Origin of the sequence: Alteromonas sp. W364 (assembly GCF_031846205.1) — a bacterium.
GTDB classification, from domain to species: Bacteria; Pseudomonadota; Gammaproteobacteria; order Enterobacterales; family Alteromonadaceae; genus Glaciecola; species Glaciecola blandensis.
Genome location: NZ_JAVRID010000007.1, coordinates 115,343 through 173,013, shown reverse-complemented (window position 1 = coordinate 173,013; position 57,671 = coordinate 115,343). Strand labels below are relative to the sequence as shown.

At 42.8% G+C, this 57,671-nt stretch carries 57 protein-coding genes (2 of these 57 running past the window's edge); 31 read left to right on the top strand and 26 right to left on the bottom strand.

What is annotated here, in order from left to right; translation table 11 throughout:
• From gspD to RM556_RS12765, 12 genes are all read left to right on the top strand, one after another.
• Positions 1-879, top strand: the 3' end of a protein-coding gene (gene gspD / locus RM556_RS12820; protein ID WP_311374767.1) for a type II secretion system secretin GspD. 1,212 nt of this gene lie to the left of the window's left edge; the window shows 879 of its 2,091 coding nt (coding positions 1,213-2,091); its start codon lies beyond the left edge, outside the window; its stop codon occupies positions 877-879.
• Positions 879-2,471: a type II secretion system ATPase GspE gene (gspE, locus tag RM556_RS12815; RefSeq protein ID WP_311374766.1), complete on the top strand. Its 1,593-nt coding sequence runs from the start codon at positions 879-881 to the stop codon at positions 2,469-2,471. The genes gspD and gspE overlap by 1 nt, the downstream gene beginning before the upstream one ends.
• 1 nt (position 2,472) lies before the next feature.
• Positions 2,473-3,693, top strand: a complete 1,221-nt coding sequence (gspF, locus tag RM556_RS12810; RefSeq protein WP_311374765.1) for a type II secretion system inner membrane protein GspF — start codon at positions 2,473-2,475, stop codon at positions 3,691-3,693.
• A gap of 4 nt (positions 3,694-3,697) precedes the next feature.
• Positions 3,698-4,168 (top strand): type II secretion system major pseudopilin GspG, encoded by a 471-nt coding sequence (gene gspG, locus RM556_RS12805; RefSeq protein ID WP_311374764.1) that lies wholly within the window; start codon positions 3,698-3,700, stop codon positions 4,166-4,168.
• Positions 4,169-4,203: 35 nt separating this feature from the next.
• Positions 4,204-4,812: a type II secretion system minor pseudopilin GspH gene (gene gspH / locus RM556_RS12800; RefSeq protein WP_311362419.1), complete on the top strand. Its 609-nt coding sequence runs from the start codon at positions 4,204-4,206 to the stop codon at positions 4,810-4,812.
• Entirely contained in the window at positions 4,809-5,207 is a 399-nt protein-coding gene (gene gspI, locus RM556_RS12795) for a type II secretion system minor pseudopilin GspI (RefSeq protein WP_311362420.1), read from the top strand. Before gspH ends, gspI begins: the two co-directional genes overlap by 4 nt.
• A gap of 37 nt (positions 5,208-5,244) precedes the next feature.
• Complete coding sequence (gene gspJ, locus RM556_RS12790; protein WP_311362646.1) at positions 5,245-5,862, top strand: type II secretion system minor pseudopilin GspJ; 618 nt, start codon at positions 5,245-5,247, stop codon at positions 5,860-5,862.
• Entirely contained in the window at positions 5,859-6,929 is a 1,071-nt protein-coding gene (gene gspK, locus RM556_RS12785) for a type II secretion system minor pseudopilin GspK (protein WP_311362421.1), read from the top strand. Before gspJ ends, gspK begins: the two co-directional genes overlap by 4 nt.
• On the top strand, positions 6,929-8,179 hold the full coding sequence (gene gspL, locus RM556_RS12780; protein ID WP_311374763.1) for a type II secretion system protein GspL: 1,251 nt from the start codon (positions 6,929-6,931) through the stop codon (positions 8,177-8,179). The genes gspK and gspL overlap by 1 nt, the downstream gene beginning before the upstream one ends.
• 27 nt (positions 8,180-8,206) lie before the next feature.
• The gene (locus RM556_RS12775) at positions 8,207-8,683 is read left to right on the top strand and encodes a type II secretion system protein M (protein WP_311362423.1); all 477 of its coding nucleotides are present in this window, start codon (positions 8,207-8,209) and stop codon (positions 8,681-8,683) included.
• Complete coding sequence (locus RM556_RS12770) at positions 8,684-9,448, top strand: type II secretion system protein N (RefSeq protein WP_311374762.1); 765 nt, start codon at positions 8,684-8,686, stop codon at positions 9,446-9,448.
• A 113-nt stretch (positions 9,449-9,561) separates the two neighbouring features.
• On the top strand, positions 9,562-10,560 hold the full coding sequence (locus RM556_RS12765; RefSeq protein ID WP_311374761.1) for a diguanylate cyclase domain-containing protein: 999 nt from the start codon (positions 9,562-9,564) through the stop codon (positions 10,558-10,560).
• 268 nt (positions 10,561-10,828) lie between these two features.
• Here RM556_RS12765 and RM556_RS12760 read toward each other — a convergent pair whose 3' ends face one another.
• From RM556_RS12760 to yrfG, 6 genes are all read right to left on the bottom strand, one after another.
• Positions 10,829-11,947, bottom strand: coding sequence for a zinc-binding dehydrogenase (locus RM556_RS12760; protein WP_311362426.1), 1,119 nt, complete (start codon positions 11,945-11,947; stop codon positions 10,829-10,831).
• Between the two features lie 162 nt (positions 11,948-12,109).
• Positions 12,110-12,343, bottom strand: coding sequence for a PGPGW domain-containing protein (locus RM556_RS12755; RefSeq protein WP_311362427.1), 234 nt, complete (start codon positions 12,341-12,343; stop codon positions 12,110-12,112).
• 229 nt (positions 12,344-12,572) lie between these two features.
• Positions 12,573-13,166 carry a rod shape-determining protein MreB gene (locus RM556_RS12750; RefSeq protein WP_311374760.1) on the bottom strand — a complete coding sequence of 198 codons (594 nt, stop codon included), beginning with the start codon at positions 13,164-13,166 and terminating at the stop codon, positions 12,573-12,575.
• A gap of 78 nt (positions 13,167-13,244) precedes the next feature.
• Positions 13,245-13,643: a hypothetical protein gene (locus RM556_RS12745; protein WP_311362429.1), complete on the bottom strand. Its 399-nt coding sequence runs from the start codon at positions 13,641-13,643 to the stop codon at positions 13,245-13,247.
• 55 nt (positions 13,644-13,698) lie between these two features.
• On the bottom strand, positions 13,699-14,277 hold the full coding sequence (gene yjjX / locus RM556_RS12740; RefSeq protein ID WP_311374759.1) for an inosine/xanthosine triphosphatase: 579 nt from the start codon (positions 14,275-14,277) through the stop codon (positions 13,699-13,701).
• Between the two features lie 27 nt (positions 14,278-14,304).
• Entirely contained in the window at positions 14,305-14,970 is a 666-nt protein-coding gene (gene yrfG / locus RM556_RS12735; RefSeq protein WP_311374758.1) for a GMP/IMP nucleotidase, read from the bottom strand.
• 63 nt (positions 14,971-15,033) lie between these two features.
• Here yrfG and nudE point away from each other — a divergent pair, with 63 nt between their 5' ends.
• The 4 genes from nudE to RM556_RS12715 all read left to right on the top strand — a co-directional run bounded on the left by nudE (position 15,034) and on the right by RM556_RS12715 (position 17,664).
• Entirely contained in the window at positions 15,034-15,600 is a 567-nt protein-coding gene (gene nudE / locus RM556_RS12730) for an ADP compounds hydrolase NudE (RefSeq protein WP_311374757.1), read from the top strand.
• A complete protein-coding gene (gene cysQ / locus RM556_RS12725; RefSeq protein ID WP_311362433.1) occupies positions 15,601-16,419 on the top strand; it encodes a 3'(2'),5'-bisphosphate nucleotidase CysQ in 819 nt (272 codons plus the stop codon). It begins immediately after the preceding gene.
• Positions 16,420-16,453: 34 nt separating this feature from the next.
• Positions 16,454-17,062, top strand: a complete 609-nt coding sequence (locus RM556_RS12720) for a YceI family protein (RefSeq protein ID WP_311362434.1) — start codon at positions 16,454-16,456, stop codon at positions 17,060-17,062.
• Between the two features lie 128 nt (positions 17,063-17,190).
• A complete protein-coding gene (locus RM556_RS12715; protein ID WP_311374756.1) occupies positions 17,191-17,664 on the top strand; it encodes a hypothetical protein in 474 nt (157 codons plus the stop codon).
• A 13-nt stretch (positions 17,665-17,677) separates the two neighbouring features.
• On the opposite strand, the gene RM556_RS12710 is transcribed toward RM556_RS12715, so the two are convergent.
• From RM556_RS12710 to abc-f, 4 genes are read right to left on the bottom strand one after another with little or no spacing between them, the layout of a single operon-like run.
• On the bottom strand, positions 17,678-17,893 hold the full coding sequence (locus tag RM556_RS12710; RefSeq protein ID WP_311362436.1) for a YheU family protein: 216 nt from the start codon (positions 17,891-17,893) through the stop codon (positions 17,678-17,680).
• The gene (locus RM556_RS12705) at positions 17,887-18,912 is read right to left on the bottom strand and encodes a hydrolase (RefSeq protein WP_311362437.1); all 1,026 of its coding nucleotides are present in this window, start codon (positions 18,910-18,912) and stop codon (positions 17,887-17,889) included. Before RM556_RS12705 ends, RM556_RS12710 begins: the two co-directional genes overlap by 7 nt.
• Positions 18,905-19,474 carry a TIGR02444 family protein gene (locus tag RM556_RS12700; protein WP_311374755.1) on the bottom strand — a complete coding sequence of 190 codons (570 nt, stop codon included), beginning with the start codon at positions 19,472-19,474 and terminating at the stop codon, positions 18,905-18,907. The genes RM556_RS12705 and RM556_RS12700 overlap by 8 nt, the downstream gene beginning before the upstream one ends.
• Positions 19,475-19,477: 3 nt before the next feature.
• Positions 19,478-21,430: a ribosomal protection-like ABC-F family protein gene (abc-f, locus tag RM556_RS12695; protein WP_311374754.1), complete on the bottom strand. Its 1,953-nt coding sequence runs from the start codon at positions 21,428-21,430 to the stop codon at positions 19,478-19,480.
• A 170-nt stretch (positions 21,431-21,600) separates the two neighbouring features.
• Between abc-f and RM556_RS12690 the strand changes: the two genes are divergently transcribed.
• On the top strand, positions 21,601-21,804 hold the full coding sequence (locus RM556_RS12690) for a YheV family putative zinc ribbon protein (protein WP_311362440.1): 204 nt from the start codon (positions 21,601-21,603) through the stop codon (positions 21,802-21,804).
• Positions 21,805-21,926: 122 nt separating this feature from the next.
• Positions 21,927-22,787 (top strand): ABC transporter substrate-binding protein, encoded by an 861-nt coding sequence (locus RM556_RS12685; RefSeq protein ID WP_311362441.1) that lies wholly within the window; start codon positions 21,927-21,929, stop codon positions 22,785-22,787.
• On the opposite strand, the gene RM556_RS12680 is transcribed toward RM556_RS12685, so the two are convergent.
• From RM556_RS12680 to RM556_RS12670, 3 genes are all read right to left on the bottom strand, one after another.
• The gene (locus RM556_RS12680; RefSeq protein WP_311374753.1) at positions 22,784-24,451 is read right to left on the bottom strand and encodes a methyl-accepting chemotaxis protein; all 1,668 of its coding nucleotides are present in this window, start codon (positions 24,449-24,451) and stop codon (positions 22,784-22,786) included. The genes RM556_RS12685 and RM556_RS12680 overlap by 4 nt on opposite strands.
• Before the next feature lie 93 nt (positions 24,452-24,544).
• On the bottom strand, positions 24,545-24,784 hold the full coding sequence (locus RM556_RS12675; protein WP_311362443.1) for a SlyX family protein: 240 nt from the start codon (positions 24,782-24,784) through the stop codon (positions 24,545-24,547).
• Positions 24,771-25,757, bottom strand: a complete 987-nt coding sequence (locus RM556_RS12670; protein ID WP_311362444.1) for a hypothetical protein — start codon at positions 25,755-25,757, stop codon at positions 24,771-24,773. Before RM556_RS12670 ends, RM556_RS12675 begins: the two co-directional genes overlap by 14 nt.
• 159 nt (positions 25,758-25,916) lie before the next feature.
• On the opposite strand from RM556_RS12670, the gene RM556_RS12665 reads away from it, so the two are divergent.
• Positions 25,917-26,720, top strand: a complete 804-nt coding sequence (locus RM556_RS12665; RefSeq protein WP_311362445.1) for an FKBP-type peptidyl-prolyl cis-trans isomerase — start codon at positions 25,917-25,919, stop codon at positions 26,718-26,720.
• A gap of 111 nt (positions 26,721-26,831) precedes the next feature.
• On the opposite strand, the gene RM556_RS12660 is transcribed toward RM556_RS12665, so the two are convergent.
• Positions 26,832-27,080, bottom strand: a complete 249-nt coding sequence (locus tag RM556_RS12660) for a hypothetical protein (protein WP_311362446.1) — start codon at positions 27,078-27,080, stop codon at positions 26,832-26,834.
• Between the two features lie 587 nt (positions 27,081-27,667).
• Between RM556_RS12660 and RM556_RS12655 the strand changes: the two genes are divergently transcribed.
• The 3 genes from RM556_RS12655 to RM556_RS12645 all read left to right on the top strand — a co-directional run bounded on the left by RM556_RS12655 (position 27,668) and on the right by RM556_RS12645 (position 31,104).
• Positions 27,668-29,377, top strand: coding sequence for a S8 family serine peptidase (locus RM556_RS12655; RefSeq protein ID WP_311374752.1), 1,710 nt, complete (start codon positions 27,668-27,670; stop codon positions 29,375-29,377).
• A gap of 174 nt (positions 29,378-29,551) precedes the next feature.
• Positions 29,552-29,767 (top strand): hypothetical protein, encoded by a 216-nt coding sequence (locus tag RM556_RS12650; RefSeq protein ID WP_311362448.1) that lies wholly within the window; start codon positions 29,552-29,554, stop codon positions 29,765-29,767.
• 119 nt (positions 29,768-29,886) lie between these two features.
• Complete coding sequence (locus RM556_RS12645; protein ID WP_311374751.1) at positions 29,887-31,104, top strand: efflux RND transporter periplasmic adaptor subunit; 1,218 nt, start codon at positions 29,887-29,889, stop codon at positions 31,102-31,104.
• A 67-nt stretch (positions 31,105-31,171) separates the two neighbouring features.
• Here RM556_RS12645 and RM556_RS12640 read toward each other — a convergent pair whose 3' ends face one another.
• Entirely contained in the window at positions 31,172-32,173 is a 1,002-nt protein-coding gene (locus RM556_RS12640) for a malate synthase (protein ID WP_311374750.1), read from the bottom strand.
• 170 nt (positions 32,174-32,343) lie between these two features.
• Between RM556_RS12640 and RM556_RS12635 the strand changes: the two genes are divergently transcribed.
• The 3 genes from RM556_RS12635 (at position 32,344) to RM556_RS12625 (ending at position 34,741) form a co-directional block, all read left to right on the top strand.
• Positions 32,344-33,900, top strand: coding sequence for a DUF3612 domain-containing protein (locus RM556_RS12635; RefSeq protein ID WP_311374749.1), 1,557 nt, complete (start codon positions 32,344-32,346; stop codon positions 33,898-33,900).
• A gap of 240 nt (positions 33,901-34,140) precedes the next feature.
• The gene (locus tag RM556_RS12630; RefSeq protein WP_311362452.1) at positions 34,141-34,548 is read left to right on the top strand and encodes a hypothetical protein; all 408 of its coding nucleotides are present in this window, start codon (positions 34,141-34,143) and stop codon (positions 34,546-34,548) included.
• The gene (locus RM556_RS12625) at positions 34,538-34,741 is read left to right on the top strand and encodes a helix-turn-helix transcriptional regulator (RefSeq protein ID WP_311362453.1); all 204 of its coding nucleotides are present in this window, start codon (positions 34,538-34,540) and stop codon (positions 34,739-34,741) included. Before RM556_RS12630 ends, RM556_RS12625 begins: the two co-directional genes overlap by 11 nt.
• A 390-nt stretch (positions 34,742-35,131) precedes the next feature.
• Here RM556_RS12625 and RM556_RS12620 read toward each other — a convergent pair whose 3' ends face one another.
• Positions 35,132-37,369: an EAL domain-containing protein gene (locus RM556_RS12620; RefSeq protein ID WP_311374748.1), complete on the bottom strand. Its 2,238-nt coding sequence runs from the start codon at positions 37,367-37,369 to the stop codon at positions 35,132-35,134.
• Positions 37,370-37,592: 223 nt separating this feature from the next.
• On the opposite strand from RM556_RS12620, the gene RM556_RS12615 reads away from it, so the two are divergent.
• Positions 37,593-38,555, top strand: a complete 963-nt coding sequence (locus RM556_RS12615) for a LysR family transcriptional regulator (protein ID WP_311362455.1) — start codon at positions 37,593-37,595, stop codon at positions 38,553-38,555.
• A 74-nt stretch (positions 38,556-38,629) separates the two neighbouring features.
• On the opposite strand, the gene RM556_RS12610 is transcribed toward RM556_RS12615, so the two are convergent.
• Positions 38,630-41,761, bottom strand: coding sequence for an efflux RND transporter permease subunit (locus RM556_RS12610; RefSeq protein ID WP_311374747.1), 3,132 nt, complete (start codon positions 41,759-41,761; stop codon positions 38,630-38,632).
• Between the two features lie 372 nt (positions 41,762-42,133).
• Here RM556_RS12610 and RM556_RS12605 point away from each other — a divergent pair, with 372 nt between their 5' ends.
• The 3 genes from RM556_RS12605 to RM556_RS12595 all read left to right on the top strand — a co-directional run bounded on the left by RM556_RS12605 (position 42,134) and on the right by RM556_RS12595 (position 47,384).
• Complete coding sequence (locus tag RM556_RS12605; RefSeq protein WP_311362457.1) at positions 42,134-42,961, top strand: mechanosensitive ion channel family protein; 828 nt, start codon at positions 42,134-42,136, stop codon at positions 42,959-42,961.
• A gap of 39 nt (positions 42,962-43,000) precedes the next feature.
• A complete protein-coding gene (locus tag RM556_RS12600) occupies positions 43,001-43,897 on the top strand; it encodes a homocysteine S-methyltransferase family protein (RefSeq protein ID WP_311374746.1) in 897 nt (298 codons plus the stop codon).
• 205 nt (positions 43,898-44,102) lie between these two features.
• On the top strand, positions 44,103-47,384 hold the full coding sequence (locus tag RM556_RS12595) for a S41 family peptidase (protein ID WP_311362459.1): 3,282 nt from the start codon (positions 44,103-44,105) through the stop codon (positions 47,382-47,384).
• A gap of 90 nt (positions 47,385-47,474) precedes the next feature.
• Here RM556_RS12595 and greB read toward each other — a convergent pair whose 3' ends face one another.
• On the bottom strand, positions 47,475-47,954 hold the full coding sequence (gene greB / locus RM556_RS12590) for a transcription elongation factor GreB (RefSeq protein WP_311362460.1): 480 nt from the start codon (positions 47,952-47,954) through the stop codon (positions 47,475-47,477).
• Between the two features lie 183 nt (positions 47,955-48,137).
• Here greB and RM556_RS12585 point away from each other — a divergent pair, with 183 nt between their 5' ends.
• Both RM556_RS12585 and RM556_RS12580 read left to right on the top strand, forming a co-directional pair.
• Entirely contained in the window at positions 48,138-50,480 is a 2,343-nt protein-coding gene (locus RM556_RS12585; RefSeq protein WP_311374745.1) for a Tex family protein, read from the top strand.
• A 2-nt stretch (positions 50,481-50,482) separates the two neighbouring features.
• Entirely contained in the window at positions 50,483-51,265 is a 783-nt protein-coding gene (locus RM556_RS12580; protein ID WP_311362462.1) for a YiiX/YebB-like N1pC/P60 family cysteine hydrolase, read from the top strand.
• Here the strand turns inward: RM556_RS12580 and RM556_RS12575 are convergent.
• The 8 genes from RM556_RS12575 to bioH form a co-directional block, all read right to left on the bottom strand.
• Complete coding sequence (locus RM556_RS12575) at positions 51,244-52,836, bottom strand: sensor domain-containing diguanylate cyclase (RefSeq protein WP_311362463.1); 1,593 nt, start codon at positions 52,834-52,836, stop codon at positions 51,244-51,246. The genes RM556_RS12580 and RM556_RS12575 overlap by 22 nt on opposite strands.
• A 17-nt stretch (positions 52,837-52,853) precedes the next feature.
• Positions 52,854-54,146, bottom strand: a complete 1,293-nt coding sequence (locus RM556_RS12570; RefSeq protein ID WP_311374744.1) for a hypothetical protein — start codon at positions 54,144-54,146, stop codon at positions 52,854-52,856.
• Positions 54,127-54,558 carry a hypothetical protein gene (locus RM556_RS12565; protein WP_311362465.1) on the bottom strand — a complete coding sequence of 144 codons (432 nt, stop codon included), beginning with the start codon at positions 54,556-54,558 and terminating at the stop codon, positions 54,127-54,129. Before RM556_RS12565 ends, RM556_RS12570 begins: the two co-directional genes overlap by 20 nt.
• A 142-nt stretch (positions 54,559-54,700) precedes the next feature.
• The gene (locus tag RM556_RS12560) at positions 54,701-55,600 is read right to left on the bottom strand and encodes a putative metalloprotease CJM1_0395 family protein (protein WP_311362466.1); all 900 of its coding nucleotides are present in this window, start codon (positions 55,598-55,600) and stop codon (positions 54,701-54,703) included.
• 39 nt (positions 55,601-55,639) lie between these two features.
• Positions 55,640-55,897 carry a flagellar basal body rod C-terminal domain-containing protein gene (locus RM556_RS12555; RefSeq protein ID WP_311362467.1) on the bottom strand — a complete coding sequence of 86 codons (258 nt, stop codon included), beginning with the start codon at positions 55,895-55,897 and terminating at the stop codon, positions 55,640-55,642.
• A gap of 200 nt (positions 55,898-56,097) precedes the next feature.
• Positions 56,098-56,790, bottom strand: coding sequence for a hypothetical protein (locus RM556_RS12550; RefSeq protein ID WP_311374743.1), 693 nt, complete (start codon positions 56,788-56,790; stop codon positions 56,098-56,100).
• Positions 56,787-57,533: a hypothetical protein gene (locus tag RM556_RS12545; protein ID WP_311362469.1), complete on the bottom strand. Its 747-nt coding sequence runs from the start codon at positions 57,531-57,533 to the stop codon at positions 56,787-56,789. The genes RM556_RS12550 and RM556_RS12545 overlap by 4 nt, the downstream gene beginning before the upstream one ends.
• Before the next feature lie 105 nt (positions 57,534-57,638).
• Positions 57,639-57,671, bottom strand: the 3' end of a protein-coding gene (gene bioH / locus RM556_RS12540; RefSeq protein ID WP_311374742.1) for a pimeloyl-ACP methyl ester esterase BioH. It continues 783 nt past the right edge of the window; 33 of the gene's 816 nt are visible here — the last part of the coding sequence; its start codon lies beyond the right edge, outside the window — the gene reads right to left on this strand; the stop codon is at positions 57,639-57,641.

Below are 57,671 nucleotides of genomic sequence, written 5' to 3'. Positions count from 1 at the left end.
TCTTTAGGTGTTGCCTTGCGCGAAGCTGAAGATACTGACTTACTTGGTTCAACAACGACCGCCAATGGTGAAGTGGTTGATACTGTGACTACGAGTGAAGGTAATTTAACGCCTCTGGCCACACTGTTAAGTGGCGCCAACGGCTTAATTGCGGGTGTGATTAAAAATGGTTGGGGTGCGGTTGTTCAAGCGGTCAGTACAGATACCAATACGAATGTGCTAGCGACACCACATCTTACGACGATGGATAACGAAGAAGCTTTCTTTATTGTCGGTCAGGAAGTGCCTATTATTACTGGCTCAACGACGGGCGCAAATAATGCCAACCCATTCCAGCAAGTGAATAGACAAGATGTGGGTATCAAACTCAAAGTTACGCCACAAATTAACGAAGGCGATGCGGTTCAACTTCAAATTGAGCAGGAAGTGTCTAGCGTATCGGGCGCAACATCAGTCGATATATCAATCAACAAACGGGAAATCAAAACGACGGTAATCGTGAATGACGGTGGAACAATCGTATTAGGTGGTTTGATTGATGAAGAAATTCAAGAAAGTGTGTCAAAGGTACCTTTGCTGGGTGACATTCCGTTTATTGGTAATCTATTCAAATCTACGTCTACCACCAAACGTAAGCGTAATTTGATGGTCTTTATCCGTCCTACGATAATTCGTGATGGCATCACTTCAAACAAAATCAGTTTGCGAAAGTATAATTATATTCGAGCGCAACAGTTGAAGCGTCAGTCTGAGGGTGTGCCGTTAATGCCATTCACCACAAGTCCTGAGCTACCTGCGTGGGATGACGCAATGACATTACCACCGTCATTTGATGAATTCTTACTTGAGAAAGAAAAGAAAGCGAAAGAGAGTAACTAATGGCAGAGTCGACCCAGGATCTTCTTCACGATGATGCCGAGCTCTCCTTAGACGAAGCCGAACAGGTGAGTGCGGAAATTGGCGAAGAACTAGAAGAGCAGGCATCGGAAGAAATTGCGCCGCTTGTCGCTTTGCAGCTTCCTTTCAGCTTTGCAAAACGCTTCAGGGTGCTAGTTGAACCAGCAAATGAGCCCGTAAAGGTGTATCACACCAACAAAACGGAATTGCATGTATATGCTGAAGTACGTCGTTTTCTAAACCAAAACTTTGTGCTTGAGGAAATTACTGAAGATAAATTTGAAGAAATTCTTACCAACAGTTTTCAACGCGACTCGAGTGCTGCAAAGCAATTGATGGAGGATTTAGGTAATGAAAGTGACTTACTTTCACTCGCCGAAGACCTACCAGATACCGAAGATTTATTAGAAAGCGAAGACGACGCACCTATTATTCGACTCATCAATGCGATGCTAGGCGAAGCGATTAAAGAAGGCGCCTCAGATATTCATATTGAGACCTTTGAAAATCAATTAATTGTGCGATTTAGAGTCGATGGCGTATTGCGTGAAATTCTTCGACCGAACCGGAAAATGTCTTCGATGTTGGTATCGCGCATTAAAGTGATGTCAAAAATGGATATCGCTGAAAAGCGTGTTCCACAAGACGGTCGTATTAGTTTACGCATTGCTGGTCGTGCCGTTGATGTGCGGGTATCGACGATGCCATCTAGTCATGGCGAACGCGTGGTGTTGCGTCTACTCGATAAAAACAATGCGCGCCTTGATTTAAAAGACTTGGGCATGACCCTGCCGAATCGCGAACACTTTTCGAGTCTTATTCGCAAACCCCATGGCATCATGCTTGTTACGGGTCCTACAGGTTCCGGTAAAAGTACTACCTTGTACGCTGGCTTAAGCGAAATTAACTCAAAAGACCGCAATATTTTGACCGTAGAAGATCCCATCGAGTTCGATTTAGAAGGGATAGGCCAAACGCAGGTCAATCCGCGAGTCGATATGACCTTTGCGAGAGGTTTGCGTGCAATACTTCGCCAGGATCCTGATGTCGTGATGGTCGGTGAGATACGTGACTTAGAAACTGCACAAATCGCAGTACAGGCCAGTTTAACCGGTCATTTAGTACTTTCTACCCTGCACACCAATACAGCGGCTGGCGCGATCACACGTTTAGAAGACATGGGCATCGAGCCCTTCCTTCTCTCAAGTAGTTTGCTATCGGTATTGTCTCAGCGCTTGGTCAGAACCTTATGCCCTGATTGTAAAAAGCCGCATGAACCCACCGCAGTTGAAAGAGAAACGCTAGGCATTAAAGGTGACGAAAAAGTCGTGATTTACAGCCCAGTTGGCTGCACGTCTTGCAATCATACTGGCTACCGAGGCCGGACCGGTATTCACGAGCAACTCATTGTTGACGAGCGTATTCGTGAGATGATGCACGATGGTCGCGGCGAACAGGCTATCGAAAAATACGTACGCACCAATACGCCTTCCATCCGTCAAGACGGCTGCGATAAGGTGGTTCAAGGCGTCACTTCGCTCGAAGAAGTATTACGAGTAACCAGAGAAGAATAATATGGCGGCTTTTGCATACAAGGCAATGGACGCCAATGGAAAGTCCAAAAGTGGTGTTTTAGAAGGCGATAATGCTAGACAAATTCGCCAACAGATTCGTGACTTATCTCTCATTCCTTTGGAAGTAGAGCAAGTTGCTGAGCAAGAAAAGAAAACGCAAGCTGCCAAATTCACACTGTTCAAACGTAAGATGTCATCGGGTGAGCTCGCCCTGCTTACGCGTCAGTTGGCAACGCTCATTGAATCTGCGCTGCCGATAGAAGAAGCCTTACTCGCCGTTGCCGAACAATGCGAAAAGCCCCGTCATAAAAATATGATGATGGCGGTACGCAGCAAGGTAGTTGAAGGCCATGGCTTCGCAGAAGCACTCGCTGAATTTCCCTATGTATTTAGTACTTTGTACCGCGCTATGGTGGCAGCGGGAGAAAAGTCCGGTCACCTTGACACTGTTCTGAGTCGCTTGGCAGATTACACTGAAAAAAGTCAACAAACCCAGAGCCAAATTGTGCAAGCTCTGGTCTATCCAACCATTATGTTGGTCGTTGCGATCAGTATTGTCGTTCTATTGTTGGTCATTGTCGTCCCGAAAATTGTTGGACAATTTGATCAAATGGGACAAGAACTTCCCTTTTTAACACAGGCCATGATCAGTATAAGCGAATGGCTGCAAGCGTATGGCTTGTATGCCGGTATTCTCTTGGTAGTAGGTATTATTGGCTTGAAGAAATTTTTAAACAGTCCAAAAATGAAAACTACCTATCATGGCGCTGTTTTAAAAATGCCCTTTATTGGGCGCTTAGCGAAGAGTACCAATACCGCTCGCTTTGCAAGGACCTTGAGTATTTTGACCGCAAGCTCAGTCCCCTTACTTGAAGCAATGCGCATTGCAGGTAATGTTTTAGAGAACCTTTTCATCAAAGATGCGGTCAAAGAAGCAGCTTCTAAAGTAAAAGAAGGCGCAAGCTTACGTAACTCACTTGAGAAAACGAAAATATTCCCACCAATGATGATGCATATGATTGCATCGGGTGAGCGCTCAGGCGAACTACAAAGCATGTTAGCGCGTGCCGCTGACAACCAAGATAGAGAATTTGAAGCGACAATTAGCATTTCCCTCAAGATCTTTGAGCCACTGTTGATCGTCTTCATGGCCGTTTTGGTGCTACTTATCGTTATGGCAATTTTGCTACCAATATTAGCACTCAATAATTTAGTAGGTTAATCACATGAGAAATACATATATGCAAACACATACACAAAAAGCTTGGGGCAAATTCCAAAAAGGCTTCAGCTTAATTGAAGTGATGGTTGTACTCTTCATTATTGGCATCATGGCTGCCGTTGTTGCACCAGCAGTGCTCGAAAACCAAGGTGTTGCGCAATTGAAGAAAGCGGCTATTGATGTGCAAACTTTAAAAAGCTCGATGCAGATGTATAAGTTGCGTACAAATCGTTTTCCAACGACGGAGCAAGGCCTCGAAGCATTGGTATCAATTCCTACAATTGACCCCATTCCGCGCAACTACCCGAACGAAGGCTTTATTGATAACTTGCCATTAGATCCATGGGGTCAACCTTATAAGTTGTTAAGCCCAGGTGAAATAGACACGATTGATATATATTCGACCGGCCCCGATGAAACTGACGGCACAGACGATGATATCGGCACGTGGAATATCAACGAATACCTACAGTAAGGTCATTTTTCTTACCAAGTAAAAGGCATTATTGCGTGCGCAAGCAGACTGGATTTACCCTTATTGAAATTCTCTTAGTGATGGCGCTAATCGGTATTACCGTTAGCGTCATTACTTTCACTGCCTTGGGTACGAATAATTATGACAAAGTCGAAGAGCAGGCCAAACGCTTTCAAGTGGTATTCGATATGGCCAGCGATTTTGCCCTTCTTAATCAAGTACAATTAGGTATTCGTATTGACGAAGAAGAAAGTACCTATACCTATGTCGCCTTAGATGAGGAAGACCAATGGGTAGAAATACCCAATCAAAATCTATTCGCAAGTTACCAACTCCCCGAATATCTGCGCTTTGAATTGGAGTTAGAGAACTTACCTTGGGAACAAGAAGATCAACTCTTTGATAGAGGTATTTTCGATGAGGGTTTAAGTGTAAGCGAAGACGGCGTAAACATCGGTAATGAAGAAGAAGAGCCACCGCCGCCTCCGCAGATATTCTTGTTATCGAGTGGCGAAATCACACCGTTTGAATTGCGTTTTATTTACGAAGACGATTTCAGCGACGAACTACCCATTACCTTTCTTATTCAGGGAAAAGATACGACCCCAATAGAGCGCATTGCGCCTGAGGACCAAACCCTGTGAGCAAGGTAGCTAAGGCAAACCCAAATCAAAATGGCTTCACGCTGCTTGAGGTCATGGTCGCGATGTTCATCTTCGCTGTCGCCGGCGCCGCTATCATCAAAACAACAGCTGAACATATCAATTCACTTAGTAAGCTAGAAGAAATTACTTTTGCTACGTGGGTTGCGAATAACCAACTAATGCGAGCAAGCCTGAGTGCAGAGAAAACCTGGCCACCGAAGAAAAATCAGCGTGGCAGCGTGGAAATGATGGATCGCACTTGGTATTGGCAACAGGACGTCGAAAATACTAACGATGAAGACCTGAAAGCGCTGATTATCACGGTCGGCCTCGATGAGGAATATAAAGGTTCGGTAACCTCTGTAACCACTTACGTCGCTAAGTCAAAAGGCTAGCATAGTGAATTCGCACCGGCAGCACTCAATCAAATTTATGCACTCGTTGCGATCTACGCAATCGGGTTTTACCTTGCTCGAAGTGCTTATCGCGATGGCAATTTTTGCCCTAATCGCATTTGGTGCAACGCAAATTTTAACCAATGTGACTGATGCTGATGAAGCCTCGGAAGAACGTTTCCAATCCTTACAGGACTTGCAACGCGCGATGCTGGTGATTGAAAGAGATTTCTTGCAAATGGTGCCGCGTAAAACGCGAGTAGAAGGCGAAGTTACCGATACGCTTATTTTTGCCGAAGAGTTCCTATTTGATAGTGACAGCGGTGCTATCGGTTTTGTTCGTGCTGGTTGGCACAATCCGCAATTGGTGCTTCCAAGAAGTACCATGCAATCCGTGGCCTATCGGGTAAGCGAAGAACGTTTGGAACGCCTATATTCAACTTATGTTGACAACTCAATTGGCTTTGAGCCGAAAGTGAGAGTGTTACTCGAAGGTGTTGAAAAAATAGAGTTCGAGTTTTTAGAAAAGTTTGATACGAAAGAGTTTACATGGGAAGAAGCGGAATCGGTTCAAGAGTTACCGATTGCGGTAGCTGTAATTATTACCAGCAAACTGTATGGCGAAATTCGACGTGAGTTTAAGGTGCGTCGATGAACAGTTTGCCGACTAAACCATTCCTGAAACCTAACAGCAAAGTATCACGTGAGCGAGGTGTCGCGCTTGTGGTTATTTTGTTGGTTGTGGCAATTATCAGTGTACTGGCTACCGAAATGGTTGGCAGGCTTCAACTCAACATTGCTAGAACAGTCAACATTAAAGACAACAATCAGGCTTACTGGTATGCCATTGGCGCAGAGCAATTTGCACAAAAATCCTTGGGCGAACTGAAAACCTTGTCTCCAGACAATATGAATTTAAGTCAACCGTGGGCACAAGTATTCGAATACCCCATTGATGGGGGTGGTATTCAAGCTGAACTCATCGATTTGCAGGCCTGTTTTAATTTAAATACCTTGGGGCCTATTAAATTAGAAGAGGATCCACCTCCGCCTCCTCCACCGCCACCAGAGGTCGATAGCCCAAACGCCGCACCAAAAAATCCGGCAGAGGCATTCTATAACCTGTTGACAAAGTCGAACGACAATATTGACTCTTACACGGCCGAAACGCTGCGTGATTCGCTAACTGATTGGTTAGACGCTGATGGCAACATTACCGGATTGGGTGCAGAAGACGCTGACTATGAGTCACTGACAATCCCTTATGTGGCTGCCAACGCTCTGATGACGAACAAGTCGGAACTTCGTTTAATTAAAGGGATTGAGCCAAGTATATTGCGCAATATTCTACCCTTCGTGTGCGTGATACCTGATCAAGAATTCAATTCTTTGCAATTAAATATCAACACAATTACCGAAGAAAATGCCGCGATATTAGCGGCCATGCTCAATCTGGATGTTGAAGATGCGTCTCGTATTATTGCCTCTCGGCCAGAAGAGGGCTTCGAGAACACAAATGACTTCTTTACCGAACCCGAAATTGTGGCGCTCAATCTCACTCCGCAGCAGAAAGAGTGGTTCACAATAAAAACAAATTATTTCATGCTTCGCATCAAAACCCGCTACAATGAGGCAAGTTTTAAAATGACCAGTATTTTTAAGCTCGACGACGGTGACAGCGGTGTGAGTGTTATTAGTCGAGAATTTGGAGGCGTAAACTAATGGAAAAGCTAGCAATCCGATTGGGCTCACAAGCCGACGATCCGATTCATTGGCTTGTGTGGTCCGACACGGAAAATGAGATCCTCGCCTCTGGTGAACTGCCTAATGCTGCCGCATTGAGCCAACTAAACGAGCGCGCTCCCAATGCCGAGGTCATTGCCTTGGTACCCAGTTGTGACGTGCTATTAAAAACCGTCAAACTGCCTGCAAAAGCCAACCGAAAAGTACTCGGTGCTATTCCCTTTATGATTGAAGATGATATCGCTAGCGATATCTCAAAATCGTTCTTCGCTTTTGGTAAAAAAATAGACGATCAACAACAGGTTGCTATTGCCACGCACGAAAAAATGGCCTTTTGGCAAGAAACGATCGAACAAGCGGGCTTATTTTGTGAACTTTTGGTGCCCGATATCCTCGCCTTACCTTTCCAAGAAGACAAGATTAGTCTGTTGAGTTTACGCCAAGACGATCATAACACCCTACTGATCCGCGACGGTGAATGGCGTGGTCTGCAAGGTGAAGAAAACTGGACCTTTACAGTATTAGAAAAGCACCTCAATTCTAAACCACAATCAGTGTGTGCTTATTCAGAATTAACTCATGCTAATGACTTGTCGGCACTGTTTGAAAAACACGCCACAGAGCATGAAGAACAAGACGACGAAGCCCCACTTGCCTTCGAAACAAATTACGACAAACTCCCCATGCTGCTCTTATTACAAGGCGCCGAAAGCGCTGCGTTCAATTTGTTACAAGGTGAGTATGCGGTAAAGCGTAAAAGTAATGAACACTGGCAGAAATGGAAAATTGCAGCGGTACTAGCGGCGGTTGCATTGTGTGTCAATTTAGTTTCAAAAACGGTTGAACTCAATAGTATTAAACAACAGCGTCAGATTGTTGAGCGTGACCTTCAAGCAAGCATCGATAAGGGCTTTCCGGGGCTGAATGCCAGAAATAAACGAGTCGCGATTGAAAAAGAAATGGCGCGTTTAGAGAATGGCGGTGGTGGCATTTCAATGTTGGTCATGTTGTCACAAATGAGCCAATCATTTGCAAGTACTGGTGTAAAACCTCAGTCGATTCGTTTTGACGCGAAACGCACTGAATTACGTATGCAATCGGTGGCCAACAATTTTGATTCACTTGAGCGCTTTAGACGTGAAGTACAAGCCTTGGGTTTCGAGGTTGATCAAGGTGCAATTACTAACCAAGGCGATCAGGTCGTCGGTACCATAGTGATTAAAGGCTAGTCACTGTTTAGAAGAATTAAGGTAAGTATGAAAAAGTATTTTTCGTGGTTTTATGCAATGAATGAGCGGGAGCAAAAGCTAGTCTCGCTTGCTGGTATTGTGTCGGTGATCGCCATTTTCTATTTTGGTCTGTGGTCACCACTTAACAACGCCTTAACTACCCAACAAAGTCTTCTGGATAATCAGAAGACATTACAAATTTGGGTTGAAGAGCAAGCATTGCGTGCAGCAAAACTAAGACAGTCTTCAACAGGTCCTAGCTTTAATGGCTCGCTAACACAGTTAGTTAACCAAACGACGCGCGCAAGCAAAATACAAGTCGCGCGTATGCAGCCAGTTGGCGATAATCTGCAAATTACCATTGATGAAATCCAATTTAATACACTCGTCCAATGGCTCGATTCAATAGAGCGCCGCGGTGTAGTCGTGTTACAAACTGATATCACCGAGACAAACGAAGAAGGTTATGTCCAGGTGCGTAGATTACAATTAGGGAAAAACTAAATGCTAGTGATGAAGCCTTGGAAGTGGGTAGTATTGGCTTTCGTGACATATTTAATCTTACTTGTGGCATATTTGCCTGCGGCACATGTAGTGTCCTATGTGCAAAAGCAAAACCCTAAGCTACCCGTCTCAATCGGCACTGTTGAAGGCACTTTGTGGTCCGGAAGGGTTGATAGAATCATGACCAATGGCGTGTTACTCAATAACTTCCGTTGGGAGCTTTCAGCTTGGGCTCTGTTGATTGGTCAAGCCAAAGTAGAGGTCAACGGTGGGAAGATTCGCCAAAGCGATCAAGCCTATATTGATGGACAAGTAAGCGCTTCGTTATTCAATTCACACAAACTCAGTGCTAAAGATTTAAAAGTATTACTGCCAGCAAAAGCGGTCATTGCGCAAGTTCCTCTTCCTGTGCCGGTCACTGCTGACGGTCGATTCCGTATTGATGTTCAAAGCTTCGATTTCAACAAGAGCTGTAAACTACTCAGTGGCACCGGACGTTGGTTGAAAGGCACAGTTAGTGGCCCGACAGGCGTCATTGATTTTGGTAATTATGAAGCCAATCTGAGTTGTGATAATGATAAGTTTGTAGTGCAGGTCCTACCGGACAATAAGCTCAACTTAGATGCCATGGTTGTTGTAGGAATGGACGGTAAATACGACCTATCGGGTAAATTCAAACCTGACGAAAGTATGCCTAGAGAAGTGCATATGGCGGCTCAGTCTTTCGGTCGTGCAGATGCCCAAGGTTTCAGGCAGCTACGCTAGACTAAAGCCAAAAAATTGCTAAACATTAGTCTACTTTTTCAACATTAGGTTTGAAGTGTCTAATTTTTAAGCTATTGTTATAGACTCCCGTGACGACTTTAGGTGCTAAATTTATGCCTTTACAACAAGTTGTACCGACCATCAAACCTGTCAAGTCCGCAGTGAAGCGCTCTCGTTTGTTGATTGTAGACGACGATCCAACACAACTGCGTTTTTACCTTCAAGGCTTAAACGATGTATATCATTGCCAATTTGCTTCTTCGGCAAGTGAAGCGGTCACTTTTGCTCGTCAGTTCCCACAACCCGACCTCATTATACTCGATGTGGTACTTCCCGATGTTAACGGGTTTGAAATCTGTCAAATTCTAAAAGAAGACCAATTGACTTCGCATATTCCGGTCATTTTTGTGAGTGGACAGGATGACGTTGAAAGCAAACTCAAAGGCTTTGAACAAGGTTGTGTCGATTATATTTCTAAGCCTGTTTTGCTACCTGAGATGCAAGCACGTATATCCACTCACATTAAACTGAAACAGCAAACTATAATGCTGGAATCTTTAGCTTACACTGACCCCTTGACTCAAGTAGGTAACCGCAGAAAATACAATGAAACATTGCAACGAGAATGGGCACGGAGTATTCGCTATGGCCAGCCTATTGCTATGTTACTCATGGATATCGACTACTTTAAGCAATTCAATGATTTTTATGGTCATGGTGTAGGTGATGATTGTTTAATTAAGATCTGTTCACATTTAAGAGACTTAGTGAATAGACCAGGAGACTTATTCGCTCGCATTGGCGGAGAAGAATTTGTGATACTGCTAACAGATTGCGGTATGGAAGGCGCATTGAGAAAAGCTGACGAAGTTTTAAGAACCGTATCGATGTTGAATATTGCCAATCAAGGCGCCCCAAAGCTCGATCGCGTGACCTTAAGTATCGGTGTTGCTGTTACCACTCCTAAACACCAAGAAGAACCCTTAACCCTCTTCCAAGCCGCCGACGAGGCCTTGTATGAAGCAAAGCACAGCGGCAGGAACAAATTCTCTGTCTCCAAACTGATGGACGGCCCCCTAACATCAGATAGCTTAGCTAACTCATCAACGTGATGACGCCTTTATAACGGGGCTTCATTCCTGCACTGTCGTCACCCCCAAACTGCCGTCACCCCCAAACTGCCGTCACCCCCGCGAAGGCGGGGGCGTCATTCCTGCAAACCTCCGTCATTCCTGCGAAGGCAGGAATCAGATCCCCGCCTTCGCGGGGATGACGGCAGTTTGGGGATGACGGCAGTTTGGGGATGACGGCAGTTTGGGGATGACGGCAGTTTGGGGATGACGGCAGTTCACGGATGACAATTGTGCGTAAAAAACTAGCCTACAGCGTAGGATTTATGAGGTACTTCTCACCTGTTTTCTTCGCATAGTATCCCGCTACATTATTCAGCTTCAAAGCGTCTTTTAATGAAATTTCATTGCTAAAGTCCAACTTAAAAGTCGTATTGATTTCATCGGCGACACGTTTATGCAAAGCCAACACTTCTTTGATTTCTAGCTTCGATAAGAATCGCATCAATAACCAGCCGCCAATGTTCCAAGTCATACCATAAGCACGATTCAGAACTGTTGGTGCGAAGTCCAAACCGCCATAAATATACACTTGTTTGTTCTCTGCAGAACCGTAGGTATTAAAACCAACAGCATCTTTACTTCCCACGGCCTCCATCGCAGTTAAAATATCGCTCACTAGGTTACCGCCGCCAATTGCATCAAATGCCAGTGTTGCACCAGTTTCTTCTATCGCTTTATACAAATCTTGTTTGAAACTATCAGCGGTCGAATTCAAAACATGCTTCGCACCTAATTTTTTTAATATTGTGACTTGTTCTGGCTTACGTACGATATTGACCAAGTCTATACCCTCTTGTAAGCAAATTTTATTTAGCATAATACCAAGACTAGAGGCTGCTGCTGTATGGACTAGAGCACTATGACCTTCACGGCGCATCGTTTCGACCATACTTAATGCTGTCAATGGGTTAACAAAGGAGGACGCTGCTTGTTTAGCTGTAGTGCCTTCATTGTGCAGAATGCATGCTTGCACGGGGACAGTACAAAACTCAGAGTAAGTGGCTCCTGACAATACGCCGACTGTTTTACCCATCAAGGCTTGTGCTTGCGGGCTATCACCAGCTGCAACAACAGTTCCAGCACCTTCATTTCCGATAGGCAATTCTTGGTCTATGCGAGAACCAATGCGCTTTAACATGCTAGAAGCGACGGGGGCAGTTAGCTTGTTTTCTGCTTCATGAAATACCCCCTCTCGTAAATCAGCAGGTCCAAACATTGGCCACATATCAGAAGGATTAATCGGAGCCGCTTCAATTTTCACTAGAACTTCGTGGGGTTTTAATGGCGCAACATCGCGTTCTTTTAAGGCTACGGTAAGCTCACCTTGAGAAGAAATATGAGTGAATAACTGCTTCGTTTTTTCCATAATTAGGTCCTTTAGTTTTACTGTTTACGGGCTATTGTCGCTCAGAGTTGAGCCAATATAAGTTAACTAAAGGTAGTACAGCTTTGGTAGAGATACGAGTTACACTTAGTGTTAATTGACTATTAGTCGTATCGATATAAGTGCAAGATGGCACACTAAGCGCTAGCCTCGTACTTTACGTTTTGCTATGAAGGCATCAAGCTTTGTTGCTGCCTTCTTCATTAATGATTGGCATTTTCTGAGCCAAACTTTCGCCCATGCATAATCATAGCTGAGCAAGTATAGGCCGGGTATGATTAACAATAAAGACGGGCCAGGAATAATGACAAAAATTAGCCCGAGAGCGACTAGTCCGGCGCCGACCACGGTGCGTGCTGACTTTTTAATAACTTGCATAGTCTATCCCTATATTCTTAAATTAAGATTTTGTTTCTTGTAATAACTATTGCGCTTCATTCAAGATTGGGGCCAGATCTTTAAGTTACTGTATTTTATGAAATAAAGGTTTTTAGAAGGATGTTAATGGTGACGAAACACGCTAATTACTGGTGAGTTAGCTTAATGGGTAGCGCTAGAATAACAACGTATATGTGTTAGCGTTCCAGCGAGAATCTTGAGTGGTTTGTTAGCCACCAAAATACCAAACCGCAAAAATAACTATAAAAAAATAAATCAGAAATGTGGCTATATAGCTGAAGGATTGCTTTGTATCCTCATTATAAATACCTTCCTTATTTTCCTCTTGAAATTCGTCGAATTGAAACCCGTATGTATTGAGAGGCTTCCCAACGTGAATTTTGATATCAATTGCTCCTGCCCCAAGCGCTAGCTCTCTGAATGCCCGTTCTTCAATTGCTGTTAATCCACCCTCTGTTTTTTCCATAGGATGCATAACAACCTTGGGGCGAGGACGAAAAGACTTGATACTACCTAGACTTTTAAAAGCATGTTGGAGTAACTTTTCACCAACATAGAAATTAGAAAGAAGCGCTCTAGGATGTGAAAAAGGATTAACTGCAATTTCATTTTGCTTGACTGAGTTTGCAGCTCTCTTGCCTATTCCAGAAATAACCTTTTTTCCCTTTTCTTGAGTCTGAATAACAACAATTGGCAAATCGTCAAATGACTCATCATTAGCCACATCAGTAACTTTTAATCGCTCTTCCCAGATTTGGACGTAGAGAACGGAAGAAAATCTTTTCATGAAATTTAAAAACATCCCATGTCCTTAGGTAGCTAACCCTTTCGATAAGTGGTTTTGCGCGGTTCTTGCGCTAAACCTGTCTTAATTGTTTTGTTATATAACGTCACCGACAAGCCCAAATTTTTTCCTACTCAAAACCAGCGCTATTAGCAGAATTATTCCAAGTGATGTGCCAATCGGGAACACGAATAGTAACAATATTGAATATGCTATTAATATCCAAAATAACCACTTAGTTCGATAATTTAAGCCCACAACGGTAAATGTTAAAAGACAAAGCGCAACCAAAAATAAGAAGAGCCCCATTAACGTAGACAAAGCTGCTGATGACATTTCTTCTTGTGATATTTTAGGTTCATTTGTGCCAAACAACGTTATCTCTTGGAATGAAGAGGACATAATTAAATATGTGTCAACAATTCCCCAAAGTGGTGCCCAAAAAAGCAATAGTCCTAAGACTGTGACGTATTTCCCTATAATTTCCTTGTTCAAAGATCTCTCCTTACTTAGTTACATAACATCTTATATAGCTGATCGGTGCTCAGTACTAATATAATTGCGGATAAAAGAATACGCTGAGTGTTAATAAAGTAGCACTCACATATATGCTTTTTCTGGTCTCGAGCCCTTTTGATAATTGCCCTATGGCACCGCCCTTTTGCTTGATATTAACGGTATTGAACAAGCGGTCCATTGCTGGCCCCAACTCTTTACCGAGTCTTAACTGCTCATAAATAAACGTTGGGAGGGGTAAACTGGCTGTGCGCCCAGTTTGCAGTTTCTCAGCGTCTGCAATGCATACCACAGCGTAAGTACTCGGGTTTCCGTCTAAAACGTCAACACCCCCTTCGTATGCAATGTAGTAGTCTGCCTGGTGATGCTCTTGGCAGTACTTCACTCGATTTATCGCACCTTGCTTCGTTTCCAAGGCACTCATTGGTTGATCGTTGACGTTTGAAGGTGCATCGACCGAAAAAACCTCAAGCTTGAATTGAGGAAAGGCCTTGGTGAAACTTTCTGTTGCAGCATCAATTTTGACAGGATTTTTTGACGCAACAGCTACCCTAATAGCCTTCCGAGAAGTTGAAATGTCAGATGCTTGCTCTAGTGCAGATTCATTACTCAATGGGTGTTTATCCTTGCATGTTTTATATCAGTTGATATCGTTTAACAAATCAAAGTAATTGTTTGTCGTGACGTGCCCATACAGCTTGTTTTCGGCTTCTTTGCTGTCTGGATTAGTCACTCCTAAGGTATAAGCAATGCCAAACTCCTTTGCCGCATCCAAAATCACCTGACTGTCATCGACAAATAGGCAACGTGCTGGGTCAAAACCTAGATGTGCTTGTAACCTTTTCCACAGCAATTGCGACTCTTTTGTTACCCCGAATTGATGGGTCGAAATAAGATTATCGATATGACTATCAAGCTGGGTTTTCTCCACTTTCAAAGACAAACTGCCAGGGTGCGCATTCGTTACCAAAACAACTTCTTTGTTTGCCGCTTTCAAGGCATCTAGGAATGGAATTGTGTCGCCTCTAATACTAATTAAATGTTCAACCTCTCGCTTTGCTTCCATGATATCCATGTCGAGCTTTTCAGCCCAGTAGTCTAAGCAATACCATTGAATTTGACCTTGGACTTGTTGATAATTTTCTCGCATGTCTAAACGTGTTTGCTCGATGGGTTTACCGTGTTTTTCTGATAGCTTTTTGGGAAGATGCTCAAGCCAGAAATGCGTATCAAAATGCAGGTCAAGCAAAGTACCATCCATATCGAGTAAAACAATATCTATGTTATGCCATGGTAAGAGTGCCAAGCGATTTTCCTTGTGATAATGTTAGGCCTAATTAACTGTTTTTAAGTCTATCGTGAATCAAGCATGAGTAAAATAGATACAGACAAAGTACTGCCAACAATTCACCACACTGAAGTAGTCGCAAAATCTAAGTTTTTTCGTGTTGAAAAATTGGACCTCGAGTTCAGCAATGGTGCTACCCGAGAATTTGAAAGAATGGCTGGCGGCGGTCGCGGAGCGGTCATGATAGTTGCTCTTAAAGATGCCGATACCATGTTATTGATTCGTGAATATGCTTGTGGCACTCATTCATATCAACTTGGTTTCCCGAAAGGCCTTATTGATCCAGGTGAAAGCCCTGAGCAGGCTGCCAATAGAGAATTACAAGAAGAAGCCGGCTACCAAGCCGATACCTTACATCGCTTGCATGAAGTGCATATGGCGCCGACTTTCTTCAACGCAAAAATGCATATACTCATTGCGCAGGGCCTTTCACCTAAAACCTTAGAGGGTGACGAGCCTGAACCACTTGAAGTCATTGAATGGCCGATAGCCGATGTTAACGGCTTGCTAGCACGCGAAGATTTTGTTGAAGCACGGTGTATTGCCGCTCTCTTATTACTGCAAAAGTGGATAAAGGAAACTCAATAGATGCAACATTCCATCGCTCAGTTGTTAGAAATTGCCAAAGAAGCAGCCTGCGTTGCAGGCAAAGAGGTATTAGAAATATACGACAAGGGCACTTTTGAAGCCTACGAAAAGGATGATGAGTCACCAGTAACGAGTGCTGACTACCGAGCTAACGATATCATCATGAATGCCTTACAAACACAAACGCCAGATATTCCAATAATGTCTGAAGAAACGCCACAACTTTCGCTGGAAGAGCGTAGCCAATGGACACGTTATTGGTTAATCGATCCAATTGATGGCACGCAAGAGTTTATTGCTCGTTCTGGTGACTTCGCGGTTAACATTGCACTGATTGAAAACAATAAACCAGTCATCGGTGTCATTTACTGGCCGCCCGGAGAAACCCTATACTTCGCGAGCAAAGACCAGGGGGCTTACAAGCGTTGTAATATTGAAACCAAACAAATCAATGTAAGAGATTTCGCGGTGCCGAGTGAGGATGTCATTATGATTGCAATCAGTCGGAGGCAGTCCCGCGAGCGTGTGTTCGAACGCATGACTGACAAACGCACTTATCAAACCTTACCTGCAGGTAGCTGTTCGCTTAAAGCTTGTTTTATCGCAGAAGGAAAAGCAGACGTATTTATGCGTTTAGGGGTTACCGGCGAGTGGGATACTGGAGCATCTCAATGCATCATCAATGAGGCTGGCGGTAAAATTGTCGCGGCCACCTTTGACGAACTCAGTTATAACCAACGAGAAAGTGTAGAAAATCCAGATTTTGTGGTCTTAGGTGATCAACGAGTCAATTGGGAAAGTATAATTCAATACAAATAAATTATTGAACACATCAACTGTCGAGGCTAATTACATGCTTGCTCTTGCAAAATCATCTTCTACAATTCGTCTTTCTTCTATTTTAACTGGGCTCATGCTCTTATTGCTCAGTCATGTCAGTGTTGCCCAAATGACGCTTGATGAAGAACAATCCTCATTGAGTTTTATGTCGACTAAAAATACCAATCTTAGTGAGCAACATACCTTTGATCGTTTTTCAGGCAAAATTGATACTCAAGGTAAGTTATTAATCACTATCGACATGACTTCAGTTAATACAATGATTCCTATTCGAAATGAACGTATGCAATCGATTTTATTTAGTGTTTCTGATTATAGTGAAGCAACGTTTACCGCATCAATACCAAAGGCGCTTACCAAGCTATCTAGTGGTGAACATAAAATGGCAAGCATTGATGGCACAATGACTATTGCGGGCAACAGTGCACCAGTTTCTTTCAAAGTAGCAGTGACTGGCTTGAGCAACGGTGGTATTGCCGTATCAACTCGTCAGCCTACCGTATTATCAGCCTCCACTTTTAAGCTAGACGAGGGCATCGCAGCCCTGAAGGAAATTGCTGGCTTACAAAGTATCTCATCTGCAGTACCTTTAAGTTTTAGTGTCGTGTTTACAGGCCAATAATTACCAGTTAAAACAATCACTTTAGGCTCGGTTATTATACCAAATAATCCTTTTGTATTAACCGAGCTCACGCTTTTTAGTGTCGGTCATCGTAAGCTGTCAACGTGATAAAACCATGTTAAGTAAAGATGACCGAAGACGCCGCTGTGGCAAACATTTATATCGAAATAATGAATAACCCCAAACTCATGCACAGGATGTTCAGAGGGTTGTTTGCGTCTGCGCGAATTTACTTGGGTCATAAGCCCAACTGCCATCAGTATATCTTCAACACTAAATTGCTTTTGCATTACAACTACCCTGCACAAAAAGTCGACGCCTTTGAAAAAGAGGGGGCTATCGTCATTCCATTTGCCGGAAAAGAGTCGAAAGACCATCTTGTATTGAGCTGCCAAGATATGAGTGATCCAGACGCAAATAGTTTCTATCAAGATTGTTTAGAATCACTCGCCAGAAAAGATTTTACTTGCCAAAAAATAGAGGAAATTAAACACGCCTTTAATCACATCAAATTCATGAAAATGATCAGTGGCATGTTTTGGCTAGATATGGTTATTTTTGCGAAGAATAATCTTGAATATACAAAAGATTGGCGAGACTGAATTTAACTGGTAATCAAAACGAATCTGTACGAGGAATAATATTCACACTTTCATGTTCTTCTGAGTATTCAATTACCACTAGGCCCTCTTGTAACTGTTCGAGCACCTGATTCACTTTCTCTTCTAATGGTACTTCTTCTTCACCGTAATCAGTTCCCTCTCGAAGCACAAAGCTTTCGATGAGGCGATATAAAGTATCTGTGTCTATCGAATCGTAAGGAATTAGCATTGACCTAGCTGCTCCAATATAAATGCCGAAATACGGTCTTGAAGCCATAGTTTTGGCGCCCACGGTGTACCATGCAGAAATCCAACATGCCCACCTGTTTCACTCAGCTCATATGCCACGTCGGATGATAATTGATTGTCGCTAGGGATCACAGCTTCCGTCATGAAGGGATCATCTTTGGCGTGCAGCACTAGGGTCTTGGTCTTGATATGCTGAAGCATTGGCAAGGCACTGCAACGTCCATAGTAGTCATCAGCAGAATCGAAGCCATGAATAGGCGCAGTTACCTCATGATCAAACTCTCTAAAGGTCGCAATGCGATTGGCAGTTTCAATATTCAAGGTAATTAGACCACTCATATCAAAACGACGCATTTTTGCTAACAGATTCGACTTCATGCTATCCAACAAATAGTGTTGATACAGTCTTGAAAAACCACGTTGCATTCGCAAGGCACACTCAGCTAATAATAGCGGCGCAGATACTGCGACAGAGGCTTTGATGTAACTGGCTTCCTTTGATTCACACAGTAGTTTTAACAACATATTGCCCCCCAACGAGTAGCCTACAGCAAACATAGGTAAGTCAGGATAACGTGCGCGAACATGCTCCATTGTTTGCAAAGGATCTGTCGTCTCACCGGAGTGATAGGCTTTCGGTGTTAAATTGAGTTCGTGGCTACAACCTCTAAAGTGCATCAAGGCCACAATGAAGCCATCGTGTGTTAAACGCTTTATTAAGTGCCTTGCGTAATGCGAATTCACTGAGCCTTCGAGACCATGGAAGAGGAGCACAACACCCAACGCCGTGCTGTTTGATGCGGCATCATGTTGCTCTGGTATTGACCACGCAATATCTAAAAAGTCACCATCTGGGGTAGCGATGCGCTCATTACTCGTAGTAATGCTAGGCTTTGGAATAAGGTAGCGGGGCCAAATTGTTTGTACGTGCGGATTACTAGCCCATTGAGGAGCTTTAAATGCGGATTTTACAACGTGCCCGAATTGGCTTTTAAACATGGTGATGCTTTTCTCTTAAATCTTGCAATGTTTGTATCATTACTTGCACTTCAGCTGTTGACAAAGTGGTGTTTGGGAGCTTCTCAATATGCTGCCGTTCAGCATGCAGGGCAACATACGTCTGCATATTGCCGTTACTCTTAATCACTTGTCTTTGCTTAGTGTCCTTATTGATAGGATGCTCTGTCGCTTCTTTCAAATACGTCGCAACGATTTGCGCTTGCTGTGCTTTTTCCATTTCTAATTCTTGTGCCAAATAATCCTGATATCGTGTTTTGTCGAGCCGGTTTTCACTTTCAAGGGCATTTTTTGCTTGTCGACGCTTGACTCTATGTAGGATGAGCTCACCATCCATTATTTTTATTGAGCTTAAAATACTAGTAAGCACCAACTCATTAACGTCGACAGTAAGCTTGTCGCAGTATAAACAGAACAGTAGTACATTAACATTTAGGCCGAATCCGTCCTGCAAGCCTAAGAGCAATTCTTGTACGTCTTTTACTTTGTAGAAGCTCAGTGAGTATTCCCAAAAAAACTTCTCTGTAACTAACACGTGAGCCACTTCCTAAGCCTCGGTGCTATCTTGGGTATTTTGCTCAAATTGCGTACTAGCTTCTTCTAAAGCCTCTTGAGCTTCTAACCACAGCATTTCGGCATCCTCAACTTGACCTTTCAAGCTAGCCTGCTGGTTCAATATGGTCGCCAAAGCTGCTTTGTTCTCTGCATCATACAAACTAGTATCCAACATTTTTTCTTCAATTTCCGCTAATGCTTTGTTTGCATTTTCCATAACACGTTCTTGTTTTGCTATCTCGTCGCGAAAGGGCTTGGTGCTTTGCCTGAATTCAGCTTCCAAACGTTTTCGCGCTTTTTTGTCTAATTCAGGAGCTCTATTTGACGCTTTAGATACAGTGTCTTTGCCTTCTGCAGTTTCTACACTAGACATCGTTGGTGAGCTGAATAGCCACTTTCGATAATCATCAAGATCACCATCAAACGCACTAACTGCGCCAGCATCGACTAGATAAAAATCGTCACACACTGATGACAACAAATAACGGTCATGGGATACCAAGACCATAGCGCCATCAAAACCCTGCAAGGCAAAGCTTAGGGCTTGTCGCATTTCCATATCTAAGTGATTCGTGGGTTCATCAAGTAGTAATAGGTTAGGTTTTTGAAAAACAACTAAAGCTAAGACCAAACGGGCTTTCTCACCACCAGACATTGGAGCAACCGCTTTCAGAGCCTCATCACCATGAAAGCCAAAACCGCCTAGATAATCCCGAATTTGTTGTTCTGTTTGGGTTTTGTCTAAGCGAAAAACATGGTCATACGCCGAGCTTTGCAGGTGTAGTAGCTCTACTTGGTGCTGTGCGAAATACCCAATGGTTAGCCCTGCAGATGTCTCATAGTCGCCCTTCAAGGGCCGCATTTCTTCCGCTAATAATTTTATGAAGGTAGATTTACCTGCGCCATTTTTACCCAATAAGCCAATTCTACTGCCGGGAACCAAGTTCATCTTAACCTGTTCCAATATTACCTTTTCACCATAACCCACTTTCACTTCTTCCATACGAACCAATGGGTTGGGTAACTTTTCGGGTGGTTTAAAGGAAAACTGAAACGCCGATGACTGATGCACAGGTAACACTTCCTGCATTTTTTCTAACTGCTTAATACGACTTTGCGCCTGCTTAGCCTTACTGGCCTTTGCTTTAAAGCGAGTAATGAAAGAGTTTAAGTGAGCCTTCTTTTTTTCTTGCTTTTCAAACTCGCTTGCCTGCAACCTAAGTCGCTCTATGCGCTGTTTCTCATAACTAGAATAATTACCGCTGTAATACACAAGTGCTTGGCTTTCAAAACTAACAATATTGTCGACGCATGCATCAATAAACGATTTATCATGTGAAATCAGCAGCAAAGTACCTTTGTACCGTTGAATCCATGTTTCTAACCAAATAACTGCATCAAGATCTAAATGGTTTGTTGGCTCATCAAGCAAAAGTAAGTCGGAATCACATAATAAAGCCTGAGCTAAATTAAGACGCATGCGCCACCCCCCAGAAAAGCTACTCACCGGCAAACTTAGCTGTGCATTTTCAAAACCTAAACCAGCTAAAATCGTTGCGGCGCGGGCTTCAACATCATAAGCACCCAACTGGGCAAGCTCGTCATGAAGATGCCCAATACGGCTGCCGTCATGCTGTTCTTCAGCTTTCTCAAGCGCCTTTTGCAATTCTCGTAGATGAATATCGCCATCAATCACATAGTCAATTGCTTTACGATCTGTGCCTGGCGTTTCTTGAGCAACAGAAACAATCTTCCAAGCCTTTGGCACCATGCAGTCACCCGAGTCAGCTTGGATCTCATTGCGCAGCAAGCCAAACAAAGTGGATTTACCACAACCGTTTTTACCTATCACACCTACTTTATGGCCCGGGTATATTTCAATATTGGCTTGTTTTATTAGCTCTTTTACACCGCGTTGAAGCGATAGATTTTGTAATTGGATCATAGATTAAGGACGTGTTGATTTCTGTAATTTCAATTTTCATTATTTTGTGCCGATAGGATAGCAAAATTAGACTGTAGACCCTAAAGACTTTATTTTTTTATCATTGCTTTTGCACTGATAAGCAGTAAACAGAGTATAATGGAACAAGCTAAAAAATGAGGTAGTAATAGATGACAAATAAAACCAAAAAACGCTTTATCGCTGGAGCGACATGTCCGCAGTGTAAAAGCTTAGATAGTTTAATGCTGTTCTTTGAAAATAATGTAGAAAAACTAGCTTGTGTAAAATGTGACTATGCCGAAACTCAAACACAGGAAAAAGTGAGTTCAGCCACCCGCCCTTCTGAAAATGTTATTGGCGTTTTCAAACCCTAGTTTTAGCTTTAATGTTAGTCAAAGTAAGCATTTTATTGCTTCATGTGTGGGAGTTTGGTAATTTATTGTAAAAGAGCAGTGGACGCGTTTTTATTTACTAACGACCGCGAGCACACTGCACTATGATTTCACTTCTTTCAAAAGTTCTGTTTGTATCTCTCATGCACAGTGTTACTGCGCTTGCAGTGACAAAGAATACTGATACTTTAACAATCTATACTGAACAATTTCCACCCTACAACTTCGAAGTCAACGACAGACTTGTCGGTATCAATCTAGAGCTCACAAAAGCAGCCTGCGAACTTGCCAAAATCGATTGCCAATTTGAACTGTATCCCTGGAATAGGTCGATGAAACTGGTGCAGGAAAACCCCTGGTCAGGCATTGTTTCAACCGCCAAAACAAGTGAAAGAGAGACGATGTTTGAATGGGTTGGTCCATTTTCATCAAGTACTAACTGCTTATTCAAATTGAGTTCAAGAAAAGATATTGTGGTAAATGATATCGCTTCAGCTCAACAATACATTCTTGGCGGCTCAACCGACAATGCATATAAAGAAATACGAGAAGTGTTGGGTTTTGAGGAAGGAAAAAACCTACTCCTATTTAATGGTAAGTATGGCACGTTAAAGCCGTTTGCTGCAGGGAGAGTCGATTTGGTAGTAATGTCTTCGTTTAGTATTTCCCGACAACTTAACATTGCCGGCTTATCTTTAGCTGAGGTGACGCCAGTTTTAGAAATTGATAGTCGCCTGCTGAACGGAAATTATTTGGCACTTAATAAAGCGGTCCCTAAAAAAATAGTGTCTCGATTAAAAATTGCGATGGCACAGCTTTTTAAAGATAAGGCGCAGGCAAAAATTGAAGCCAAATACATAGGAAATGTCGACCTAGGTGAGGTTTCAAGCTCAAATGAAGCCCTTTGGAACGCCTGTGCGAAACGACAGATTACTGAACCAGCAGCAATACCAATAAATGCTTAACTACTCAGTGACCTGACTTCTTCAGCCAACTCTTCTTTAATTTCAGACAAAATAGTATTTTCATTACGAAGCTCTACTGCTTCCGCGTGGTTCGTTTCAGAAATCGCTCTAAGGTCCTCAATGACTTTATTGATATTTGTACTCGCTTGCTCTTGTGTGGTCATTGCTAGAGAAACTTTGTGATTTAATTCGGTAATACTTAATACAGATTCGTCCACTGCCCGAAGAATTGTGTCAGCTTTAAGCACCTTTTCTTCACTAACTTGTGCATTACTGCTTCCAAGTTTAATAGCGTCAACAGCATCTAGTGCACCTTTTTGCAGGTTCGCTATGATCACTTGAATCTCTTCTGTTGATTTTTGAGTGCGAGAGGCTAAGGTTCTTACTTCATCAGCAACAACTGCGAAGCCTCGGCCCTGCTCACCCGCTCTTGCTGCTTCAATTGCTGCATTTAAGGCCAATAAGTTGGTTTGTTCGGCTATGCTATTGATTACATCCACGACGCTTCCAACATTTTTAGCATCATCATCTAAGCGTTCGATTACCGTAGCGGTGTTTTGAATTTGCTGGGAAGAAGAACGAATAGTCTCAATCGTTTCTAACATCACGTCTTGGCTAGACTTTGCTGAATGCTTCGCGTTTTCAGCTAGCTCGGTGGCCTTAATGATATCGCCCGCAACTTGTGACGATAGCTGCATCATTTGTGCCGTGGCAGCAGACACATCCATAGTCTTTTCGTTTTGTTGCTGACTACTTTCTACCAGCTTTTCAGCCCCGTGAGTCAAGCCGGCGCTCAAAGTCACAAGTTTGCCTTGAGTTTGAACAAGGTGCTCGCAGACGTTTTTTAGTTTGTTGCTTAAGAGTTGAATCGCGTGGGACATTTCACCAATTTCATCAGAGCGATGAACATTATAACTGGTAGAAAAACCGCCATTACTTAAGCCTCTTAACTGCTCGATTAACTTCACGATCGGTTTAATGATACCTTTATTCATATAGAGATTTGATACCACAATACTCATAACTAAGGCCAAAACGATAGCTAAGATCGTTAACCACTGTAGGTTTGCAGATTGCGCTTGGAGCGTTTGGTTCTTTTCAGAAATTTGCAACTGTACTTGCGCAACTAATTCCTCCAATGCCTTACCAGGCGCACGATCAATTCCCCTAACAGTTGCGTCGCCTAATTTATGGTCGAAATTATTCACCTGAAAAGCTTCCAAACCTTTCTTATATTGAGATAAGAGAGCCGCGTGAATTTGTCGAAACTCTTTAACTTGCGAAATCAGCTCATCGGAAATGGATAGAGCGAGAATAGCTTCGGCTTGCTTTTGTACTTTCTCATGTTGCTCAACAAACTTACCCCAATACTTTTCTCTATCCTCAGTATTGTGACCTCTCAGTAAGACATTTTTCCACTCTTGAACCTGAGTTTTAAATTGTAGATTCAAGTTGCCAATCTCTAAGCCAGCGACATTATCAACTTCAATTAAATGCTTAAAGTTATCGATTTTATTAGACAGTAAAATATTGGAAACCAGAGCAATTAAGCCAACCAGTAGCAGAGCAGCGGTCAGTAAAGCTAAGATTTTGGTTTTCAAAGTGGTAAATGTTAACGAGCCGCGCTGGCTCGCGCGTGATGATGAGGTTCGTTGTTTTAACATTGGTAAGGCTCTTTAGTTATTGAGTTGAACGTCCTTGTATCCATTAATTAATGAAAGTAACCAATCATAAAAACGTCACTTAAAAGATAAGAGTTAATAGTGTGGAGGCAACTCATTATCCTGATTTGGTTCGGTATTACCTGCTTGGATACTTTTAAATTTATCGACTAAGCCAGTAATTAATTGAGCTTGTTTATCAACAGTATATTGCTGGTTTATGACAATTTTATTTAATTGCTCAATACTGTCTTCTTGAAATGCAAGTTTGAACTCAAGTTGCTCAATAGCTGCCTGCATTTCGGCAATAATTAACTCATTATTATTTTTCGACATTCCACGACTCCAAATTTCCACTACTTGATATTGATACAACGCTATTTTCGGTCGGCAGAAAACCGATACCATAAACTACTGCGGATTGAGGAGCTGGCCCTGATGTCGCTGCAACTCGCCACTCTTTAACGGTATCACCACTTTGCACATCCCATAGCGCTAGGCGTTTTGCTGGTGAGCCGGTGAGCAAATAACGACCATCTTCAGAAAATTTTGCACTGGTAAATACCCACTGGCGCTCAATAAAGTGCAACTGACTAATTGCTTCACCGGTTTGTGCATCCCAAATTTGGCTGTCATCTTGGCTATCGGAAGTAAATAAAAAACGAGCTTGGTCATCAATCGCGACTTTCGTTACCCGATTGGCATGATTAAAGACATGAATGATTTGTCCTGATTCGGTGCTCCAAAGGTAAGCCTTATAATCGTTACTTCCCGATAATGCATACTTTCCGTTAGGTGAAATATCAACTGTATTCACCTTCTCTTCATGCCCCAAAAACTCAATACTGCGCCCTGTACTCGGTTCAAAATACAACACTTTTCCGTTGGCTTTACCGATCAGAATGCCCTGCCCGGAATTACTGACGGCAATATCTCGAATTGTTGATTCATCTATGCGCCAGAAGCCCAAGGGGTCTCCGGAATTTACATTCCAAAGCGCAAAGTTTTCGCTGTCTGCGCTGACCACAAAATCACTGTCAGCTGATATATGAATATTATCGACGATGTTGCGACCTTCTTCTTGATGTCGCCAACTGAATAAAGCTTTATTTTCGCTAAGAGACCACACAACAATATCAGCGTTTACCCTTGAAATAACCGCGAACTGACCCGAGTTACTTATATCGGCGTCGTACACACCAACCTCAGATATCGGCAATTTACTTGTTGGTGTTGTCTCGGGAATAGAACAGCCCGTGCTGAATAAGACAAAAACACAACAAAAAGTCCAAAAGCTAGCTTTATTCATATAAATGGGGGTTTCGCTTTTACTGTCACACGTTTACTATTAGCCAAGTATATAATGATTGTTACTTAACAACACTATTTACGGCACTTTATTAACGCATAAGGTAAAACCGCGAAATAACTAGCCAACAATAGACTTTGTAAAAAACGGAGAAACCGAATGAGAAAGGCTACCTTAGCCATTGCAGTATTATCAGCACTTGCGCTCACTGCATGTCAAAAACAAGAAGAACAAACAAGTCCAGCAGAAGAAGTGAAAAGTGAAGCAAGCAAAACAGTTGCAGCAGAAGCGCCAGCAACTGGCGAAGATAATAAGTACACAACTGAAAGCCAGAAACATTCATATGCACTAGGTGCGAGCATGGGTCTGTTTGCAAAGAATCGTTTGGACCAACAAAAAGACTTAGAGATTGAATACGATGAAGCTGCTTTATTAGAAGGCTTCAAAAATGGCCTAGACGACAACACTGCTTTTACTCTGCCAGAACTGCAAGGCTTTACTCGTGCGGCTGATATGATCCTTCAAGCTAAACAGACGGAAAAAGCGAATGCGTCTGCCGCAAGCAATATAGCGGAAGGAGCTGAATACTTGGCAGCTAATGCAAAGAAAGAAGGTGTTGTGACCACTGAGTCTGGCTTACAGTATGAAGTGTTAACTGAAGGTGAAGGCGTAAGCCCCGCTGGCCCGACATCAACAGTTAAAGTGCATTATCGTGGCACTTTATTAGACGGCACTGAATTTGATTCTTCATACAGTCGCGGTCAGCCAGCAACATTCCCTTTGAATCGTGTTATTGCAGGTTGGACTGAAGGCTTGCAGTTGATGAAAGAAGGCGCTAAATATCGCTTCCATATTCCTTCGGAGCTTGCTTATGGTGAGAGATCAACCGGTAAAATCACTCCGAACGCTACGCTCATTTTTGACGTCGAGTTGCTAGAAGTCATTGAGCCAGCAAGTGAATAGATGCTTAGCTGATTAAAAAAAGCAGCACTAAATGAAAAACCACCTCCTAGATGAGGTGGTTTTTTTGATATTAAAGAGTTGAAAATTCGTCGCTCATCAGGGCTATAACTCTCAAATAACTGAAACCTCTGCTAAGCGCCGACCTCTACGCAATATTATTCGACCTAAAAATGCGGCAAACAAGCCAACTAATGCAATGATTAGAAAGTCAGGTTTAAACGGTAGAAGATAACTAGCCAGCAAGGCGTAGCCAAAGCTAAAAACACCGGTAATGAAAATGATAAAGCCGACTAGCATGAAAGCCTGACAGCCTACAGATATGGCTTGGTGCTGTGACCTTTCCTGATTTTGAATATGCATAACTATTACCTCATCACTATTTCTAAGGTATTCTTAAAAACCTTGAATACCACCGTGAGACAGCGAGTATAATCTACAATACGCTATCAACAACATTACTCAGACTTCCCACCTTTCAATTAGTTCATTTTTTAAGCTATTGTCAGCTATAGCGGAGCAATCAAGGCTTATTCAATAGAGCTAGCAAAGATATGCACGTCAAGCACACTATTTACAAATACCTGTTTAACATGATTTTTTTACAAATCAAACAGAAATTAGACTAAAGTTTTAAGGAATAGCAATATGAACTGAAAAAGCAATAATTAAGTTCATTTGCTTTAACTCTTTTAAATATTAAATGTAAATAAATCATTACACTTATATTTTTTCATAAGTGCATGTTTTAGTTATTGTTTAATATAAACCTTGTGAATATGTTGCAATAAAGTAACAATTAGCTTGATCTGGACAACCAGTTGAAGCCGATGTATCTCTTTGAGTTTTCAATAATTTAGGCATAGGGTATTGAATCTCGGCAAAAAGACCGAGAGTTAAAATAATAATAAAAACCTCAATAACAAGTAAAAAAGAGTAGGAACATAAATATGTCTAAACTACGCAAAAACCTTACGGTGGGATTAGGCTCAATGGCACTATCAGTCATTGCGCTTAGCGTTTCTGCCGCAACACAGTCTCAGATGATCGAAGTGAAGCAAAGTCCAAGTAAAGCACAACAGTCAAAATACGCTTCAAAACGATCTAGTGGCAGTGCCTTTGAAAACTTTGGTCAAGTTATCCAAGCCGAAGCAAAAGAAGAGCGCTATATCGTGACCTTTAAAGAACAAAAAGGTCAGCGCGCAGATAATGATCGTTTCTCATCAGGCAAACGCTCAACCCTTCGCCCTGATCAATCGAAGGCGATGATGCAGAATGGCAAGCTCAATCAAGGGAACGCTTACGGCATGTTAAAAAATGCCGGTGCCAAGCCAATTAAAGCGATTAAAGATAAAGGCATGGTTGCAGCTAAGATGTCCAAGGCAACATTAAATAAGCTAAGAAATGATCCTAACGTTGCTGATATTTCAGTTGATCACCGCCGTAGCTTAATGGCCGAAACGACACCATACGGAATTCCAATGGTGCAAGGCAACCTGTTATCGCAGAACAACCAATCAGCAAGAAAAGTGTGTGTTATCGATACTGGTTTTAATTTAGGCCACCCTGATTTGGGCGACCAGAATAACGGTGTGACAGGTAACGCAAATAACAACCAAGTAGGAAATTGGTTTAACGATGGCAACGGACACGGCACGCACGTCGCTGGCACAATTTCAGCATTATCAAATAACGAAGGTGTTGTGGGTGTATATCCAGGTGTAGATTTGCACATCGTAAAAATCTTTAACGACCAAGGTCAGTGGACTTTCTCTTCTGACATTATTGATGGTATTCAACAGTGCGCCAATGCGGGTGCCAATGTCGTGAATATGAGTTTAGGTGGGGGCGGCTCCTCAACTGCTGAACGCAACGCAATGCAAGGCTTTGTCGATGATGGCATCATGCTAGTAGCAGCAGCGGGTAATAGCGGTAATAGTTCATTATCGTATCCAGCGTCTTATGATGCGGTTATTTCGGTAGCCGCTGTTGGCTCTAACGAAAGCCGTGCGTCATATTCACAGTACAATAGCCAAGTAGAAATTGCTGGTCCAGGTTCAGCAGTTCAATCAACATGGCCAGTGAATACCTACAACACTATCAGCGGCACATCGATGGCTACACCACACGTGGCCGGCGCAGCAGCATTAGTTTGGAGTTTCTTTCCGAATTGTTCAAACGAACAAATTCGTACTGCCCTAAATGTCACTGCAAAGGACAAGGGTAGTGCAGGTCGTGATAACTTTTATGGCTTCGGTATAGTCAAGGCACGTGATGCCTATGACTATCTTAACGCAAATGGTTGTGATGGAAATGGCGGTGGCACTGGCGGTGGTGGCGGTGGCGGTGGCGGTGTTGATCCATTCTCGGGTCAACTAACCAACTTGTCTGGAAACAGAAACGCTTGGAAACGCTACACTTGGAATGTGCCAAACGGAGTAAGTAGAGTCACTGTAACTATTTCTGGTGGCAGCGGTGATGCAGACTTATACATGAAACTGGGTTCACAACCAGAAACGAACAGCTACGATTGTCGCCCTTATAAAAGTGGCAATAATGAAACATGTACCTTTACCAACACCAGTGGTGGCACATGGCACGTAGGTATTCGAGGCTACTCTCGCTATAGTGGCGTAACCATGAGCTACAGTTACGAATAAAAAGTACTGAAGCGAAGTAATGGTGTTATAGTCATTGCATATTCAATTAAGTGTAAACGGCCAACAACTTTGTTGGCCGTTTTGTTTTTGAAAGATGATTTATCTCGCTTGACACTGACGCAGAATTCGCCAAGATATGCAGCCCTAATTGCTACCAACAATAATGCGACTTGTATGATCAATGAAATCCGCTATCAATTTGAAACTGCGCCTCTCGCCAACCGATTCTTAAATGAATTAAAGCATTGGTCAAAAGCGGACGTAAAAGTGAAGCTATTCAAATCCTCACACTCTGTGCAAGTATCATATGAGTACGAAGCAGGCAGCTTTGACTATACGTGTTCGGAGCTAGATGACCTGGCTAGTCAGTATGGTGGCACTGAAATCTAATTCACTCGCTCACAAACACATCACATTAATAAATACATTTCATATTAAAGCATAATTATATTTATTTAAAAATAGCTCCTAAAATACGCTCCATATTCAAATTGGTTTAGGAGCCAATCATGCAAAATCATCAATCTTTTTTCGCTCGGTATCTAAAAACCAGCGCTATCGCCGCACTGAGTGTACTTTTCGTTGCCGCTTGTTCTGAGCAACAGGAAGCCCCGTTTGCACCGCCAGCGAGTGCCGTCCAAGTTGCAAAAGTTATCACTGCGGAGATTGTCTCGTCACATGAATTCACGGGTCGTACATATGCCCCTGAAACCGTCGATTTACGTCCTCGCGTTTCTGGCTATATTGCTTCAGTCGACTTTGTTGAAGGAAGCAAGGTTGAGCAGGGTGACGTACTTTTCACAATTGATGCTGCGCCTTTTGCAGCTGAACTTAGCCGCTTAAATGCAGAATTAAACATGGCGCAAGATCAATTATCTTTGGCTGAAGCTGAATATAAGCGTGCTAAAAAATTGGGGGCTAGCGCAGCTATCTCCGCGGAAGTATTAGACCAACGCTTGTCAACGCAGCAGCAAGCACAAGCTAGGGTGCAAGCCGTTAAAGCTGCGCTAAAACTTGCAGAACTCGATCTCAGCTATACACAGATTAAAGCGCCAATAGCCGGCAAAATATCAAATGCGACCATTACACAAGGTAACTATGTGCATGCAGGCCAAAGCTCACTAACGCGTATTGTGTCCACAGAAAAAATCCATGCATACTTCGACGCTGATGAAGTTACGTATTTAAACTATGCTAAGGCACAAAACACAGGAAGAAAGAATCCTATTTTAATGGGTTTAGCGAACCAAGAAGACTTGCCCTTTAATGGTCAAATAGACTTTATCGATAACCAAGTAAACCCAAAAACCGGTACGATAAGAGCGAGAGCAAGCTTTGAAAATACAAGCGGTGAACTTATTCCTGGTTTGTTTACTCGTCTACAAGTGATCAGTGACGAAGCACATGTTGGTGTATTAATTGATGATAAGGCGATTGCCACTGACTTAAATAATAAGTACGTGCTCGTTTTGGATGAAAACAATCATGTGCAGTATCGCGCGGTAACATTGGGTAGTAAGTTAGCAGGTTTACGTGTCATTGAAAGTGGATTGCTTGGCAATGAAGAGATCGTTATTTCAGGTTTGCAGCGAGTTAGACCAGGCGCACCTGTTGACCCAACCCACGTAGATATGGCCAATGCAGAAAGCCAAGCAGCACTGACTCGGTATAGCAATCGTATTGCAAAACTACTTGAGCAGAATACTGACAAGCTTGCATCAAACTGATTAAAAAGATGAAATGCCCTATACACAGCGTGTATAGGGCATTCAGCACTAGCTAAAATGCGAGCATTTATAAACTAAAGATATCTTCAATGCGCTTTTGCATATTCGTTGTAAATTTTCCATCTTGTAAAACGAGAGACTGCTGCATTTGTGTTTGCGCTTTGTTTTGCTTCAATCGCAAAATGATGCCACATACAATTGCATCTATAATGACTTGAGGTGCGAGATTACCATTCGCTTCTCTCATCAATTCCGTTTGTAAACTTGGCTTAGTGCAACGGATTTGAATAGGCGACCTGTTCGCAATAACATAGTCCTCACCGTCAAGGTCTGTGAAAGTCACCTCAGTATTCATTCTTAGAATCGCTTGGCTCCCCTCTTTAGCAGTGTAAGTCGTTAAACTTCCTTCCAAAAATTCCTGCAGGTTGCGGAAAGCTTGAATTTTACTATCGCCATCGATATGCACTGCATCAAAATCAATAATGATTGTCTCATTTGTTTCAACTAAGATGTCTTGAATACCAGCACAATCTTTCGCCCCTCTGTTTCCTTTCCGATTAATAGCAATCTCTACATGTGACGACATATCGCTGCGCTTCAACACTATCGAATCTGGTGCACACTTATGGCCACATAGAGCAACAAACTGACTTGGATTAACTAAACCAGATTGGCTTCCATCTTCGAAGAAGGCTAATAGGTGATGGTAATAAACAACATAGTTTTTCACGTCGGCATGCGAACCAGTCTCTAGAGCAAAATGTTGATCAAGATACGCTTTTGTCTCTTCCTGAGACGCCGTTGTATGTAAACTCGTCCAACGGCTATTGGCAGCTTGAATAAGTTGTTGACGATCAGTAATTGATGCACTCATGGTATTGGCTGCGTCCATATTACCTTGGCTAGTATCAATAAAATGACTTGGCTCTTGTACGTAATCAGTAATCAGGTTCTCTAGCGCTTGCCAAAAGACATTAACCTCGATGCCGCACGTTGGCAATACATCTTCATTGATGAAGGTGTAAAAGCCCTGATGGATTTGACTGTATTTCAAAGCTGGCATATTCATCTTCTTTTCCTCTTATTTTGACAAGTAGTGCATTTGCTTAACGAGTAAAATGTTTTGGTTTATTTACTTCGCTTGAGATAAAGCATAAAGTAAAAAGCACTAGAATTTCACAAAAGAAATTTCACAGTGTAAATTTTACAAAAACATCTTGTGTAAAAGTGAAGACAATTATGAAAAATACGAAAAGCCTGATGCGTAAGTCCCATCTTATGGGAACAAAAATTCGAAACTTACGAAAACGCAACAATCTAACAATGGAAGATCTTTCCGCGCGCTGTATTCGAGTGAACGCTGAAACCGCGCCATCGGTATCTTACTTGTCTATGATCGAACGTGGCAAGCGTGTCCCCAGTGAAGACATGCTCAGCGTTATTGCCTCAGTTTTTCAAAAAGATGTTGATTGGTTTTTAGATGACGTACCGGAAGAAAAATCCATTACCCCTGAAAAAGGAAACCGAGGCGGCATAAGCGGTATTGCGCTAGAGCCTAGCTTTCTGTTTTCAAATGAGATTCTGCAAATTGCCATTCCTGAGATGTTGTCACAAACCGGTACTAGCGGTCGTCAGTTTGCTCATTTACTGATCCGAGCGCATCAAGAGCATCATCAGAATCACTTTCCCGACTTAGAGCGAGCAGCTGAAGATGTTGGCTTGAAACGTATGCCACTTTCCGTCGAAGAGCTGATTGAAATAGCCCAGCAGCAAGGTTTAAAGATAGCGTGGTTCAATAAGGTCCCGGCTTCGCTTGCCAAAGAACTTGGCGGCAACGCCTATCGCGCTCCGACTAACAATATTGTGACATCGTTTTTTGATTCGCCCGGCACGATTTATATTAATCAATTACTCAAGAAGTTTCCTATGCGCTTGAAGTATGACCTCGCCGTACATATTGGACATGCTGTTTTACACAATCGCGACGGTTTAAAAAGCGTTCTGTTAACCGGCCTCAATCACAATAACACCTTAAGCGCTGATGGTACTCAATCCAGTCAATCATCAAATCTAAATGCACAAGATATATTGCATGCTTGGCGCGACTTTGAGTCTAGCTTTTTCGCCGGCGCTTTGCTTTGTCCTAAAGTGCCTTATCGTCAATTACTTGACCGCCAAGGTTACGAGATAAAAACCCATGAATTATTAGGTGTATCTGCCTCTGTTGCTATGCGACGCATGACCGCGGTGTCTTCTTACCGGCATTGGCACTATTTTGATGCTTACGCGCCAGGTAAGTTGAAAGCGGTGTATCGTGGAAATGGTATCCCCTTGCCTTGGGGCAATATGCGAGAAGTTGAAGATCCCTGCCAGCACTGGGCGGTTTTTAGAATGATTAACGCACCATTGCAAGGGACTAGCGCACAAATTTCGATATTGAATGTGGGTGATGAGCCACGCATTTACGTGTGTGAATCAACCAACGTGAAAGACATGGCAAACAACAGTCATGTGCTGTGTACCGGTATAGATTTGAACCCCGCTATCGATGCACAAGGTGAAGACGCAAGATCAATTGCTCACGATTTAAAAGACGTCTGTGTAAAAGGAGGAGGGTCTGCTGCGATACCAAAATCGATCAAAACTCAACTATCTAGTGTGGCACGAATACTCAATATCAACTGGGTTGAAAGAGGCATTGAAACTGAAGCAAGAATGATTTGTCCACGAGGTGCTGAATGCCCTAGGAAACCAAGTTGCTATCAAGCCTGCGGCGAGACAAGTGTCAGACGATAATAAAGTTTGATAATTGCTCATATAGTGCGTTCATCGTCCTGCTGACGCTGAATTATAGTCGTTAAGTTCTCTTAAAAATATCTTTTAATATTTCACAATATGTAATGCACACCTATCTTATTGTCAGGTTTGCTTGACTATTTGGTGCGTAATATGTAATGCTAGCCTTACACAATGTCAATATATTATGACAAAATTACAATATATTGAGAGAATAAGGTAACTTCAGGAGAGCTAAATATGAGTAATGAATTAGGTAAAAAGGAAAAGAAGTTTTTGGTCAAATTTATGTTGCATATTGCAATGTTTTTAGCGGTTTTAGCGTTATCAGTGTTATTGAATGAGACCAATGATTTGTCTATATACAGCACGGGATTCCTTGCAATGACACCTGTGATTCCGGTGATATTTTTATTACAGCTTGTAGTAAAACATTATCGGTCATTGGATGAATACATCCAGAGGGTAATGGGTGAAAGTTTGCTTTGGGCTGTAGGGGTTGTTGGTTGTGCAGCAATGGCTTATGGCTTGCTCTCAGAAATGGTTGAGGTGCCGTCTATTAGTCTAGCATTTATGTTGCCAGCAATCGCAGTTATCTTTGGTGTAGCGCAGTCCATTAAACTAGCGAGCGATACCCATGAAGAATAGGTTGCGGGTACTTCGTGCAGAAAATAGATGGTCTCAAGCAGAACTTGCTGAAAAGTTAGGAGTGTCACGTCAAGCCGTGAATGCCATAGAAACAGGAAAACATGATCCTTCTTTAACTCTTGCTTTTGCTCTTGCAGAGACTTTTGGAAAAAGCATTGAAGAAATATTTTGTCCTAAAGAGCAAAACAACTAGAAAATATGTGTTTTCTTTGTGCTGTATCTAATACTTATTGCTACGCCACGGCAACTAAGCAACTTCTAGAGCAATTCTACCATAATTATGTGAACTACCTCATAGCCTCCAGAGCGGGGCTTGATTTTATTTCATCCGCTCTACGTACTAGGCTGCCGGAGAAACTCTTAATTACCAACGATCTCCTTTTGCCTCTCAGCAGACCGCCGCCTGCGCGGTGGTGACGGGCAAGAAACTGCCTCACAAAAGTCAGTGAAGGCTAAAACGATTATGAGATACCAACACTCCTTTTCTCAGTAATAGACAAAGAAAACCATGAATTGCACATATTCCTAATACTGGCTCTATTGATATTGGTAATTTAGTCACCGTTCGCGGAGATGCATGTTATCAAGCCTGTGGCGAGACAAGTAGCTCATGAAAATCAGCTTTAGTCAGTGGTTTTGCCAAATAATAACCTTGGAATTTATCAACATTCATATCAATCAAGGTTTTTAAGTGGGCCTCGGTTTCAATGCCTTCCGCAGTTACTTGTAAGCTTAAACTTTTGGCCATCGAATGTATGGCTAAACAGAGGTTTTTCGCCTCTTGGTCTTGAACAATATCTTTGACGAAACTGCGATCAATTTTCAAAATATCGAAGTTAACGCTTCGCAAGTAACTCAAGCTTGAATATGCAATGCCAAAGTCGTCAATGGCGGTTCTCACACCCATTTCAGATAGCATGCGCATGTTTTCTCGAACTAAGGTTAAATCGTCAGCGAAAACGCGTTCAGTTAATTCAAGTATCAGCTTGTCACCCGTCAGGCCATATTTGTCTAAGCTACGACGAGTCGCGTCAACCAAAGCATGTTCTGCGAGTTGACGGTACGAAATATTCACCGACATACTAAGTTCTGTATGTCCCATGTCTTGCCAATCACGTAATGTCTGACAGGCAGAATCAATGACCCAATCGCCAATTTGCAATATGTGTCCGCTATCTTCCGCAATAGGAATAAACTCTTCAGGAGAAATAAAACCCAATTCGCCATGATTCCAACGCAATAAAGCCTCAGCGCCAGTAAGCTTCCTATTCCGATCGAAGATAGGTTGGAACACTAAAGACAGTTCATGTCGATCATTCGCAAAATTTAATTCCGTATTCAGACGCAGCTTACGTTGTAAGTCGATGTCATAGTCCAAGTTATAAAATGCAAATGCACCTTTCTGATTCGTTTTAGTGCGATACATCGCCGCATCGGCTTTACGTAATAAGTCGTTTGCATCTTTACTGTCAATTGGGTACTGAGCAATACCGACACTAGAACCAATGTTATGTTGCTTGTTTTGATGATAAATGGGCTGCAATATTACTTTTTGCACTCGCTCTACTAAGCTCACAATTTCATCTTTAGAAGTATCAATTTCCGTCAACAAGATAAACTCGTCACCACCAAAACGACCGATAAAGTCGCCTTCTCTAACACTCTTTTCAAGCCGTTGTCCAACTTCGACTAGCACTGCGTCACCGGCTTCATGACCATACATGTCGTTTACATCTTTAAACTTATCGAGGTCGATAAAAATCACAGCAAATGAAGCGTCAACATGATGCTTAAGCAAAGCAGTTAAGTGCTCTTGAATCATCAAGCGATTCGGCATTTTCGTAAGATGGTCATAATGCGCGAGGTGTGATAGCTCGGATTCATATTGTTTGCGCTCACTGATATCTTCTATTGTGAATAAGCTATGGCGCTGCTCATTTTCATCTAAAACACTCAGAGCAGAATATTCAATCCAAACAATTCGGTGATCCTGTGTTTGCACTTGTATTTCGCGAGAAGGCTTGTCCACATTACTCGGCGCAAAGAAATGTTCTCCATTCAAACAAAGTGCGCCAATATGTTGCTTGATCAGCGCGCCTGTTTTGAATCCAAAAGTAATATGTGTCGTTTGATTCGCGCGCTGAATAATGCCTTTCTCATCAATTAATAAAACACTTTGCGCTTTTGAATTAAAAACCCCAGAAAATAAATCGCTCTCAAAAGACGCGAGTTTCAGTGCTTTGCGCAAAGAGAGCATCTTTTCGTTCAACGTGAAGTGGTAGGTCAGCATGATAAGACTGAAAATCGTCAAGCACATTAAACGAGTGACTAAGGTGTAGGCCATGTCTCCCTCGTAGGGAAGCACTTCCATTTGTTCCGGCCACACATAATAGTAGATAGTGCCAAGCACACTAATAAACCAGAAGAATATTTGCCCGCGCCAGCCCATTGTTCCACCAGCTAGAATAGGAAAAATAAAAATCCAAGCATAGTGAACAGTATCAATACCACCGGCAAAGGTAACATTTGCCATGTGGATAGCGAACATACAAAACAACATAATTGCTGCTGCCAAGGGAACATTGCTCGTTTTCTTCAAAGCAAAAACGTTCACCACAATAACCAACACACCTATGGCTTGTGTCACTACAACCCAATCTGGCATGAAAGAATACAAATCTTTAAAGGTCAGCCCGAGCACGATGATGTAGATAAAGCTTGTGAAGTTAACAATAGAAAACACACCCGATGAACGAGCGCTTATAAAAAAGGCACTAAACGCTGACCTAGATGGTTTGATATTCATTTTTTCTGACGCCATGTTTCTCTGCTACTTCCCTTGCATTGTGATTGGCATACGAGCCACGAGTTTTTGTGGGCTCCAAATCTGCGCGCAATATATCACTATTCATTATCCAAAGCCTAATTAGTGAGCACTGAAAGAGATGAAAAATACAGTACGCCGACTACTTATGCTCGAATGAGTTTGCATAATAATATCTATCAGTTATTGTTACATTAATTAGAATAAATGATGATTCCTTATGAGACCACACGAACTCAATCTACTCGTTGTATTTGATGCGATCATGACCGAGCGCTCGATTACACGGGCAGCTAACCGCCTGAACATGACTCAACCTGCTGTCTCAAATGCAGTGAGCAGAATGCGAGTGGCTTGGAAAGATGACTTGTTCGTTAAAAGTGGTCGTAACATTCAACCGACCTTAAAAGCGCAAAACTTATGGGAACAAATCAAGGATCCTGTTTCAGAGTTGAGCGCTGTAATTAGGCCAAATGAATTTGACCCAAAAACCGTAAAAAGAACGTTCAGGATTTCATTGGCAGATATCGTTGCCCAAATGTTGTTGGTTCCGCTACGAAAAATCATTGAAGAGGAAGCGCCGAATGTCAATATTCATTCAGTCCCCTATACCATCACTAATGCCCAACAGGTGCTTGATGATGCCAACGTTGATTTGGTCTTAGGTGCGGCGCTGACTTTGTCTCCCGTGATCCGGGCAGAATATCTTTTCGATCCGTTTTATGTCTGCGTGATGCGCCCCGACCATCCATTAGCCAAAGGGCAAATTACCTTTGAAGAGTTTGCCAATGCTGAGCACTTATTAGTTTCACTTTCTGGTGACTCTTCCGGCTTTACTGATGAAGTCCTTGCCCAAAAAGGCTTAACTCGAAGAGTGTCTTGTACCGTTAATCAATTCAGTGTGGTGCCTGATTTATTGGTTAACAGTAAGCTCATTTGTGTCGTGCCTGCAGGCGCAGTGCATAAACAAATTGTAAATGGCACCTTAGCGGCCACTTTGCCTCCATTTGAAATGCCAAAAACGACAGCGAATTTGTTTTGGCATAAGCGACAAGATAAGGATCCAGGCCTGGTTTGGCTGCGTGAGAAAGTGAAAAATATACTGGTAGAAAAAGCCGAAATTGAAACCATTAGCGTGAAAAATCACTTGTGCTCTGGTTGCCTTGAACATCTGTTAAAGTGAGAACTCAACATCATCTACCAAGGTAAGGAGCCAAATAGGTAGACGAATATTGAGTTCTCAACAGCCTTGAGCTGTTAGCGTGTAGACTTCGTGCGGACGAACACCCTATAGAATAGAGGTGTCAGTAGTAGTCCGAAAATTGTCACGCCAATCATGCCGGCAAAAACTGCGACGCCCATCGCTTGTCGCATTTCCGCTCCCGCACCCGTTGAGAGAACCATCGGCAATACACCCATGATAAATGCGATTGATGTCATCAAGATAGGGCGCAAGCGTAAACGCGTTGCTTCCATTAGTGCATCCATCGTACTGAGGCCTTGCTCCTGTTTTTCTTTGGCAAACTCAACAATCAGAATGGCATTCTTTGTGGCTAAGCCAACCAATACTATCAAGCCAATTTGAGTGAATATATTATTGTCTCCACCTGAAATAATCACGCCGGTCATCGCCGATAAAAGCGTCATCGGGATAATCAATATAATAGCGAGCGGCAAAGTCATACTTTCATATTGAGCGGCAAGCACCATAAATACCAACAACACAATCAAAGGGAAAACAAGTAATGAGGTGTTGCCCGCTAGTACTTGCTGATACGTAAGATCGGTCCACTCGTAAGTAACGCCGTTTGGTAGAGTCTCTGCTAGAATCGCTTCTATAGCAGCTTGAGCTTCACCAGAGCTAAAGCCAGGTGCAGGTGCGCCGTTAATCTCAGCCGTGGTAAACCCATTGTAATGCATTACGCGATCAGGACCCGCTACATAGCTCACGCTGACAAAAGAACCTAAGGGGATCATATCGCCTTGACGATTGCGGATCTGCAACTGTTCAATTTGCTCGGGTTCTTGACGAAAGCTTTCTTCAGCTTGTAAATTGACTTGGTACGTGCGACCGAATTGATTGAAGTCATTCACATATAACGACCCCAAATAAATTTGCATCGTTCTAAAAATATCGTTGATCGCAACGCCTTGCATTTTTGCTTTATCGCGGTCAATTTGAACGTCCAGTTGCGGCACATTTACTTGGTAAGAAGAAAATACACCCGCCAACTCAGGCGTTGCCCACGCTTTTTGTAATACCAACTGCGTTACCTGATACAACTCGTTGTAACCCATGTTTGCTTTATCTAGCAATTGCAGTTTAAAGCCACCAATCGTGCCAAGCCCTTGAACCGGAGGAGGTGGGAAAATAGCAATAAAGGCATCTTGAATACCAAAGAATTGGGCGCTCAACTCACCTGCAATTGCATCAGCCGACAAATCATCAGTATTGCGCTCATCAAAAGATTTAAGGGTCACGAACACAACGCCACTGTTTGAGCTATTAGTGAAGCCATTAATACTCAGACCGGGAAATGCGACTGCAGATTCTACTCCGGGATGAGCCAAGGCAATACGAGACATTTCCTGAATCACTTCTTCTGTGCGATCTAACGATGCCGCATCAGGCAATTGAGCAAAAGAGACTAAATACTGTTTGTCTTGACCTGGTACATAAGCGGTTGGTGTTGTGTGAAATTGGTAGCCAGTTAGCCCAAGTAAGCCGATATAGATTACCCCGACAATGGCACCTGAACGCAATATTTTTTGTACCGCGAAGGCATACGATTTTTCACCCTTGGCAAATAGCTTGTTAAATGGAGTAAAGATAAATCGGCCTAGAACTTTGTCCATACCTCGTGTTAGCGCATCCTTCGGTGCATCTTTATCTTTTAGCAATACTGCGGCCAAGGCCGGACTTAAGGTTAGGGAGTTAAATGCAGATATAAAAGTTGATATAGTGATAGTAAGTGCAAACTGCATATAGAATTGTCCCGTCAGTCCAGACATGAATGCGGTAGGTACAAACACGGCTGCAAGCACGAGCGTGGTGGCAACAATCGGCCCAGTTACTTCCCGCATGGCTTTTTGGCTAGCTTCCAATGGTTTTAAACCGTCGTGAATATTCCGCTCAACGTTTTCTACCACGACGATAGCATCATCAACGACAATACCTATCGCAAGCACTAAACCGAACAAGGATAAAGCATTGAGGGAAAACCCAAGCAAATGCATCACTGCAAACGTTCCCACTAGTGAAACTGGCACTGCTACCAAAGGAATAATTGATGCACGCCAAGTTTGTAGGAATAACACCACAACCACCACAACAAGGAGCACAGCCTCAAATAAAGTCTTTACTACTGCTTCTATTGACCCACGCACAAATACGGTCGGATCATACACAATGCTGTAATCGAGGCCTTCCGGGAAAGTCTGTTTTAACTCAGCCATCTTGGCGCGTACATCTTCAGAAATTTGTATCGCATTTGAACCCGCAGCTTGGAAGATAGGTAGTGCAACAGCTGGCTTATTATCTAATAGTGAACGCAAAGCATAAAAGTCGGCACCAAGCTCTATTCGAGCCACATCGCGTAAACGCGATATCTCACCTTGCTCCCCTACTTTAATAATGATGTTGCCAAACTCATCTTCATTCTGAAGCCGCCCTTGGACGTTAATGAGCAATTGAAAGTCGTTCGAGCCCGAAGGTTGAGCCCCCAAACTACCCGCTGCCGCTTGTTGGTTCTGTTCAGTAATTGCAGCAGCAATATCCATTGGAGTGAGTTCAAGTGCCGCGACTTTATTTGGATCTAACCAAATTCGCATGCTGTATTCACCCGCTCCGAACAAACGAACATCACCGACTCCAGTGACACCAGCAAGCTCATCTTTAATATTCAAGTGAGCGTAGTTAGACAAGTACAACATATCGTATTTATCGTTGGGTGAAGTGATGTGCACGACCATCGTCAAGTCAGGGGACGACTTCTGTGTAACCACACCCATTCGCTGCACTTCTTGAGGTAAACGAGGCAGTGCTCTATCTACTCGCCCTTGAACGTGGGTTTGTGCCAGGTCGACATCAGTTCCAATGGCGAATGTGATGGTTAAAGTCATTCGTCCATCAGCCGTCGCTTGAGAAGACATATACAACATATTCTCTGTTCCCTGAAGCTCTTGCTCCAACGGACTCGCCACTGTTTCTGCAATGACTTTTGGATTGGCACCAGGATAGTTAGCCGTCACCACGATAGTCGGCGGTACAACTTCAGGGTATTCAGTTATTGGCAATTGCCATACAGCAAGCGCACCGGCAATGAAAATTAATAATGACAAAACGCCAGCAAAAATTGGGCGGCGAATGAAAAACTGAGAAAAATTCATACGAGCTCCTTAAACAGGCGCACGATAAACAGAAAGTAAACGATAGCGATCAGTGTGATTAAATACATTATTGGCTCCTCAACCTTGGATATTGGGGAGTACTATAATGATACTTTAACATAAATATAATTATGATTTCATATTAAACGCATATTGATAATGAATGTATTAATGAGATATAAAAGGAATTCAACCAGTCGTAAAGCCCGCTATTTGTTAGAGTTTAGATAGTCATGAGAGAGTTTAAGCGGTAAGATTTAGAACTAGTGCACGAACTCTCTCGCGGTATCTTCATGGATGAGTCAGTTTGATTGTCTGTAAGTGAAACAAAAAAACTATCATAGTCATTGTAACTAAGGGAACTACTTCGCCATGAATGAGTACATTCAAAACTTCGATATCAATCAATATTTGCCAGCCGCGATAGCCTGGGCGACTAATATTTTAATGGCTATTCTGATTCTATTGCTTGGCATTTGGATCAGCGGCCGTGCATACAAAGCGGTATATTCGTTTGGAAAACGCTACGAGCGTCTTGACGACACCTTATTCCGATTTTTTGGAAGCATAGCCCGCTATGTCATTTTAACCTTTGTATTTATATCTGTCCTGAATCGATTTGGTGTACAAACCACTTCTATCGTTGCACTCATTGGTGCAGCAGGTTTAGCTGTAGGTTTAGCCTTGCAAGGTGCCATGTCAAACTTAGCCGCCGGCGTTATGTTACTAATATTCCGTCCATACAAAGTGGATGAGTTCATAGAAGCAGCAGGACAGTTCGGTAAAGTAACTGAAATCGATTTATTCACCACTATCATGCAAACATTTGATAACCAAAAAATCATTATCCCTAACAGTGAAATATGGGGCCAACAAATTACCAATCATTCATTTCATGAAGTACGTGGTGTCGACATGACTTTTGGTGTTGCCTATAACGAGAATATTGATGACGCTCGCAAGGTCATTGATGAAGTGCTTGCTGCACATCCTCTGGTATTAAAAGAACCCGCTCCTTTTGTAGAAGTTAGCGAGTTAAATAACAGCTCAGTCGATTTTATCGTGAGACCGTTCTGTAAAGGTGATGACTATTTCAAAGTGAAGTTCTCTGTACCAGAGCAAATTAAGAAAGCCCTAGATGCGGCGAATATTGAGATCCCATTCCCGCATCGCAAAGTTATTTTAGTCAAAGAAGATTAAGGTCTAATGGGCTTCGCCCAGAAAAATATAGGAAGGTAAATGAGCAAGGTAGTATTACTAGATGGTGGCATGGGGCAAGAGCTGCTTAGCAGAAGTCAGCGTCCAGCAACACCTATGTGGTCAGCAGATGTTATGCTTCATGAACCTTCCCTAGTGCGCGATTTACATTTGGATTTCATTCGTAGCGGTGCAGACCTTATTACCTTAAACACATATACTGCAACACCCACAAGACTGACTCGTCAGAATGCGCTGTCGAAGCTGCAAGATTTGCATACCATGGCGATGTCCGCTGCAACCGAAGCAAGGCAACTCTCAGGTAGAACCGAGGTCAAAATAGCAGGATGCTTGCCACCTCTAGTCGCCAGCTATCGACCAGAATTTGCATTGCCTTATCAGGCATCTCTTGATAGCTACCGAACCTTGGTGAAGCTACAGAGCCCTGCGAGTGACCTTTTCATTTGTGAAACAATGTCATCGATTGACGAAGCAAAGGCCGCTTGTGTTGCAGGACTTGAGAGTGAAAAACCTGTTTGGCTTGGATTGACGGTACAAGACGATCAACCCCAACTATTAAGAAGTGGAGAGAGCCTAAAAGACGCACTCACTATTTTTGAGGCCATGCCAATAGAAGCGATCGTACTTAACTGCAGTCAACCAGAAGCGATCGATGCCTGCTGGCCATTATTGAGCAAATCGACAAAGAAAATTGGTGCCTATGCCAACGGTTTCGTCTCCGTGACCTCTCTGTACCCCGGCGACACAGTAGAAGAGTTACAATCACGACAAGATTTAAGTCCCAAACACTACGCGGACTATGCTTTATCTTGGGTGGAACGTGGGGCCACAATAATTGGTGGTTGTTGTGAAATAGGACCGGAGCATATCAAGGCGATTCATCAGCGTTTGGTTGACGCAAAATTCAAGCCGTTTTAGTCGTACACGCACTGTTGGTGTAATCAATGAATGACAACAACAAGGCAACAAATATCCAGTCCCTTTACATGCAATCCAAACGCATTGTAAACTCATAACGAGAGTTCTGCTCGGTACAGGCAACGCAGTGGTGCATGTCATGTGGGTGTACTGTTCTTCTCTCGTCAACGGACCCAAGTTAATTATAATAAAAAAGGTTTTCTAAATGAAACGGATTCTAAGCTCCGCTGTACTCATTGTCTCGCAGTTGCTCATTTGCATTGCTGTCAACGCCCAGCCACTCATATTACAAACTGAAATTAGCCCGAATGGCGAAACTATCGCTTTCACCTATCAGGGTGACATTTGGACGGTTGATGCTAAAGGCGGCAGAGCAAACCGCCTGACTATTCATGAAGGCTATGAATCGCGTCCTTCATGGGACAATAATAGTAAACAAATCGCCTTTAGTAGCGACCGATTTGGCAGCACTGACGTCTTTATTATCGACGCCAATGGTGGCATGCCTAAGCAGCTTACCTTCCACTCATCCTTCGACAGCGTTACCGATTTTGCTCCCAACAACACCATTATGTTTGCCAGTCGCCGCACTTACGCGCAAGTAGAGCGTGAAGCCGAAATAATGGCTGTTGATGTAGCAGGTCAAAGCACAGAAGTGCGTTTCATGGATGCATTGGGCTTGGATGCAACAATGTCGCCAAACGGTAAAAAAGTTGCCTTTGTAAGAGGCACTGCGCGCGTATCCCGAGAAGATTACCGTGGACCAGCCAATCGTAATATCTGGATTTACGATATTGAAAAAAATACTTACACTCAACTCACCACGTTTAAAGGCACCGACTTCATGCCTAAGTGGATCGATAACTCAAGCCTGTATTTTATTTCGCCCCGCAGTGGCAAGTACAATGTTCATAAGGCGGAGTTAAATGGCAAGATTACGCAGATTACGAAAGAAACTGATTTCGGTATAAACCACTTTAGTACAACAGACAATGGTCGCACAATTGTGTATCAAGCTGGCGATGAAGTGGTCAGTTTCGATGTGCGAAAAAAGCGTAAAAAAACGCTCGACATTAATGTGACCGGCGACTTCCGTTTTGATCCCAATGTAGCAAGAAAAACCACTAACGGTATAAACCAATATGCGGTCTCGCCAGACGGTAAGCTTTCGGCATACACAATGCGCGGTGATATCTATATCACTCGCAATGATGAGAAGGATGAACGCAGCGTAAATTTAACCCAAGGTCCCTCTAGAGACCGTGATGTCACTTGGTTAAACGACAATACCCTGTTATTCGTTTCTGACAAAGAAGGTCAAAACGATATCTATATGCTGAAATCTTCAGATATTGATGAAGAAAATCTTTTTGCTAGCTTAAAGCATAAGGTAACAAAACTAACCAACACCGCTGAAGATGAAAGAAATCCCGTCGTATCTCCCGACGGTAAGCAGGTCGCGTATTTACAAGGCCGTGGCAAGCTAATTACTGCACAAATCAGTGATGAAGGCGTATTAAGTGACTCACTGACGCTTCTGGATGGCTGGGACACCCCTTCTGGCCTAGCGTGGTCACCTGACAGCACCTGGTTGGCATATTCTCTATCAGACTTAAATTTCAATGAAGAGATTTATATTCATGCAGCGGATAACTCATCCGCACCAGTAAATGTAAGCATGCACCCTCGCTATGATGTAAACCCCGTTTGGAGCCCTGATGGTACTAAATTAGGTTTCAGCTCAATGCGAAATAATGGTGATTTTGATATTTGGTTTGCTTGGTTAAACAAGAAAGACTGGCAGCGCTCAACCGAAGAGTGGAAGCGTTTGAGCAAAATGGACAAGCCAAAGAATGACAAAAAAGACGATAAGAAAAAAGATAAGAATGATGAGCTGAAAGAAGGTGATGAAGAAGGTGCTTCTGACGATGATACCGAGGTAGCAGAAACGAAAAAAATCACTATCGACTTCGATGATATCTACTTACGCTTAGTTCAAGTAACCCAATTTGCTGGCAATGAAGACCAACTGGTATTCGACCAAAAAGGCGAGCATATCTATTACAGTATTGGTGGTTCAGGCCGTCAGAATTATCAAATAGACCGCAGTTTGTACAAAATAAAATGGAATGGCGAAGATAAAAAGACCGTACTGAAAGGTAATGTTTTCCCTCGTCAGCTAAGCCTTAGTAATAAGGGCAAACATGTATTCGCCCTCACTCAGCGTGGAAAACTGGTTCGTATCGATACTAAAAGCGATAAGTCGAAAGACATGAAAGTCGTCTCGAATATGAAGATTGATTACGCCAATGAACGAGAGCAAATCTTTGCTGATGCTTGGCGGGCACTTAATGACGGCTTTTACGATCCAAATTTCCACGGCAAAGATTGGGATGCCCTACGCAAGAAATATGAGCCATTGGCGCTGAAAGCATCAACCCATGAAGATTTCCAATACATCTTTAATTTGATGTTGGGACAGCTCAATGCAAGTCACATGGGGCTATCCAGTGGTGATAACCCTAAAGAGACCCAAGACATCGAAACTGGCCTTCTTGGCATAGAAGGTAGTAACAACGCTCAGGGTTACACTATTTCAAAAGTGCTTCCGAACAGTCCAGCGCATCGAGATGAGAGCAAGCTAGAAATAGGCGACACTATTGTGAGCGTCAACCAGCAATCAGTACTAAACCAAAATTTTCACGCCTTGCTTAATGGTCAAGTCAATACACCTGTTCTTCTTGAAGTGATGCGCGGTGCACAACAAAGCACTGATACTGAGTCGACTACCGAAGAGGTCGTCATCTGGCCGGTGAGTAGCTTACGCAACGAATTATATGATGATTGGGTAAATGAGCGCCGTAGATTAACTGAAAAATACTCAAACGGTCGCTTGGGCTACTTGCACATTCGCGGCATGAATTGGTCCAGCTTTGAGCGATTTGAAAGGGAGTTAATGGCTGCAGGTTATGGCAAAGACGGTATCGTCATAGATGTTCGCTACAATGGTGGCGGTTGGACGACAGACTACCTTATGGCGGTGTTAAATGTGAAACAACACTCCTACACCATTCCTCGTGGCGCTGCAGAGGATCTGGAAAAAGAACATCGTAAGTTTAAAGATACTTATCCGTTTTCAGAACGCTTACCGCTATCCGCTTGGACCAAGCCATCAGTTGCAATTAGTAACGAGAATAGTTACTCCAACGCTGAAATATTTTCACACGCTTACAAAGCATTAGGTCTCGGAAAATTAATCGGCCGTCCAACCTTTGGCGCTGTCATCAGTACCGGCTCGTATGGGCTTGTCGATGGCTCTAGAGTCAGAATGCCGTTCAGAGGTTGGTGGGTGAAAGAAAGCGGTGAAAATATGGATTTTGTGCCCGCAATGCCAGATATTGAAGTGTTCAATCCTCCTGCATACAAAGCATTAGGTGAAGATCCGCAATTAGAACGCGCTGTTGAGGAGCTGATGAAGTCTTTGTAAAACGACTCGTTAGCAATGACCGAACGTTAGTTCAAGTGAAGCGACACCCATAATGCGTTAAATCGCGTTGTGGGTGTTTTCATATTTTTGTTAGCTTTTCTGATACTCGATCGAGTTCACATACCATTCTTTAGCGCCCTCGGGCGTTTTAACCACAAACGTATCGTCGACTTCTTTCTTTAGTAAGGCTCTTGCCATGGGTGAATCTATTGAAATATAGTCTTTTACATCACCATATATTTCATCCGGCCCAACAATTCGAAAACGCTTCGTTTCACCTGCCTCATTCTCAATTTCTACCCAAGCACCAAAAAAAACTTTACCGTCTTGCTGTGGGTTGTAATCAACAATCGTGACGTCGGGTAGTAGCTTCCTCAAGTACCTTACTCGTCTATCAATCTGACGAAGAACGCGTTTATTGAATGTATAGTCGGCGTTTTCTGAGCGGTCTCCCAAACTGGCAGCCCAAGTCACAATTTTGGTAATTTCAGGGCGCTTTTCATGCCACAAATAGTCGTGCTCTTGCTTTAGCTTGGTGTAGCCTTCGCGTGTAATCAACTTGGTCTTCAATATACTGTCCGCTGGTTATAAATCTCAATTAAGGCGGTATATAAACTCGCCTCTTAATACATTTTAATGCATAAAGTACTTTCACCGCCAACACTGAATGCTATAATCCGGCTATATAGCCAAGTGGCGGCGGTCTTGCGCCCTTGAAACACCCATTCAAAGTTTTCAATTATTGAGTTGTTCATGATCATCGAGAAAATTGCTTCCGAGCTAAACGTGTCCCCCGCACAAATTCAATCAGCTGTTAATCTACTAGACGAGGGCGCCACAGTACCATTTATCGCGCGTTATAGAAAAGAAGTGACACAAGGGTTAGACGATACTCAGTTGCGTAATTTAGAACAAAGACTCGGGTATTTACGCGAACTTGAAGACCGTCGTAAAGTGATCATTAAATCGATTGATGAACAGGGCAAACTAGATGAATCACTCAAGTCTAAAATTCTAGCTGCCGACAACAAAACATCCTTAGAAGATTTATACTTACCGTACAAACCTCGTCGTCGCACCAAAGGCCAAATTGCCATTGAAGCAGGTTTGGAACCCCTTGCGAATGAACTGTTTAATAATGCTGACGCCGATCCAGAAACCTTGGCTGCGCAATATATCAATGCGGACGCTGGGGTCGCTGATGAGAAGGCTGCTTTAGATGGCGCTAAATTCATCCTCATGGAGCGATTTGCTGAGAATGCAGAATTACTGCAATCAATCCGTCATTACTTGACGAAAAATGCTCATGTGAAAAGCGTGGTTGCGCCCGGCAAAGAAGCTGAAGGTCAGAAATATAAAGACTATTTTGAGTACACAGAAAAGTACGCCAAAATCCCTTCACACCGCGCTCTTGCAATGTTTCGCGGGCGTAACGAAGGTATTCTACAAATTAATATTGATGCCGATCCGCAGCAAGAAGAAGGTGTGCGTCGTTCACATGGTGAAGACCTTATCCAACAAACACTGCAACTTCGCCTAAGTGATTCTGCACGAGATAAGTGGCTCACCTCTGTTGTTCAATGGACGTGGAAAATTAAAATCCTCTTGCATATGGAAACAGAATTGTTTGCCACTTTACGTGAACAAGCCGAAGCGGAAGCGATTAAAGTGTTTGCGAAAAACCTGAATGATTTGCTCATGGCTGCCCCTGCTGGGCCAAAAGTTACCATGGGCTTAGATCCGGGTATTCGAACGGGTGTGAAGCTCGCTATTGTCGATGCAACCGGTAAGGTCGTGCACACCACTACCATCTTTCCTCATGCGCCACAAAATCAGTGGGATAAGTCAAAGCGCACTATCGCCACCCTTTGCCAACAGCATAAAGTCGATTTGATCAGTATCGGTAACGGTACTGGCTCACGAGAAACCGATAAGCTGGTCGGTGAAATGATGAAAGCCACTCCTGAATTGAAAGTACAGCGCATCGTTATCAGTGAAGCTGGCGCCTCGGTTTACTCAGCATCTGAACTCGCTTCAAATGAATTACCTGGCATGGATGTATCATTGCGTGGTGCAGTATCGATTGCCCGACGCTTACAAGATCCACTCGCTGAACTCGTGAAAATTGAGCCAAAAGCGATTGGTGTTGGGCAATATCAGCACGACGTCAGTCAAAGCCAACTTGGCAAGTCTCTCGACACCGTGATTGAGGATTGTGTGAACGCGGTAGGCGTCGATTTAAACACCGCCAGCCCAGCATTGTTAACTCATGTGTCAGGTTTAAACAAAACCTTAGCCAATAATATCGTTCAATTTCGAGATGCAAACGGCGCCTTCGTTGACCGTAAGGCACTTAAAAAGGTTGAGCGATTAGGGCCAAAAGCATTTGAACAAGCTGCCGGCTTTTTAAGAGTCATGAACGGCAAGAACCCTTTAGATGCCTCATCGGTTCACCCTGAGACTTATCAAGTCGTAGATACTATCGCCAACAAGGCAGATATCGCCGTAAACGATATGATTGGTAACACCGAATTGTTGAAAAGCTTAAAAGCCGAAGAATTTGTCACAGAAGAGTTTGGTCTACCGACAGTCGTGGACATACTAAAAGAGCTTGATAAACCGGGGCGCGACCCGCGTCCAGAGTTCAAAACAGCTAGTTTCAAAGAAGGCGTTGAAACCATGAATGACCTCAAAGAGGGCATGATATTGGAAGGCGTTGTTAGCAACGTTGCCAACTTCGGCGCATTTGTTGATATTGGTGTTCACCAAGATGGCTTAGTTCATATATCTTCTATGACCAACACCTACATCAGTGATCCCAGAGAAGTGGTGAAAACCGGTGATGTAGTCAAAGTAAAGGTCATGGAAGTGGATATTGCGAGAAAGCGCATTTCCTTGTCTATGCGCATGGACGACACACCTCAAGCCAGTTCAAACAACAAGCCAAAAGGCGATCGTTCGTCACAAGGTAAAGGTCCACAATCGAAGAACCAGCATAACGGCCAACGCAATGCTCCTGTTAAGAATAAACCTAATACAGGGAATGCTGCCATGGGTAATGCCTTTGCAGATGCCTTTGCCAAGGCGAAGAAGTAAGCATGCCAAGTGAAGAAACAAGCCGTTCAAGCGGTTTCTTCTCAAGAATAGGCAACGCAGTAGGCGACAAGCTTGCTGCGTTTCTTAGTAAACCTAGCACACAATATCGTACCTTTAGCACACTTAGCGAAGATCAACTTACGGCTAATTTACAGCCAGGCGATCTGATACTAGTTGAAGGGAATAGTCGAATTAGCTCAGCAATAAAATATCTCACACAGTCGACTTGGTCTCATGTAGCAGTTTATATTGGTGAGCACGAGGGTCATAAGGCATTATTGGAAGCCGATCTCGTAGAAGGTGTTATCACGGTTCCAATGAATAAGTACAATGGCTTTAATTTGAGAATTTGTCGGCCTGTTAATTTAAGTGCAAAAGATACCCAAGCATTGATCAATTATTTTACTGCTCGTATCGGCCACCAATACGATACCAAAAACATATTCGACTTGATGCGTTTTTTACTACCCACACCGCCAATACCTCAGCGCTTCAGAAGACGCTTGCTTGAGTTTGGTAGTGGTGATCCCACCAAAGCAATTTGTTCGACCTTAGTTGCTCAAGCATTTCAATCAATACGCTACCCCATTCTACCCTTAAAAACAGATACGAATTCACCCGCAAATATAAGAGAAAAAGTGATTTTGGCCAAACGACATTACAGTCACTTTACGCCCAGAGATTTCGACCTATCACCCTATTTTGAAATTATTAAGCCGACCTTACATGCTGGATTCAATTATCAAGATATCGTGTGGACTACTCAGTCAGACGAAACTGCATAGTTTACGATAGTGTAGCGTTTTGCTTTCTGCTGTTTCGTTTCATACATGAGTTCGTCAGCTCTTGTGATTAAAGCTTCAAGAATGGCTTGCTGCTCAGGCTCAAGAATAATTACCCCGACACTCGCTCCCACTTGAACCTGTAAATCTTCGTTGATTTCAATCGGTGCAGAAATCGTTTCAATCAATGCCTCAGTATAGGCAGACAACTCATTCGTATCATTAAGCATCAAACCAATAAGAAACTCGTCTCCACCCCAACGAATATTGACTGCAGTGCCGCCCTCTTCTTCAGCATTGTTGAGTAAACGTGTGCTGATCGCTTGTAAAACATCGTCGCCAACGTCATGTCCATAAGTATCATTAATGGGTTTAAACTTATCGAGGTCAATCATCATCAAAACAAAAGTACTTTGCTTCTCTTGCCGAGTCTTTAGTAACTCGCTTAATTGAAGAGAGCCTGAACGACGATTCAGCAAACCGGTGAGTGAATCATGGTCCGCTTCATAACGCGCCTTAACTTCCTCTGTTTTGCGATGAGTAATATCATAAATGATCACTTCGACAAGCTGTTGAGATTCGTTACGTTCAGCTTTACGAGAGTCTGAAATTGAAGAAAACAAACAATGTAGATAGCGTTTTTCATCCTTTTGTAAATACGTTAGATCAATATCTATTTGTGAATCAGCATTATCTTCACTCAGCATGTTTATCTGTTTTTTAACTAAGCCTGGTGATTCAAACAAATTCGCAAAATTGTGGCCTTCCACTTCCTCACCAAACAATTGATAAAATGCTGGGTTGCCAATAGTGATATCTCCTTCATTAGACAATAAAGCAATACCTGCTGTTGCTTGCTCAAACAACAGCCTAAAGCGTCTTTGTAACTCTTCTGTTGCCTCACGAAGCTCACGCTCAGACATGAACTGTTGCTTCAATGCGCCAATAAGCCCATTTGTTTTGCGAGCCAATGCACTAATTTCGTCTTTTTGTTTGTAATCTATATGAATAGGAGAGTTAAACTCAGGTGTACTTGGATCGACTAAGGTCAATGCATCAGCTAGCTTCTTAATTGGCTGGGTTAGTTTCGAGCGCACAAACAGGCCAACTGCTACGGCTAGAATAAGGCCCAAGCCTATTAAAAGATAAGCGTTTTGCAGGGCGCTACTGGTAACTTGCTGCTGTATGAAGCGTGCATTCGGGATAACAGTCAAACGGCCTACCATTTCAGTTTCAGTGAACGGATCTTTTAAGTCGATATTTATCGCTTGGCTTCTTGGTGATGTATCTCCGGCACTGATGAGTAAATTTTCGGTGGGCATATTGATACTAGCCGCTGCGACCAAATCGTTATCAACTAAACCATCGACTACTTGCTGAGCCAATTCAGTATCAGCCAAATAGGCCGCAATTGCGCTGGTTCTGTTTGCGGTTTCTGCCAATCGAGCAGTTAACTCCTGATATTGTTGGGTAGCCTGCTGCAATTGAAATTGGTAGTTTAAGAACGCAAAGACCGTTGAGATCACCAACGAAAGGAGCCAGATAACTAAACTGATACGTACTGATAGCTTCACAATTAGCTCCAATTAAACTAAAAAATGGTGGTGAAACTTAGGCTCAAAACATTTAAAGAGAGTTCTTCCTTTGGCGTCAATAAACCTGCTTGAACGCCAAACAAACCACTACCAAACTCACTTGTTCTAAAATGGTCAAACTGAACCTTAAACGACCATGCTTCATGAAAATCCCATCTAACACCAGCACTTATAGACTTTTGGTCATATGATGCCCCGCGAACAGCTTCGTTTGATTCAGCAGATAAAATGACTAACTGCTGAAATGCAACTGGAGGAAGTAATGATTCAGCACGCTCATAATCTATCACCTCAGGAGCCAATCTACGATTGTGAGTCGCTAGCGTCAAGTAAGGCTTAACGTTACCCAGCTGATAGGCCGCGCTAATATATCCGCCAACGGAGCCGCCGGCTAAAACCCAGTCACTGTCATAATCAAAAAGTTCAGCATTCAGCTCCAGACTATCAACATTATACTGGCCTCCGACAGATGCATAAGTAATAACCTTGCCATCGGGTACGATGTTGCCAACGAGCTCTCGTGCAAAAGGTGAAAATAATGGTGGCACGTTTCCTTCCAGGTTCTTCACATCGTCAATGCCCACGGTATCGAAATTATCTAATGTTGAACGGATGAATGCCGCATGAAATCGCCAGTCAGTAGATTGAAGTTCGATATTTAGAACTGCCAATTCAGAATAATCGATAGTAAGTTCACCACCTTCAACATCATCAATGAAATTGGATTGGCCATACGAGAGAGCAACTTTTACTGCACCAAAATCGGCATCTTGAATGTAAGAAGCTTGTAAGCCATCCATGCTACCCAGAGCGCCTGCGGTGGAGTACATTTCCACTGGAGGTCGCACCCAATTGAGCAAATGCCCCACATTTCGATAATCAGTATATAAATAGCTATTAGTGCTGAAACGACCGATTTTCGCAGACCAGTGACGATCTATTTGATAGCGCAAAAAAGCAAGTTCTATATAGTTTGCAAATTGAGTATTGTCTCGGTCTTGCAATATGATCTGCCCAACGGCATCAAACTTGTCATTAAACTCAATATTCGATTGTAGGCCTAGAATTGAATCTGGAGCAAAAGACAAACCCTCTCGCCCATTTTTCTGCAAAGAACTCCGATAAGCTAATTTGTCATGCTCGGCATAAGTAAGAGACAAGTTAGTAAAACCGCTAAAACTAACCTCAGTGGCTTTTGCTTTACTCACCGTCAGCCCACAAGTAAATATACTTGCTAGCAACAATAGAGGCACCGTTGAGGACTTCGGTTTATTCAAATCGATAAACAATTTTCATCTCCTTAGTCACTTTTGAAGCATTAATATAAGCGAGTACGTTCACATCTTCTCTCATCATTTGAATGATGTCAGGAACTGAGGATGCTTTTTCTGGGGGGGTTGCACGACCGGAAAAAAGCAAACGAGACCAATAAGCATTTATCTTGCGCTCACTCTTACCCACGAGTAATTCATAAAACTCTTTGCGTTGAGGACTTCCTGCAAAATAATCTATCGGTGTAACAAAATCACCATTCGGAAAGCTTTTAAATCGTCCCATGAAAATGTCAATCAGCTGTTTTTTATCCAAGGTGTCGATGGCATTCTTAGTACTCACAACGACCACTAGTGAATCAGGGTTGGACGGGGTTGACTCTTGCGCTTGGACAGACACGCCTACACCTACCAGAGCAATCAAAAACATGCCTAGCAATAACCGTAATAAATTCAGTGATGTAGATGAATTAATGAATGTTATTTGCTTCTCCATTCTGGTGTTGTCTACACAAAAACTATAGAAGTAGTCGACAGAAAACTCAAAATATTAATGAGTAATTATCATAAATTTATACAAACAAACTAAAATTACTTGTTGCAGCCTTTAGAGAGTAAACACTGTTTAACACTTGTGACGCAACTTGGCTTTGCTCACTGAATTCAATATCAGTGTTATCAGCCTTCAAGCTGGCGCGACTTTGCCCAGCAGGCTCAGTTGAAATATCTGAAAAGTCGCTTGAATCATTGTCGTTTGGAGTCTCACCAATAGCAGTTGCATTACTTTTATCGCCATTCAATTTTTCAACATTCTCTTGGGCAATATCAGCTCTTGCTGCTTGTTCTTTCTGCGATGCCTGTGCGGCAACTTTATAATCTTGCGGTGACGGTTCTGCAGGTGCCAATGCCGCCGCTTTTACTTGCTGCATTTTACGCACTGTTTCTTTGGGGGTTTTTGCTTCGGCTATATCAATAGATACTTCACCGCCAACAGCATAGCGTTTACCATCGGGACCCGTTTCATACTCGTAAGTTGGAGCACCAGCATACTGACCGCCTGTTGCGGCGTGCGCTTGCTCATGCAATCTTACCTCGTTGTCTCGGTCTTTTAATTCTTCGACTTTTTTGTCTTCAGACTGTTGCTGACGTTTTTCTTGTTCAGACTCTGCCCCCTCTCGACCTGCACTTTGATCACTCCCGTTGTCTTTACTTGCATCGCCAGCATTCGGGTTATTTAAGGCTTGGTTAATAGTCGGTTTATCGTAAGTTGGGTTTTGTAAGAGGTTTGCTAAATTATTTGATTGATTGTTGCGATCTGCTTCTGCGCCCACACCTTTGTCAGCTGCACTTTTTTCACCCTGTGTCAGAGACGGAATAATCTCTCTTTGCACATTATCCCTGCGCGCAGAATCAGTTCCTACGTTGGAGGTAGGATATCCAAAACTGTTAGGGATTGGGGTGACGATATTCATAATGGCGAGTTCAGTCCTCTTTAACTGGTCTGCGATGAATTAAGCAAAAGTATCGATAATCGTGCCCAAGGTCTCATCTGCCGCTTTGATGACTCTCGCAGATGCTTCGGCTTGGTTTGTACCAGAAATGATTTCAACTGCGCTTTGGTTGATGTTGACCGGCGATTGTCTATTTGGATTATTTGATGAAGCCAAATCAATCGATGCTCGAGTTACCTGCTCTGCACCCTGATTATAGCCTTGCACGCCTGCATACAGTGCGCTGGACAAATTACTATTTTCGATACCGTTGGGCATTGATGACCTCTACGCTTAATAATTGAAACAATATTCCTGATCTTACTACACAAAAACTGAGGATATTCCTTCCCTTATCCGGTGTATCGGCGAGATCTAAATTTTCTTTAGTGTTTTTTTTCATTTATTTGAAAAAATTTATTCACAAGTCACTAAGTGCTGCTAAATGTGCCTCACCACCTCTGTGATTTCCAATCACATTATTGCGTTTTATTGTCTCTAGCTTTCTTGAATACGGGTTTGAATACATACTCTACGATGTGCTTATATTTGCCTACTTCTGCAAAGCGCTCATCTTGCATGTCTAAACCAATGTTATGTAATTGAGGCTGCCCATCGCGTAGTAAGTAGTTCAGACGAAGACTCGTTGCTCGCCTCGACTCACTTGAGTCTCCAGGAACAGTCGATTGCTTTTGTTCAATATTGGACCACTGACCAAACCCGTTAAACAGCGGAACAGTTTCCTTATATGGCGTGATAAAGAGAATAACCTGAGCATCAGGATGAGAACCAAAGAGCTCGGTTGCGGTTTTCTTGATTGCTAGATTCAGCGTGTCTTTATCTAAACGACCAGTTCGTGAATCAAAGATACCGCCATACTCAGCCGCGTTTGCATTGAATAACGCCTGATCTTCAGAATGCTGATTGGAAATGCCCTGTTGCAGAAAATAACTATCTGCATCTTTTGTAAAAGCGTTTGTGTAGCTTGCAAACTCATTTTTAAACGCGGGCGGCAGCCAAATAAAAATGGCGCTTGATTGAACGTTAGTCTCAATCGGCAGTACTATTTGGCTACCCGTAGGTTTAGGATCATGGAAAGTGAAATTCAAGGTTTTACAGCCCGCTAATGCGGACAAAGCAAAAACGATAAATAAGTAGCTTAATAACTTCATTTTTTGCGTGATTTATGACTAGCTAAATCTTCTAAAGCGAAATCTAGTGCCTCCGCCAACTGCGCTTTGTCATCAAATAAATAATCGCTAGTTTTCGGCTCTATTTCACCATCGTCATCATAACGGGCTAGCAACTCAATGCCACCTGAACCAACCGACAATATATTGTTCTGCCCATCACGGAATCGAAGGTATAACCTCGCGCCGGGCAAATAGCCTTCTTCCTGTGTGAACAAAGTACTCAATACTGCACCGGCATCAACACCATCAGCTAAATAGACTTCGCTTTGCCCATACCACCTTGCATAGTGCCCTAACAATAAGTTGTTACTAAAGTTAGCTCTGACGGCATCTACACCTGCAAACAAAAATGCATCTAAATTTAGCTCTTGTTTTACTTGTTGCATGGCTTTTATAAAAAGTTCATTTTCTAATTCGCTATTTTTTTGCCCGGTATTTGGGTTGAACAGTCCTGGCGCGTCTTTTTCTAACGCTTCCATCACCTCATATAACCTGCTGGCGTCAACTACTTGAAAGCCTAAGTCTTGTAAAGCCTCGGTAATGCGTGGGCGATAAAATGTTTCCATATCAGCTTGGAAGAAGGCTAACTGAGATTCCATTCGGAAAGTAACAAAACCCACATTTTTATATTGCGATGTGAGCTGCTGAGAGTTGAGGTAATCTGGGCTTGATTTACATGACATCAACGTGAGTGCAAAGATAACGATTAAAAGCCTATACATCTTTTCGTCCTTGTTAAAAACTATTCACCATGAATAGATACTTGTTATTTTCCTTTCCCAGTTTATGCACAAGGTTTTTTTTAGTCAACATCCTCTTAGGCCATGCTAGCTGTGTAAGAGCATAGCAGAGATAAACCC

Coding starts and splice junctions, on each gene's coding strand:
- gspE (WP_311374766.1), top strand. CDS start 879: ATGGCAGAGTCGACCCAGGATCTTCTTCACGATGATGCCGAGCTCTCC.
- gspF (WP_311374765.1), top strand. CDS start 2,473: ATGGCGGCTTTTGCATACAAGGCAATGGACGCCAATGGAAAGTCCAAA.
- gspG (WP_311374764.1), top strand. CDS start 3,698: ATGAGAAATACATATATGCAAACACATACACAAAAAGCTTGGGGCAAA.
- gspJ (WP_311362646.1), top strand. CDS start 5,245: ATGCACTCGTTGCGATCTACGCAATCGGGTTTTACCTTGCTCGAAGTG.
- gspK (WP_311362421.1), top strand. CDS start 5,859: ATGAACAGTTTGCCGACTAAACCATTCCTGAAACCTAACAGCAAAGTA.
- gspL (WP_311374763.1), top strand. CDS start 6,929: ATGGAAAAGCTAGCAATCCGATTGGGCTCACAAGCCGACGATCCGATT.
- RM556_RS12775 (WP_311362423.1), top strand. CDS start 8,207: ATGAAAAAGTATTTTTCGTGGTTTTATGCAATGAATGAGCGGGAGCAA.
- RM556_RS12770 (WP_311374762.1), top strand. CDS start 8,684: ATGCTAGTGATGAAGCCTTGGAAGTGGGTAGTATTGGCTTTCGTGACA.
- RM556_RS12765 (WP_311374761.1), top strand. CDS start 9,562: ATGCCTTTACAACAAGTTGTACCGACCATCAAACCTGTCAAGTCCGCA.
- RM556_RS12760 (WP_311362426.1), bottom strand. CDS start 11,947: ATGGAAAAAACGAAGCAGTTATTCACTCATATTTCTTCTCAAGGTGAG.
- RM556_RS12755 (WP_311362427.1), bottom strand. CDS start 12,343: ATGCAAGTTATTAAAAAGTCAGCACGCACCGTGGTCGGCGCCGGACTA.
- RM556_RS12750 (WP_311374760.1), bottom strand. CDS start 13,166: ATGTTTTTAAATTTCATGAAAAGATTTTCTTCCGTTCTCTACGTCCAA.
- nudE (WP_311374757.1), top strand. CDS start 15,034: ATGAGTAAAATAGATACAGACAAAGTACTGCCAACAATTCACCACACT.
- cysQ (WP_311362433.1), top strand. CDS start 15,601: ATGCAACATTCCATCGCTCAGTTGTTAGAAATTGCCAAAGAAGCAGCC.
- RM556_RS12720 (WP_311362434.1), top strand. CDS start 16,454: ATGCTTGCTCTTGCAAAATCATCTTCTACAATTCGTCTTTCTTCTATT.
- RM556_RS12715 (WP_311374756.1), top strand. CDS start 17,191: ATGACCGAAGACGCCGCTGTGGCAAACATTTATATCGAAATAATGAAT.
- RM556_RS12710 (WP_311362436.1), bottom strand. CDS start 17,893: ATGCTAATTCCTTACGATTCGATAGACACAGATACTTTATATCGCCTC.
- RM556_RS12705 (WP_311362437.1), bottom strand. CDS start 18,912: ATGTTTAAAAGCCAATTCGGGCACGTTGTAAAATCCGCATTTAAAGCT.
- abc-f (WP_311374754.1), bottom strand. CDS start 21,430: ATGATCCAATTACAAAATCTATCGCTTCAACGCGGTGTAAAAGAGCTA.
- RM556_RS12690 (WP_311362440.1), top strand. CDS start 21,601: ATGACAAATAAAACCAAAAAACGCTTTATCGCTGGAGCGACATGTCCG.
- RM556_RS12685 (WP_311362441.1), top strand. CDS start 21,927: ATGATTTCACTTCTTTCAAAAGTTCTGTTTGTATCTCTCATGCACAGT.
- RM556_RS12680 (WP_311374753.1), bottom strand. CDS start 24,451: ATGTTAAAACAACGAACCTCATCATCACGCGCGAGCCAGCGCGGCTCG.
- RM556_RS12675 (WP_311362443.1), bottom strand. CDS start 24,784: ATGTCGAAAAATAATAATGAGTTAATTATTGCCGAAATGCAGGCAGCT.
- RM556_RS12670 (WP_311362444.1), bottom strand. CDS start 25,757: ATGAATAAAGCTAGCTTTTGGACTTTTTGTTGTGTTTTTGTCTTATTC.
- RM556_RS12665 (WP_311362445.1), top strand. CDS start 25,917: ATGAGAAAGGCTACCTTAGCCATTGCAGTATTATCAGCACTTGCGCTC.
- RM556_RS12660 (WP_311362446.1), bottom strand. CDS start 27,080: ATGCATATTCAAAATCAGGAAAGGTCACAGCACCAAGCCATATCTGTA.
- RM556_RS12655 (WP_311374752.1), top strand. CDS start 27,668: ATGTCTAAACTACGCAAAAACCTTACGGTGGGATTAGGCTCAATGGCA.
- RM556_RS12650 (WP_311362448.1), top strand. CDS start 29,552: ATGATCAATGAAATCCGCTATCAATTTGAAACTGCGCCTCTCGCCAAC.
- RM556_RS12645 (WP_311374751.1), top strand. CDS start 29,887: ATGCAAAATCATCAATCTTTTTTCGCTCGGTATCTAAAAACCAGCGCT.
- RM556_RS12640 (WP_311374750.1), bottom strand. CDS start 32,173: ATGAATATGCCAGCTTTGAAATACAGTCAAATCCATCAGGGCTTTTAC.
- RM556_RS12635 (WP_311374749.1), top strand. CDS start 32,344: ATGAAAAATACGAAAAGCCTGATGCGTAAGTCCCATCTTATGGGAACA.
- RM556_RS12630 (WP_311362452.1), top strand. CDS start 34,141: ATGAGTAATGAATTAGGTAAAAAGGAAAAGAAGTTTTTGGTCAAATTT.
- RM556_RS12625 (WP_311362453.1), top strand. CDS start 34,538: ATGAAGAATAGGTTGCGGGTACTTCGTGCAGAAAATAGATGGTCTCAA.
- RM556_RS12620 (WP_311374748.1), bottom strand. CDS start 37,369: ATGGCGTCAGAAAAAATGAATATCAAACCATCTAGGTCAGCGTTTAGT.
- RM556_RS12615 (WP_311362455.1), top strand. CDS start 37,593: ATGAGACCACACGAACTCAATCTACTCGTTGTATTTGATGCGATCATG.
- RM556_RS12610 (WP_311374747.1), bottom strand. CDS start 41,761: ATGAATTTTTCTCAGTTTTTCATTCGCCGCCCAATTTTTGCTGGCGTT.
- RM556_RS12605 (WP_311362457.1), top strand. CDS start 42,134: ATGAATGAGTACATTCAAAACTTCGATATCAATCAATATTTGCCAGCC.
- RM556_RS12600 (WP_311374746.1), top strand. CDS start 43,001: ATGAGCAAGGTAGTATTACTAGATGGTGGCATGGGGCAAGAGCTGCTT.
- RM556_RS12595 (WP_311362459.1), top strand. CDS start 44,103: ATGAAACGGATTCTAAGCTCCGCTGTACTCATTGTCTCGCAGTTGCTC.
- RM556_RS12585 (WP_311374745.1), top strand. CDS start 48,138: ATGATCATCGAGAAAATTGCTTCCGAGCTAAACGTGTCCCCCGCACAA.
- RM556_RS12580 (WP_311362462.1), top strand. CDS start 50,483: ATGCCAAGTGAAGAAACAAGCCGTTCAAGCGGTTTCTTCTCAAGAATA.
- RM556_RS12565 (WP_311362465.1), bottom strand. CDS start 54,558: ATGTTTTTGATTGCTCTGGTAGGTGTAGGCGTGTCTGTCCAAGCGCAA.
- RM556_RS12560 (WP_311362466.1), bottom strand. CDS start 55,600: ATGAATATCGTCACCCCAATCCCTAACAGTTTTGGATATCCTACCTCC.
- RM556_RS12555 (WP_311362467.1), bottom strand. CDS start 55,897: ATGCCCAACGGTATCGAAAATAGTAATTTGTCCAGCGCACTGTATGCA.
- RM556_RS12550 (WP_311374743.1), bottom strand. CDS start 56,790: ATGAAGTTATTAAGCTACTTATTTATCGTTTTTGCTTTGTCCGCATTA.
- RM556_RS12545 (WP_311362469.1), bottom strand. CDS start 57,533: ATGTATAGGCTTTTAATCGTTATCTTTGCACTCACGTTGATGTCATGT.